At 73.1% G+C, this 57,671-nt stretch carries 48 protein-coding genes, 1 tRNA gene and 1 pseudogene (1 of these 50 running past the window's edge); 25 read left to right on the plus strand and 25 right to left on the minus strand.

The features are described 5' to 3' along the window. Positions 1 to 179, minus strand: partial view of an ATP-binding cassette domain-containing protein gene (locus tag ASF78_RS05295; RefSeq protein ID WP_056585487.1) — the 5' end (the start) only. The gene continues 823 nt to the left of window position 1, outside the view; 179 of the gene's 1,002 nt are visible here — the first part of the coding sequence; its start codon is at positions 177 to 179; its stop codon lies beyond the left edge, outside the window. 99 nt (positions 180 to 278) lie between these two features. On the opposite strand from ASF78_RS05295, the gene ASF78_RS05300 reads away from it, so the two are divergent. Continuing rightward, positions 279 to 1,238, plus strand: coding sequence for a YafY family protein (locus tag ASF78_RS05300; protein WP_056585489.1), 960 nt, complete (start codon positions 279 to 281; stop codon positions 1,236 to 1,238). Positions 1,239 to 1,284: 46 nt separating this feature from the next. Here ASF78_RS05300 and ASF78_RS05305 read toward each other — a convergent pair whose 3' ends face one another. Both ASF78_RS05305 and ASF78_RS05310 read right to left on the minus strand, forming a co-directional pair. Beyond that, positions 1,285 to 1,857, minus strand: coding sequence for a uridine kinase (locus tag ASF78_RS05305; RefSeq protein ID WP_235518391.1), 573 nt, complete (start codon positions 1,855 to 1,857; stop codon positions 1,285 to 1,287). 38 nt (positions 1,858 to 1,895) lie between these two features. Further along, positions 1,896 to 3,215: a mechanosensitive ion channel family protein gene (locus ASF78_RS05310; protein ID WP_235518394.1), complete on the minus strand. Its 1,320-nt coding sequence runs from the start codon at positions 3,213 to 3,215 to the stop codon at positions 1,896 to 1,898. Positions 3,216 to 3,499: 284 nt separating this feature from the next. Here ASF78_RS05310 and ASF78_RS05315 point away from each other — a divergent pair, with 284 nt between their 5' ends. After that, on the plus strand, positions 3,500 to 4,327 hold the full coding sequence (locus ASF78_RS05315; protein ID WP_056585492.1) for a DNA-3-methyladenine glycosylase: 828 nt from the start codon (positions 3,500 to 3,502) through the stop codon (positions 4,325 to 4,327). A gap of 118 nt (positions 4,328 to 4,445) precedes the next feature. Continuing rightward, positions 4,446 to 5,495: a DUF4349 domain-containing protein gene (locus ASF78_RS05320; protein WP_056585494.1), complete on the plus strand. Its 1,050-nt coding sequence runs from the start codon at positions 4,446 to 4,448 to the stop codon at positions 5,493 to 5,495. A 2-nt stretch (positions 5,496 to 5,497) separates the two neighbouring features. Here ASF78_RS05320 and ASF78_RS05325 read toward each other — a convergent pair whose 3' ends face one another. Further along, complete coding sequence (locus tag ASF78_RS05325; protein WP_056588199.1) at positions 5,498 to 6,877, minus strand: pyridoxal-dependent decarboxylase; 1,380 nt, start codon at positions 6,875 to 6,877, stop codon at positions 5,498 to 5,500. A gap of 187 nt (positions 6,878 to 7,064) precedes the next feature. On the opposite strand from ASF78_RS05325, the gene ASF78_RS05330 reads away from it, so the two are divergent. The 3 genes from ASF78_RS05330 to ASF78_RS05340 all read left to right on the plus strand — a co-directional run bounded on the left by ASF78_RS05330 (position 7,065) and on the right by ASF78_RS05340 (position 11,473). After that, on the plus strand, positions 7,065 to 8,141 hold the full coding sequence (locus ASF78_RS05330) for a hypothetical protein (protein ID WP_156374045.1): 1,077 nt from the start codon (positions 7,065 to 7,067) through the stop codon (positions 8,139 to 8,141). Positions 8,142 to 8,148: 7 nt separating this feature from the next. Then, the gene (locus ASF78_RS05335; RefSeq protein ID WP_056585498.1) at positions 8,149 to 10,920 is read left to right on the plus strand and encodes a LuxR C-terminal-related transcriptional regulator; all 2,772 of its coding nucleotides are present in this window, start codon (positions 8,149 to 8,151) and stop codon (positions 10,918 to 10,920) included. A 76-nt stretch (positions 10,921 to 10,996) separates the two neighbouring features. Then, positions 10,997 to 11,473 (plus strand): hypothetical protein, encoded by a 477-nt coding sequence (locus ASF78_RS05340; protein WP_056585500.1) that lies wholly within the window; start codon positions 10,997 to 10,999, stop codon positions 11,471 to 11,473. 37 nt (positions 11,474 to 11,510) lie between these two features. Here the strand turns inward: ASF78_RS05340 and ASF78_RS05345 are convergent, their stop codons facing one another. The 3 genes from ASF78_RS05345 to ASF78_RS05355 all read right to left on the minus strand — a co-directional run bounded on the left by ASF78_RS05345 (position 11,511) and on the right by ASF78_RS05355 (position 13,529). Further along, positions 11,511 to 11,762, minus strand: coding sequence for a PspC domain-containing protein (locus ASF78_RS05345; RefSeq protein WP_056585502.1), 252 nt, complete (start codon positions 11,760 to 11,762; stop codon positions 11,511 to 11,513). 106 nt (positions 11,763 to 11,868) lie between these two features. After that, positions 11,869 to 12,333 (minus strand): hypothetical protein, encoded by a 465-nt coding sequence (locus ASF78_RS05350; protein ID WP_056585504.1) that lies wholly within the window; start codon positions 12,331 to 12,333, stop codon positions 11,869 to 11,871. Continuing rightward, a complete protein-coding gene (locus tag ASF78_RS05355) occupies positions 12,330 to 13,529 on the minus strand; it encodes a serine/threonine-protein kinase (RefSeq protein WP_056585507.1) in 1,200 nt (399 codons plus the stop codon). The genes ASF78_RS05350 and ASF78_RS05355 overlap by 4 nt, the downstream gene beginning before the upstream one ends. Before the next feature lie 75 nt (positions 13,530 to 13,604). Between ASF78_RS05355 and ASF78_RS05360 the strand changes: the two genes are divergently transcribed. The 3 genes from ASF78_RS05360 (at position 13,605) to ASF78_RS05370 (ending at position 18,690) form a co-directional block, all read left to right on the plus strand. Then, positions 13,605 to 13,970, plus strand: a complete 366-nt coding sequence (locus ASF78_RS05360; RefSeq protein WP_235518396.1) for a nuclear transport factor 2 family protein — start codon at positions 13,605 to 13,607, stop codon at positions 13,968 to 13,970. 141 nt (positions 13,971 to 14,111) lie between these two features. Then, a complete protein-coding gene (locus tag ASF78_RS05365; RefSeq protein WP_056585509.1) occupies positions 14,112 to 16,361 on the plus strand; it encodes a cellulose binding domain-containing protein in 2,250 nt (749 codons plus the stop codon). Positions 16,362 to 16,425: 64 nt separating this feature from the next. Next, positions 16,426 to 18,690: a glycoside hydrolase N-terminal domain-containing protein gene (locus tag ASF78_RS05370; protein WP_056585511.1), complete on the plus strand. Its 2,265-nt coding sequence runs from the start codon at positions 16,426 to 16,428 to the stop codon at positions 18,688 to 18,690. On the opposite strand, the gene ASF78_RS05375 is transcribed toward ASF78_RS05370, so the two are convergent. Continuing rightward, positions 18,680 to 19,345, minus strand: a complete 666-nt coding sequence (locus ASF78_RS05375; protein ID WP_056585513.1) for an NAD(P)-dependent oxidoreductase — start codon at positions 19,343 to 19,345, stop codon at positions 18,680 to 18,682. The two genes, ASF78_RS05370 and ASF78_RS05375, sit on opposite strands and share 11 nt — an antisense overlap. 114 nt (positions 19,346 to 19,459) lie before the next feature. Here ASF78_RS05375 and ASF78_RS05380 point away from each other — a divergent pair, with 114 nt between their 5' ends. Continuing rightward, positions 19,460 to 20,428 carry an AraC family transcriptional regulator gene (locus ASF78_RS05380; protein ID WP_235518399.1) on the plus strand — a complete coding sequence of 323 codons (969 nt, stop codon included), beginning with the start codon at positions 19,460 to 19,462 and terminating at the stop codon, positions 20,426 to 20,428. Between the two features lie 66 nt (positions 20,429 to 20,494). Further along, a complete protein-coding gene (locus ASF78_RS05385) occupies positions 20,495 to 20,899 on the plus strand; it encodes a hypothetical protein (protein WP_056585517.1) in 405 nt (134 codons plus the stop codon). On the opposite strand, the gene ASF78_RS05390 is transcribed toward ASF78_RS05385, so the two are convergent. Together ASF78_RS05390 and ASF78_RS05395 are read right to left on the minus strand one after the other, a co-directional pair. Then, positions 20,896 to 21,150 carry a hypothetical protein gene (locus ASF78_RS05390; protein WP_082494949.1) on the minus strand — a complete coding sequence of 85 codons (255 nt, stop codon included), beginning with the start codon at positions 21,148 to 21,150 and terminating at the stop codon, positions 20,896 to 20,898. The genes ASF78_RS05385 and ASF78_RS05390 overlap by 4 nt on opposite strands. A gap of 289 nt (positions 21,151 to 21,439) precedes the next feature. Continuing rightward, positions 21,440 to 23,446, minus strand: coding sequence for a thioredoxin domain-containing protein (locus ASF78_RS05395; protein WP_056588201.1), 2,007 nt, complete (start codon positions 23,444 to 23,446; stop codon positions 21,440 to 21,442). A 204-nt stretch (positions 23,447 to 23,650) separates the two neighbouring features. Here ASF78_RS05395 and ASF78_RS05400 point away from each other — a divergent pair, with 204 nt between their 5' ends. The 6 genes from ASF78_RS05400 to ASF78_RS05425 all read left to right on the plus strand — a co-directional run bounded on the left by ASF78_RS05400 (position 23,651) and on the right by ASF78_RS05425 (position 31,231). Beyond that, the gene (locus tag ASF78_RS05400; protein ID WP_056585521.1) at positions 23,651 to 24,178 is read left to right on the plus strand and encodes a hypothetical protein; all 528 of its coding nucleotides are present in this window, start codon (positions 23,651 to 23,653) and stop codon (positions 24,176 to 24,178) included. Between the two features lie 49 nt (positions 24,179 to 24,227). Next, on the plus strand, positions 24,228 to 25,604 hold the full coding sequence (locus tag ASF78_RS05405) for a signal peptidase I (protein ID WP_056585523.1): 1,377 nt from the start codon (positions 24,228 to 24,230) through the stop codon (positions 25,602 to 25,604). Positions 25,605 to 25,675: 71 nt separating this feature from the next. Next, positions 25,676 to 26,518: a formate dehydrogenase accessory sulfurtransferase FdhD gene (fdhD, locus tag ASF78_RS05410; RefSeq protein ID WP_056585525.1), complete on the plus strand. Its 843-nt coding sequence runs from the start codon at positions 25,676 to 25,678 to the stop codon at positions 26,516 to 26,518. Next, positions 26,518 to 28,788 (plus strand): FdhF/YdeP family oxidoreductase, encoded by a 2,271-nt coding sequence (locus ASF78_RS05415; RefSeq protein ID WP_056585527.1) that lies wholly within the window; start codon positions 26,518 to 26,520, stop codon positions 28,786 to 28,788. The genes fdhD and ASF78_RS05415 overlap by 1 nt, the downstream gene beginning before the upstream one ends. A gap of 170 nt (positions 28,789 to 28,958) precedes the next feature. Beyond that, positions 28,959 to 30,119 (plus strand): DUF1611 domain-containing protein, encoded by a 1,161-nt coding sequence (locus ASF78_RS05420; protein ID WP_235518401.1) that lies wholly within the window; start codon positions 28,959 to 28,961, stop codon positions 30,117 to 30,119. Beyond that, on the plus strand, positions 30,116 to 31,231 hold the full coding sequence (locus ASF78_RS05425) for an alanine/ornithine racemase family PLP-dependent enzyme (protein WP_056585529.1): 1,116 nt from the start codon (positions 30,116 to 30,118) through the stop codon (positions 31,229 to 31,231). Before ASF78_RS05420 ends, ASF78_RS05425 begins: the two co-directional genes overlap by 4 nt. Positions 31,232 to 31,296: 65 nt before the next feature. Here ASF78_RS05425 and ASF78_RS05430 read toward each other — a convergent pair whose 3' ends face one another. From ASF78_RS05430 to ASF78_RS05440, 3 genes are all read right to left on the minus strand, one after another. Continuing rightward, on the minus strand, positions 31,297 to 33,351 hold the full coding sequence (locus ASF78_RS05430; RefSeq protein WP_156374046.1) for a cellulose binding domain-containing protein: 2,055 nt from the start codon (positions 33,349 to 33,351) through the stop codon (positions 31,297 to 31,299). Between the two features lie 147 nt (positions 33,352 to 33,498). Then, on the minus strand, positions 33,499 to 34,806 hold the full coding sequence (locus tag ASF78_RS05435; RefSeq protein ID WP_056585531.1) for a glycosyltransferase: 1,308 nt from the start codon (positions 34,804 to 34,806) through the stop codon (positions 33,499 to 33,501). After that, positions 34,803 to 36,962, minus strand: a complete 2,160-nt coding sequence (locus ASF78_RS05440) for a glycosyltransferase (RefSeq protein ID WP_056585533.1) — start codon at positions 36,960 to 36,962, stop codon at positions 34,803 to 34,805. Before ASF78_RS05440 ends, ASF78_RS05435 begins: the two co-directional genes overlap by 4 nt. A gap of 152 nt (positions 36,963 to 37,114) precedes the next feature. Here ASF78_RS05440 and ligD point away from each other — a divergent pair, with 152 nt between their 5' ends. After that, positions 37,115 to 38,080: a non-homologous end-joining DNA ligase gene (gene ligD, locus ASF78_RS05445; protein ID WP_056585535.1), complete on the plus strand. Its 966-nt coding sequence runs from the start codon at positions 37,115 to 37,117 to the stop codon at positions 38,078 to 38,080. 29 nt (positions 38,081 to 38,109) lie between these two features. On the opposite strand, the gene ASF78_RS05450 is transcribed toward ligD, so the two are convergent. The 5 genes from ASF78_RS05450 to ASF78_RS05470 form a co-directional block, all read right to left on the minus strand. Continuing rightward, the gene (locus ASF78_RS05450) at positions 38,110 to 38,538 is read right to left on the minus strand and encodes a nitroreductase family deazaflavin-dependent oxidoreductase (RefSeq protein ID WP_056585537.1); all 429 of its coding nucleotides are present in this window, start codon (positions 38,536 to 38,538) and stop codon (positions 38,110 to 38,112) included. Between the two features lie 116 nt (positions 38,539 to 38,654). Further along, positions 38,655 to 38,894, minus strand: a complete 240-nt coding sequence (locus tag ASF78_RS05455) for a DUF4242 domain-containing protein (RefSeq protein ID WP_235518402.1) — start codon at positions 38,892 to 38,894, stop codon at positions 38,655 to 38,657. Between the two features lie 90 nt (positions 38,895 to 38,984). Continuing rightward, a complete protein-coding gene (locus ASF78_RS05460; protein ID WP_056585541.1) occupies positions 38,985 to 41,576 on the minus strand; it encodes an AAA family ATPase in 2,592 nt (863 codons plus the stop codon). A gap of 201 nt (positions 41,577 to 41,777) precedes the next feature. Beyond that, positions 41,778 to 41,851: transfer RNA gene (locus ASF78_RS05465), tRNA-Met, on the minus strand. Between the two features lie 99 nt (positions 41,852 to 41,950). After that, positions 41,951 to 44,935: a UPF0182 family protein gene (locus tag ASF78_RS05470; protein WP_056585543.1), complete on the minus strand. Its 2,985-nt coding sequence runs from the start codon at positions 44,933 to 44,935 to the stop codon at positions 41,951 to 41,953. A 147-nt stretch (positions 44,936 to 45,082) separates the two neighbouring features. On the opposite strand from ASF78_RS05470, the gene ASF78_RS05475 reads away from it, so the two are divergent. Beyond that, positions 45,083 to 45,628: a PPA1309 family protein gene (locus ASF78_RS05475; protein ID WP_056585545.1), complete on the plus strand. Its 546-nt coding sequence runs from the start codon at positions 45,083 to 45,085 to the stop codon at positions 45,626 to 45,628. Here the strand turns inward: ASF78_RS05475 and ASF78_RS05480 are convergent. Together ASF78_RS05480 and ASF78_RS05485 are read right to left on the minus strand one after the other, a co-directional pair. Then, positions 45,625 to 46,731 (minus strand): PDZ domain-containing protein, encoded by a 1,107-nt coding sequence (locus ASF78_RS05480; protein ID WP_056588209.1) that lies wholly within the window; start codon positions 46,729 to 46,731, stop codon positions 45,625 to 45,627. The two genes, ASF78_RS05475 and ASF78_RS05480, sit on opposite strands and share 4 nt — an antisense overlap. A gap of 35 nt (positions 46,732 to 46,766) precedes the next feature. Further along, positions 46,767 to 47,846, minus strand: a complete 1,080-nt coding sequence (locus ASF78_RS05485) for an NAD-dependent epimerase/dehydratase family protein (RefSeq protein ID WP_235518403.1) — start codon at positions 47,844 to 47,846, stop codon at positions 46,767 to 46,769. A gap of 68 nt (positions 47,847 to 47,914) precedes the next feature. Here ASF78_RS05485 and ASF78_RS05490 point away from each other — a divergent pair, with 68 nt between their 5' ends. Then, positions 47,915 to 49,315: a zinc-dependent metalloprotease gene (locus ASF78_RS05490; RefSeq protein ID WP_056585549.1), complete on the plus strand. Its 1,401-nt coding sequence runs from the start codon at positions 47,915 to 47,917 to the stop codon at positions 49,313 to 49,315. Between the two features lie 217 nt (positions 49,316 to 49,532). Here the strand turns inward: ASF78_RS05490 and ASF78_RS05495 are convergent. Next, positions 49,533 to 50,126, minus strand: a pseudogene (locus ASF78_RS05495) (SprT-like domain-containing protein); the annotation flags it as partial. Between the two features lie 191 nt (positions 50,127 to 50,317). Between ASF78_RS05495 and ASF78_RS22705 the strand changes: the two are divergent. After that, positions 50,318 to 50,476 carry a DUF5679 domain-containing protein gene (locus ASF78_RS22705; RefSeq protein ID WP_146844118.1) on the plus strand — a complete coding sequence of 53 codons (159 nt, stop codon included), beginning with the start codon at positions 50,318 to 50,320 and terminating at the stop codon, positions 50,474 to 50,476. A 133-nt stretch (positions 50,477 to 50,609) separates the two neighbouring features. After that, a complete protein-coding gene (locus ASF78_RS05500; protein ID WP_056585551.1) occupies positions 50,610 to 51,629 on the plus strand; it encodes a hypothetical protein in 1,020 nt (339 codons plus the stop codon). A 10-nt stretch (positions 51,630 to 51,639) separates the two neighbouring features. Here the strand turns inward: ASF78_RS05500 and ASF78_RS05505 are convergent, their stop codons facing one another. The 3 genes from ASF78_RS05505 to ASF78_RS05515 form a co-directional block, all read right to left on the minus strand. Beyond that, entirely contained in the window at positions 51,640 to 51,993 is a 354-nt protein-coding gene (locus ASF78_RS05505) for a WhiB family transcriptional regulator (protein ID WP_056585554.1), read from the minus strand. Between the two features lie 140 nt (positions 51,994 to 52,133). Next, the gene (locus ASF78_RS05510) at positions 52,134 to 52,319 is read right to left on the minus strand and encodes a hypothetical protein (RefSeq protein WP_156374047.1); all 186 of its coding nucleotides are present in this window, start codon (positions 52,317 to 52,319) and stop codon (positions 52,134 to 52,136) included. A 149-nt stretch (positions 52,320 to 52,468) separates the two neighbouring features. Beyond that, entirely contained in the window at positions 52,469 to 54,469 is a 2,001-nt protein-coding gene (locus ASF78_RS05515; RefSeq protein ID WP_056585558.1) for an ATP-dependent helicase, read from the minus strand. 170 nt (positions 54,470 to 54,639) lie between these two features. Here ASF78_RS05515 and ASF78_RS05520 point away from each other — a divergent pair, with 170 nt between their 5' ends. Then, positions 54,640 to 54,900 (plus strand): mycoredoxin, encoded by a 261-nt coding sequence (locus tag ASF78_RS05520; RefSeq protein ID WP_056588212.1) that lies wholly within the window; start codon positions 54,640 to 54,642, stop codon positions 54,898 to 54,900. Here ASF78_RS05520 and nudC read toward each other — a convergent pair. Continuing rightward, positions 54,893 to 55,867, minus strand: coding sequence for an NAD(+) diphosphatase (gene nudC / locus ASF78_RS05525; RefSeq protein ID WP_369816303.1), 975 nt, complete (start codon positions 55,865 to 55,867; stop codon positions 54,893 to 54,895). The two genes, ASF78_RS05520 and nudC, sit on opposite strands and share 8 nt — an antisense overlap. A gap of 130 nt (positions 55,868 to 55,997) precedes the next feature. On the opposite strand from nudC, the gene ASF78_RS05530 reads away from it, so the two are divergent. Both ASF78_RS05530 and ASF78_RS05535 read left to right on the plus strand, forming a co-directional pair. Continuing rightward, complete coding sequence (locus tag ASF78_RS05530; protein WP_056585559.1) at positions 55,998 to 56,945, plus strand: phosphotransferase; 948 nt, start codon at positions 55,998 to 56,000, stop codon at positions 56,943 to 56,945. Continuing rightward, positions 56,942 to 57,640: a tyrosine-protein phosphatase gene (locus ASF78_RS05535; protein WP_056585561.1), complete on the plus strand. Its 699-nt coding sequence runs from the start codon at positions 56,942 to 56,944 to the stop codon at positions 57,638 to 57,640. The genes ASF78_RS05530 and ASF78_RS05535 overlap by 4 nt, the downstream gene beginning before the upstream one ends. Positions 57,641 to 57,671 lie beyond the last annotated feature (31 nt).

Genomic DNA, 57,671 nt, shown 5'->3' on the forward strand with positions numbered 1-57,671 from the left:
GCGGTCGGCCGGATCAGCGTCGTGAGCATGCGCATCGTGGTCGACTTGCCGGCGCCGTTCGGGCCGAGGACGGCGACGAGCTCGCCCGGGGCGATGTCGAGGTCGATGCCGCGCACGGCGTGCACGGTCTCGGTGCTGCTCACCACGAAGTCCTTGGTGAGTCCTCGGGTCTGGATCATGGTTCTCCTGGGTCGGACGGGTGGTCGAGTGGGTACAGGAGCCAGCCTGTCGGTCGTAGCGGTCAGTTTCTGTCCTCTACTGCGTGACATCCTGAGGACATGTCCACGCCGTCCTCCCGACTCCTCTCGCTCCTGTCGCTGCTGCAGGCCCGCCGCGACTGGCCGGGCGAGGCGCTCGCCGACCGGCTCGGCGTCAGCCCGCGGACCGTGCGGCGCGACGTCGACCGGCTGCGCGAGCTCGGCTACCCCGTGCACGCGAGCAAGGGACCCGACGGTGGGTACCGGCTCGACGCCGGCACCCAGATGCCCCCGCTCCTGCTCGACGACGAGCAGGCGGTCGCCCTCGTCGTGGCCCTGCAGACCGCGTCGACGGGCGTCGCGGGGGTCGACGAGGCCGCCGTGCGCGCGCTCGCGACCCTCCGCCAGGTCATGCCCGCACGGCTGCGCGCCGCGGCCGACGCCCTGCAGGTCACCGCCGTGACCCGCGGCGGCAGCAGCACCCGCCCGCAGGTCGACCAGCAGGTGCTCATGGCCGTCGGCGCGGCCGTGCGCGCGCACGAGGTGCTCCGGTTCGACTACGACGGAGGCAGCGACACCCGGCTCCCCCGCCGCGCCGAGGCGCACCACCTGGTCACCTGGGGCGGGCGCTGGTACCTGCTCGGCTACGACCTCGACCGTGCCGACTGGCGCACCTACCGCGTCGACAAGATGACCCCGAAGACCGGGTCCGGGCCGCGGTTCGCACCCCGGCCCCTGCCCGCCACCGACGTCGCCGCCTTCGTCGCCGAGCGCTTCAGCAACGTCAACCCGTGGCCGTGCCGCGGCGAGGCCGAGGTCGGCATGGCCGCCTCCGAGGTCGCGCAGTGGGCCGGTCGGGACGCTCTCGTCGAGTCCTTCGGTGACGACCGCTGCCGCGCCGTCCTGAGCGCCTGGTCGTGGGACGGCGTCGCCGCGCGATTCGCGATGTTCGGCGTCCCCCTGCGCGTCGTCGGTCCCCCGGAGCTGGCCGACGCGATGCACCGCCTGGCAGCCCGCCTGACGGCAGCCGTCCCGACGTAGCCGACCGAACCCGACACAGGTGCCGTTGCAGACGCCGCCTATGGCCTCAGCGGAACGCTTCCAGGGCGGGGTGGCGGGGGTCGTCGGCGTGGACCACGACGTCCGCCACCTGCGTCGGAAGCGTCTCCTCGTCGTAGCGGGCGAACGCCGGGAGGGTCCACCGGTCCTCCGCCGCCGTCCGGCGCGCGAGGGTCGACGGGCGGACCGTCAGGTGCACGGTGAGGTCGGCGTCGAGCCAGCGCCCGAGCAGGAGGCTGCCGTCGAGCACCAGGACGGCGCGCTCGGGGACGTCCACGAACGCGGCCCGGGTCGACCGGTCGGCGACGGCGTCCCACAGCGTCGGCAGGTAGCGGCCGAGCGAGGTGAACGGGTCGAGGACCTCGCGCCCGAGCGCACCCGCGTCGAGCCGGTCCTCCAGGTAGGCGTCCGGGTCGTGCCGCCCGTGCTCGAACCGCACGGAGGCCGGCCGCAGGAAGTCGTCGGCGTGCACCCGGGACACCGGTCGGCCGAGCGCCCGGAGCGGGTCGACGAGGGCGTCGGCCAGGTCGGCGGGTCGCGTCGGCGGTGCGCCGTCCACGAGGACACGGACCCTGCCGTCGCGTGCGTCGACGAGCTGCACCAGCCGGTCGACCAGCAGGTCCGGCGTGACGGGCTCGATCAGGGCTGCCGCCCCTCACCGTGGTCGTCGGCGGTCTGCTCGCGCTCGTCGATGACGTCCTGCCCGGGTCCCGAGAAGTTCCGCGACCGCTCCAGCGCCTCGATGCTGCCCGTGAAGAGCCGGGCGTCCTGGCCGCCGGTCGTGATGGTCTGCGTGTCGTCCGGGGCCCACCCGCCGGGGACCGGCAGGACGGGCGTGGGTGCGGAGTCCGGACGGGCGGCCGCGCGGCGTCCCGTGGGCGGGGTGGGCGAAGCGCCCTCCCACCGGGTCTTCGGCAGGCTCTGCGGCGCCTCGCGCTGCAGCCAGCCGACCAGCCCCTCGCGGACGTAGCACCGCAGGTCGAACAGGGTGGGGGCGTCGACGGCGCTGGCGAGCGCGCGGATGCGGACCATCCCGCCGACCGCGTCCGTGACCTGCAGGATGCCCACGCGACGGTCCCACAGGTCGGTGTCCTGCAGCAGCCGCGTCAGCTCGGTGCGCACCGCCTCGACCGGGACCTCCCAGTCGACGTCGAGCTCGACGGTGCCCAGCAGGTCGGCCGCGCGGCGGGTCCAGTTCTCGAACGGTGTCGTCGTGAAGTACGTGGACGGCAGGATCAGCCGACGGTCGTCCCAGACGTGCACGACGACGTAGGTGAGCGTGATCTCCTCGATCCGCCCCCACTCGTCGGCCACGACGACCACGTCGTCCACCCGGATCGCGTCGGTGAACGCGAGCTGCAGCCCGGCGAACACGTTGGCCAGGGAGCTCTGCGCGGCCAGTCCGGCGACGATCGAGATGAGCCCCGCGGACGCCAGGAGGCTCGCGCCGAGCGTGCGCGCCGACGGGAACGTCAGCAGGATCGCCGCGATCGCGCACAGGACAAGGACCGCGACCGTGATGCGGCGCAGGACCTGGACCTGCGTGCGGACGCGGCGGGCGTGCCGGTTGTCGGCGACGTCGATCCGGTAGCGCTGGAGGGCGGCGTCCTCAAGCACGAAGGCGAGGCTGCCGATCAGCCAGGCCACGGTGATGATGAACGCGATGAGGAGGACGTGCTCGACGGTCCGGGTCCAGTCGGACGGGTCGGTGCTCAGGCGCAGCGCGATCCAGACCGCGACGACCAGCAGGACCGCGCGCATGGGCTTGCGGGAGCGGCGCGTGAGGTCGGCGGCGACGGACGAGCGACGCGCGAGCCGCCGGACCAGCACCGCGAGGAGCGTCGCGGTCAGATAGGCGACGACGACAGCGGCGAGGAGCGAGATCGTCGGGACGACGAACCCCTGGACCCCGTCGGCCGCCGTCTCGTCGACGGTGGCAGGCAGAAGATGAGCGCGCACGTCGTCCAGAGTACGTAGGTGCGCCCCGTCCCCTGTTCTCGGGGACGGGGCGCCACGGAGAAGGCGTCTCGCCGGCACGAGGCTTGGCGCACTCCCTGAACCCTCACGGGCGGCCCGGCTCTCGCCGTGACCCTCGGCAACGCGGCCCTACTTGCGACCGGCTGGTCGCTCCGGACTCCCGGTGCGATCAGCTAGACCAGTTCTAGCACTGCCACGCGTGGGGCGCATCCTTTCCATGTGAATACATTGACTTGGTAAAGCGTCCAGCAGGTTACCGTCGACGCGTGAGCGCCTCTCTCGTCCTGCAGCAGCCGTTCGACCCGGCGCCGGCGCTCGCCTCGCTGGTCGCCCACGCGGTGCCCGGGGTGGAGACCGTGGGCACCGGAACGGTGACACGTGTCGTGCTGCTGGGCGACGAACCGGCGCTCGTCGAGGCGACCCTCGGGGCCGACCGGGTCGCGCTGCGCTCGTCGGTCGGGTCGGAGGCGGATCTGGCTGCTCTGGGTGCCTCGTGGTTCGGTCTCGGCGACGACCTCGACGCCGTGCTCGACGCGTTCGGCGACGACGACGTCCTCGGCCCGCTCGTGCGGACCCGTCCGCGGCTGCGGATCCTGGGCCACCCCGACGGCTTCGAGGCGGCGGTCACGACGGTGCTCGGTCAGCAGGTGTCGCTCGCCGCGGCCCGCACGTTCGGCGGGCGGCTCGCCGCTGCCTACGGCGAGCCCGGGCCGGGCGGGCTGACCGTCTACCCGACGCCGGAACGGCTCGCGGGGGTCGACCCGGTGGAGCTGCAGGGCGTCGTACGGATCACGCACTCCCGCGCCCGGACGCTGCACGCCCTCGCGCGGGCGTGCGCCGACGGGCTGCACCTCAGCGCGCCGGATGCTCGCGAGCACCTCCTCGCCCTCCCGGGGATCGGTCCGTGGACCGCGGACTACCTGGCTCTGCGCGTGCTCGGCGACCGCGACGCCATGCCCGTCGGCGACCTCGTTCTGCGCCGCGCGCTCGGTGTCGCGTCCGCGACGGACGTCACCCGGCTGGCCGAACGGTGGCGGCCCCTGCGGGCCTACGCAGCCGTCCACCTCTGGACCTCGACCGCGTACGCCCTCTGAGCAGCGCGAACGCGGTGCGGTGACGGCGCGGTCACGATTCGGTCCCGCCTCCGCTGCTGCCGTCACAGTTGCGTCACAGCCGACCCACAGCCTCCCCCGCAGCCCTACGGTCACGGCCATGAAGCCGACGACGAGCCACCCCGCACCGACCGTCCGCACCCGGACCACCCGCCTGCTGGTCGCCGGCGTCGTCGCCCTCACGGCGACCCTCAGCGCGTGCAGCGGCGACGTGGGCACCGGCAGCGACGACAGCGCCGCCGACACCCAGGTCGAGGGCGGCACCGAGGAGGGCGCCGTCGGCGCGGACGAGGGCGGTACCGACGCCGGCACTGGCGCCGCCGACGGAGGCGTCGCACCCGCGGCGAGCACGGTCGACGCGAACCGTCAGGTCGTCCAGACCGGGGAGGTCGCGATGGCGGTCGAGGACCCGCGGGTCGCCGCCGACGCCATCGTCCGGCTCACCGAGGACGCCGACGGGCGGGTCGACGACCGCGCCGAGCAGGCCCAGACGGAGACGGAGGTGGGCACCGCCACGCTGACCATCCGCCTGCCCGCGGCGGCGGTGTCCCCGACGCTCGTCGCGCTGCGCGAGCTCGGTGACGTCGAGAAGGTGAACCTGACCAAGAAGGACGTCACCGGCGCCGCGCAGGACCTGGACGCGCGCATCCACGCGATGGAGCTCTCGGTCGAGCGCATGACCACCCTCCTGGCCACCGCGACGACGCACGACGACATCATCACCGCCGAGAACGCCCTCACCGAGCGGGAGGCCGCCCTGGAGCAGCTCCGGTCCCAGCGCGCGGCGATCGCCGAGCAGGTGTCGCTGTCGACGATCCACGTCGCGCTCGTCGGGCCGGACCTGCCGCCCTACGTCGCGCCGCCCGCCCCCGTCGAGCCGCCCACCGGCCCGCAGTCGTTCCTCGAGGGCCTCGTGGCCGGGTGGGACGCCCTGGTCGTGGTCGTCTCGGGGGTCGCCATCGTGCTCGGGGTGCTCCTGCCGTGGCTCGCCTTCGGCGGCGCGATCGCGGCGCTGGTCGTCGCGGCGGTGCGCTGGTTCCGACGGTGGCGCGGCCCGGCGACCGCCCAGCCCGTCGCGGTCGGCATCGGGACGGTGTTCGACCCGCCGGCCGCGCCGCCCGCCGACCCCGACCAGCACCAGCCGCGCTGACGTCAGCCGGCCGACGCCGCCCGTCGGACGGCGTCGACCGAGCGCGCGACGTCCTCGGCGTCCGTCGACCAGTTGCTCACCGAGACCCGCAGCACGTCGCGGCCCTGCCACCGGGACCCTGACATCCACGTCACCCCGTCGGCCAGCACGCGGGCGGTGACGGCACGGGTGCGCTCGTCGGAGCCGAACCCGACGCAGACCTGGGTGAGCACGACGTCGTTGAGGATCTCCGCGCCGTCGATCGTCGCGATGCCGTCGGCGATGGCCCGGGCGTTCGCCACCAGGCCGTCGACGAGGTCCGCGACCCCGCTGCGCCCGAGCGACCGCAGGACCGCCCAGACCGGCACGCCGCGCGCACGCCGCGACAGCTCGGGCACCTTCTCCAACGGGTCCCCCGACCCGCTGAACGTCGCGAAGTACTCGGCGCGCATGCCGAAGGCCCGGCGCAGCGGCTCGGGGTGCGCGACGATCGCCAGCCCGCAGTCGTACGGCACGTTGAGGGTCTTGTGCGCATCGGTGGCCCACGAGTCGGCGCGCTCGTAGCCCGTGAGGAGGCTGCGCAGCCGCGGCGACGCGGCCGCCCAGAGTCCGAAGGCGCCGTCGACGTGCACCCACGCGCCGTGCCGGTGCGCGAGGTCGACGGCCTCGGCCATCGGGTCGAACGCGCCGGAGTGCAGGTTGCCCGCCTGGAGGCAGACGATCGTCGGTCCGCCGCCCTCCGCGAGCGCGCGGTCGAGGTCGGCGACGACGAGTCGGCCCTGGTCGTCGGCGGCGACCGCGGTCGGCGTCCCGAGCCCGAGGTAGCGCAGGGCGAGGTCGAGGGTCTCGTGCCGCTCCGCCCCGACCAGCACGCGGACCCGCGGGCCGCCCGCGAGCCCGTCGCGGCCCACGTCCCAGCCCGCGTCGGCGAGCACGTGCTGGCGGGCCGCCGCGAGCCCGGTGAAGTTGGCCATCGTCGCGCCGGTGACGAACCCGACGTCGGCGTCGGGCGGCAGGCCGAGCAGGTCGAGCGCCCACGCCGCGGCCGCGTCCTCCACGGCCACGACCCCGGGTGTCGAGTGCCGCATCGCCGTGTTCTGGTCCCACGCGCTCGTGAGCCAGTCCGCCGCGAGCGCGGCCGGGTGCGTCCCTCCGATGACCCAGCCGAAGAAGCGCCCCGACGGCATCCCCATCAGCCCCGGCTCGATGCCGGCGGCGAGCTCGTCGACGACGGTCTCGGGTGCGGTCGGCCCGTCGGGGAGCGGCCCCCCGAGGACGGCTGCGAGGTCGTCCGGACGGGCCCGCGGGTGCACGGGTCGCTCGGCGAGGGACATCAGCCACTCGCGCGCATGGTGTGCCGCGCGGTCGAGCGCCGGGGCGAACGCGGGCCACCGTGCCGTCATGACGCCCACCCTGCCACCGCCACGCCCGGTGGGCGCCCCGGTTTCACCCGGTCGATTCGTCCGGCGTGTCGTGCCGACCGGCAGTTTGCGTCGAGCACGTCACCCGGACGGTCGACTCCGGCAGGACCAGCCGTCACTACCGTCGTGGCGTGTCTGACTTGGCCGGGCAACGGTGGAGGAGGTGGACGTGAGCACGACGGGCAAGGACCCGCAGTGGCGCGACGCCGAGCGCTTCGCCGAGCGGCACGCCCGCACCGTCCTGGCCCGCACCGACGTGCGCGTCACCGGCCCGGGATCCGCCATCGAGTTGGACCTCGTCGGCATCGACTTCGCGGGCCGCGTCGAGCACCGCCGCAGCCCCGTCGGACGCAGCGACCTCGAGGACCTCCGGGTGGCGGCAGGCTCGTTCGTCGCCGTGTTCTACTCCCGGTCCGGGTACACCAAGACCGCCCTCCTGTGGGCGGAGGAGCACCACATCGGCCTGTTCGGCTACACCGACACCGGCTACGCGAGCCCGGCCAACCCGTTCGCGGTCGAGCTGGTGCACCGCGCCCAGACGGAGTCCGAGCACCACGTGCGGGCGGCCACGGAGCAGGTCTCCCGACGCGCGAACGCGGCGCGGCAGGAAGCCGAGCGCCGGGAGCGCGAGGCGCTCGCCCTGGAGCTGCGCGCGGAGGACGAGGCCCGGCAGGCGACCGAGCGGCGGCGGGTCCGCCGCGAGCGCTCCGAGCGGGTGCTCGGGCGGACCGTCGCGCTCCTGCTGCAGATCCAGGTCGCACCCGGCGCGCTGACCGCGACCGTCGACCGCCTCGCGCACTCGACCATCGTCACGGCCGTCACGGACGCCGCGGAGCGGCTCTCGATGGGCGACCGCCCGCACGCCGTGGCGCTCCTGCGCTCGATGTTCGACGACGCCGGAGCGGTGCTCGAGGTGCTGACCCCGCCGAGCGCACGGGACACGGCGAACTACCGGACGTCACGGGCGGCGATCGAGCGGGGCCAGGACGCGCTCGACGCGGCGGACGGCATCGGCGCGGTCGGGCACATCGCCCCCGAGCACGTGGCGACGCACCTGCGGGCGGCGGAGCAGTCCTGGCGCGCCCTCGTCGGCGAGCTGACCAAGGCGCTCCCCGCCCCGGTCCTCACCGACGTCCCCGTCCCGCGCCGGCCCCGCCACCTCACCTCGTCGAGCGAACCGCTGCCGCCGGGCGTCGCGGAGCGCGCGCCCACGGCGGTATCAGCCCGTGGGGGGCGCCGCTCCTGATCCCGTGGTGGATCTCCTCGGTACGGCGCAGCCGCGAGGCCCCTCCCTGCACGTTCCCGGCCGCAGGATTCCGCGGATCGTCGGGCGCGACACCGAGCTCCGGCGCGTCGAGTCGTTCGCCGACGACGTCCGGCTCGCCGCGCACGGTCGCTCCCTCGTCCTGGTCGGCGAGGCGGGCATCGGCAAGACGACCCTGTGGGAGCACGGCGTCGACCGTTGCCGGGCGGCGCAGGCGCTGGTGCTGGTGGCACGGCCCAGCGAGGAGGACCGCGACAACCCTGCGCAGGGCCTGCACGACCTGTTCGACCGCCTCCCGGCGTCCGCGGACCTGGCGGCCGACCTGCCCGCGGTCGAACGTTCTCGGTGGGTGCTCGACCAGCTCCGCACCCTGGCCGCCCAGGGTGCGGTCGTGATCGCCGTCGACGACCTGCCGTGGCTGGACGACATCACGCGGCACACCCTGCGCTTCGCGCTGCGCCGGCTCGGCGACGAGCCCGTCTCGCTGCTGGCGACCGCGCGGACGTGGAGCCCCGAGGAGCTCGCGATCCCCGCACCCGGCCTGGACGGCGGTGTCGAGCGGCTCGACCTGGCCGGGCTGGAACGCCTGAGCCTGCGTCGCATCGTGACCGCCGCGGTGCCCACGCTGAGCCTCCCGGCTGTCTCCGAGGTGGGCGAGCTGGCGCACGGGAACCCCTTCTTCGCGCTCGAGCTCGCCCGCGCCCACCAGCTCGGGACACGCTGCCCGCCCGACGGGTCCCCCCTGGCCGCGCTCGGCCACCGCGTGGCCGGGCTGCCCGCGGACACGCTGCGACTCGTGCGTCTGCTCGCGCTCGCGGGTCCGTCGCCTTTGCGGGTCCTCGCATCGGCCGCCGGGCTCCGGAGCGTCGACGACGCCGTCCGCCCCGGCCTCGATGCCGAGGTGGTGGTACTCGAGCACGACTTCGGCCTGCGGTTCACGCACCCGCTGATCTCGACCGCGGTGCTCGCCGGGATGCACGCCCTGGACCGTCGCGGCCTGCACGAGGCGCTGGCGCGCACGCTCGAGGATCCCGACGCCCGGGCGGTGCACCTGGCCCGCGCCGTCGACGGGACAGATGCTGCGGCGGCGGACGAGATCGAGTCGGCTGCGCGCCGGATCGCCCGCCGGGGCGCTCCGCGGCTCGCAGCCGACCTGTTCGGGGACAGCGCCCGGTTGACCCCACCCGACGACGAGGACGCCTCCGTTCGGCGCACCCTGGCCCGGATGATGCAGTGCGCCACCGCCGGGGACCTCTCGACGGCGCTGCGGCTCGCGGACCGTCTGCTGGAACGGCTCGAGCCCGGGCCGCTGCGCGCGTCCGTCGTCACCGGCCGCGTCGTGCTCGACTTCACTGACGCGGAGGTCGTCCTGCGGACGGCCCTCGAGGAGGTCCCGGAGAACGGGTCGGTCGCGCACGCGAGCCTGCGCGGCCGGGTGCTCGGGCTGCTCGGGTGGCTCCTCGGCATCCACCTCGGCCGCCTGGACGAGGGCCTTGCCTGCGCACAGGCCGCGCTCGAGACCGGCCGGTCGCTCGACGACGCGGTCCTGGTCGCCCAGGCGGCGTCCGCCGTGTCCACGACGTCGCTGCTGCTCGGCCGGCGGACCGACGGGCTGATCGAGGAGGCCGTGGCCGTCGGGAGCGAGGTGGTCCAGTCCCAGCTCGCACTCTGGCCGCAGGTCCTCCAGGGTCGCCAGCAGCTCTGGGACGGCCACCTCGGCCGGGCGCGGACGAACCTCGAGTCCATGCACCGCAGCGCGCGGAGCAACGGCGCGGAGTTCCAGCGGTCGTACCGGTTGCACGACCTGGCGCAGGTGGCGCTGGCGGCGGGCGACCTCGACGTCGCCGCGCAGCACGTCGAGGACGGGTCCGAGGCGGCACGGGACTGCGCGGACGACCGGGCTCTCGCGTGGCTGGCCTACCCCGCCGGTCTGCTCGCCGGGCTCCGCGGAGACCCGGAAGATGCCCGGACGCACGCGGACCGGCTCGACGCCTGGGCCGCGCGCGTCGGTGAGCGGCCGCGGCTGGCGATGGCGGGACACGTCCGGGGCGTCGCGGCGGCTGCACGTCGCGACTGGCCGGGCGCGCTGGACGAGCTGCTCGGCGCGCTCCACGTGCTCGACGCCCTCGGCTACGTCCACCCCGGAGCCGTGCCGGTGCTCCCGCAGGCGATCCAGGTGGCCGCTCTCGCGGGTGAGACCGACCGCGTGGAGCACCTGGTGCACCGGTTGCGGCAGCACTCCGCGTCGCTGGCGTCCCCGTGGGCGGACGCCCAGGTGCAGGCCGGCACGGGACTGCTGATGCTCCTGCGGGACCAGCCGGAGGCCCTCGACACCCTCCGCCGGGCACAGGACCGTCTCGCGGGCCTCGGGTACGGGCTCGACGCGGCCCGGACCGGGTCGTTCGTGCTCGCCGCGGGTCTGCGGGCAGGTCGGCGGCAGTCGGCCCGCGAGCAGGGCGAGCGGTGCCTGACGACCTTCCGGGACGCCGGCGTGCGCGGCTGGGATGCGGTGGTCGTCGAGCTCCTCGACCGTGTCCGGGGCAGCACGGACGACGACCTGACGCCGACCGAGAGCGAGATCGCCGGCCTCGTGGCCGACGGTCTGCGCAACCGGGAGATCGCCGCTCGGATGTTCGTGAGCGAGTCGACCGTGGAGGCCCACCTGACCCGGACCTACCGCAAGCTCGGGCTGCGCAACCGCGCGGACCTGTCGCGCCGGATGGAGCGCTCTGGGGTGTCGTCAGGGGTTTCCCCGCTGTAGCGCCGAACCCCTGCCGACCTACGTTCGGGTGGTCGGACCGAGAGCCGGTCCGCACCGCACAGCAGGGGGAACCATCATGACCATCCTCACCGACCTCGCCGACGAGTTCGAGACCTACCCGAGGGACTTCCTGGACGTCCAGATCGTCCAGGTCGACCCGCCCGGGGCTGTCATCAACACGCTCGAAGAGGTCCTCTTCCGCATCCAGGTGGCCAACTCCGGCCCGCTGGACGCCAACCAGCTGAGCCTGCTGGTCGAGGGGCTCAACGGCACCCTGGTCCGCAGCAACGGCCTGAACTCCCCGTGGCAGAGCTCGTTCACCATCTCGGGAGCCTTCTTCGGGGACGTCCCCGCCCACTCGGCGGTGACCCCGCGGGTCTCGCCCGGCGACAAGTTCGCGTTCCGGCCGTCGACGAGCTCGACGACGGTTCGCGACCTCGTGCGCGTCTCGGTGGCGGGGTACGACACCGACCTGCTGCACATGACCGTGGCGCACACCCGGGCCGACGCGGAGGCGAACGACGTCTACGCCTCGACCGTCTCGCCGGCGTGAGCCTGCAGGCCCGCCGCGACCTCGGTCGCGGCGGGCCTCAGAGCTGTCCGGGGACGGTGGGCACGGGAGCCTGCACGGGGTGCTCGGTCGGCATCAGGATCCACAGCAGCGGGTAGATCAGCAGCTGGCTGCCGGGCAGGACGAACAGGACGAGGACGAACAGGAGCCGCGCGGGGACCGGTGCGATGCCGAACCGGCGCCCGAGACCGGCGCACACCCCGCCCAGCACTCGGCCGTCGACCGGCCGGACGAGGCCCTGTCGAGCCATGCCATCGTGGATGCTGCCCATGGTGCTGCTCCTCTCGTGCCGGCCGGGGCGGCCGGACATCCCCAGCATGCCGCCCTGTGCGGCGTGCGCGCATCGGTGATCCCCCGGAACCGGACCCTGAGAGCGCCTACTTGTTCTTGCCCGGGCCCTTGTCCTTCGGACCCGGCGGTTCCTTGGCGGGAGGCGCCGGCTGGTTCTTCTGCTCGGCCGCAGCCTGGTCGGCAGCGGCCTGCTCGGCAGCCGCCTGCTCCGCAGCGGCCTGCTCCGCGGCCGCCTGAGCGGCTGCAGCCTGGTCCGCGGCCGCCTGGGCCGTCGCGAGCTCGGCTGCCACACGGTCGAGGGCGGCGTCGATCTCCCGGTACCGCGCCGTCGACACGTCCCCTGCGTCGACACCGGCGTCGAGGTCCGCCTGCGTGTCGGCGAGCAGCACCCGGGCGTCGGCCCACCGTGCCTCGCTGGCGGCCTGGGTGACGGCGAGCACCGACTCCTGGAGGGACTGCGCGCGGTCCGCCGCCAGCTCCGGCGCGCTGCCGCAGCCGACGCACCCGAGCGCGACGACGAGCACGACGCCGGCCCGCACCGCGCGCCTCATGGCTCGACACTCTCCTGCAGCTGCGTGAGGGACTCGCCCACGGGCCCCTCGACCGCCGGGTACGAGGGCGGGACGACCGGGTCCCCGGCGCCGGACGCGAGCTGCCCCACCAGCAGCGTGCCGCCGACGAGGAGCACGAGCGCACCACCGACCAGCGCGGGCCGGGTCCACCGGCGCGGGGTTGCCACCGGGATGCTCTCGGGCGAGGGGCTCTCCGCAGCCAGGATCTCCGTGGCAGGGTTCTGCGGTGGCAGGCTCCTCGCGGCGGCGCTCTCCGCGGCAGGCATCACCAGGGTCTCCCCCGACGCACCCGCCAGGATCGCGGCCAGGTCCTGCGCCACCTCGTGGGCGTCGGGCCGCTCCTGGGGCGCCATCCGGGTCATGCGCGTGAGCAGGTCGCCGAGCCGAGGGTCGAGGTCGACGGGCACGTCGGGTGGCGAGACCAGCCGTGCCGTCGCCATCTCCGCCATCGTGCCGGTGAAAGCCGGCCGGCCGGTCGCGCACTCCAGCAGCACCAGCCCGAGCCCGTACACGTCGCTCGCCGGTCCCAGCTCGGTCCCGGTGGCCTGCTCGGGGCTCAGGTAGCTCATCGTGCCGAGCGTCATGCCGGTCATGGTCAGGCGGGTCGCGTCCGCGAGCCGGGCGATGCCGAAGTCGGCGAGCTTGACCGCGGGTTCGCCCCGCCGCCGCGTGGCGTCGAGCGAGTCCGCACTGGTCAGCAGGATGTTGGCCGGCTTGATGTCGCGGTGGATGATGTCCCGCTCGTGCACGGTCGCCAGGGCCTCGGCGACGTCCCGGCCGACGCGGGCCGTCTGGTCGACGTCGAGCGCGCCCTTCCGGAGCCGCTCCGCGAGGGTCGGCCCCTCCACCAGCTCCATGACCAGGTACACCTGCTCGGACCCGTCGTCGCCGTGCACGGTGCCGGCGTCGTGCAGCGTGACCAGGCCCGGGTGGCTGAGCGTGGCGAGGACCCGGATCTCGGCACGGTTGCGCAGCAGGTCGTCGGTCCCGTCGTGGACCGCGGGGAAGACCTTGACGGCCACGTCCCGCTCGAGCAGCACGTCGTGCGCCTGGTGCACGGTGGCCATGCCACCGCGTCCCAGCACCGCGTCGAGGCGGTAGCGGTCGCCGAGGAGCGGACGCTCGTCGGGGTCCTCCGACGAGTCCACGGGCGACTCGTTGACACGGTCCAGCATGGGATCCGACGCTAGGTGCACCCGATGACCCCCGCATCCGGTGACCGGGCGAACCTTCGGTGGCACACTGCCGCGGTGAGCATCCCCGAACCTCTCGCGTACAGCGCCGCCTGGGTGGAGGCGTGGAACGCCCACGACGTCGAGGCCGTCCTGGCGCACTTCCACGACGACGTCGTCTTCACGTCCCCCACCGCGGCACGCGTGGTGCCGTCCAGCGGCGGGGTGGTCCGTGGCAAGCAGGCGCTCCGCGAGTACTGGACCGAGGGCCTGCGGCTCATGCCGGACCTGCACTTCACCGTGGAGCGCGTGTACGCCGGGGTGGGCGTCCTCGTGATCACCTACCGCAACCAGTCGGGTGGCCTGGTCGACGAGGTGCTGGTGTTCGCCGACGGGCTCGTCGTGGAGGGGCACGGCACGTACCTCGTGCCCGAGGCGCGGTAGGAGAACGTTATCGGTGGTAAGCGTGTTCCGATGAAAGGTTTCACTCCCTAGGTCCGCGCGCGCGCCAGTCCCTACGTTCCCCTCAGGGCTGCGTCGTGCCCTCCGACGAGGACGTCGGCCGTGACCGCAGGAGGAAGCACCATGTCCCACCCTCGCAGAACCATCCCGTGGCTGATGGCGGCCACGATGGCCATCGGTGTCGGGGTCGCGGTCGCGCAGCCCGCGACCGCGGCAGCAGGCTGCCGTGTGGACTACACGGTGACCAACCAGTGGGGCGCCGGCTTCGGGGCCGACGTCAAGGTCACCAACCTCGGGGACGCCGTCACCGGCTGGACCCTGACGTGGTCGTTCGGCGCCGGGCAGACCGTCACCCAGGCGTGGAACGCGGCGACGTCGCAGAGCGGCTCGCAGGTGACGGCGACGAACGTCTCGTACAACGGCGGGATCGCGTCCGGCGCGAGCACGTCGTTCGGGTTCAACGGCTCGTGGTCGGGCAGCAACCCGGTGCCGACGACGTTCGCGCTCAACGGGACCACGTGCACCGGCGGCACGTCGACACCGACGACGAGCCCGACGGTCAGCCCCACCAGCACGCCGACCACGACCCCCACGGCGACGCCCACCGCCACCCCGACCCCGACGCCGACGAGCACGACCCCGCCGGCCGGTGCATGGCAGGCCGAGAAGCTCGACCGCGGCCTCATCAGCGTGCGCTCCGGCAGCAACAACCTCGTCCAGTGGCGGCTGCTGGGCACGGAGTCCGCGAGCACCGGGTTCAACCTCTACCGCGGCGGCACGAAGATCGCCGGCCCGATCACCGACTCGACCAACTACCTCGACTCCGGCGCCTCGGCCGGCGCCACCTACACGGTCCGCGCCGTGGTGAACGGGTCCGAACAGGCGGCCTCGGCGACGTCGCTCACGTTCGGCAACGGCTACCTCGACGTCCCCATCCAGAAGCCCAGCGGCGACTACGTGGCCAACGACGGCAGCGTCGGCGACCTGGACGGTGACGGCCAGCTCGAGATCGTCCTGAAGTGGGACCCGACCAACGCCAAGGACAACTCCCAGTCCGGCGTCACGGGCAACGTGTACGTCGACGCGTACGAGCTGAACGGCACGCGCCTGTGGCGGATCGACCTGGGCCGCAACATCCGCGCCGGTGCGCACTACACGCAGTTCCAGGTCTACGACTACGACGGCGACGGCAAGGCCGAGGTCGCGATGAAGACCGCGGACGGCACCCGCTCAGGTACCGGCCAGGTCATCGGCGACTCCGGTGCCGACTACCGGAACTCGTCGGGCTACGTGCTGTCCGGCCCCGAGTACTTCACGGTGTTCACCGGCCAGACGGGTGCGATCGGCGCGACGACGAGCTACGTCCCGGCCCGCGGCACGGTGTCGAGCTGGGGCGACAGCTACGGCAACCGGGTCGACCGGTTCCTCGCCGGCACCGCGTACCTGGACGGCTCGCGGCCGTCGATCATCATGGCCCGCGGCTACTACACGCGCGCCGTGATCGTGGCGTGGGACTACCGCAACGGGCAGCTGACACGGCGGTGGACGTTCGACTCGAACAGCTCGACCTCGGGCAACAGCACGTACGCCGGGCAGGGCAACCACTCGCTGTCCGTGGCCGACGTCGACGGGGACGGCAAGCAGGAGATCCTCTACGGCGCGGCGGCCATCGACGACGACGGACGCGGCCTGTGGAACACCCGCAACGGGCACGGGGATGCCGGGCACGTGGGCGACCTGATCCCGAGCCGGCCCGGCCTGGAGTACTACAAGGTCGACGAGGACGCCAGCAAGCCCGCCTCGTGGATGGCCGACGCCCGCACGGGTCAGATCCTGTGGAGCACCCCGGCCGCCGGTGACAACGGTCGCGGGGTCTCCGGCGACATCTGGTCGGGCAGCCCCGGGGCCGAGTCGTGGTCGTCGGCGGACTCGCAGCTGCGCAACACGTCCGGGCAGACCGTCGCCCGCAAGCCCAGCTCGGCCAACTTCCTGGCCTGGTGGGACGGCGACACCTCCCGGGAGCTGCTCGACGGCACCCGGATCGACAAGTACGGCACGGGCGGCGACACCCGCCTCCTGACCGGGTCGGACGTGCGCTCGAACAACGGCACCAAGTCCACCCCGGTGCTGTCCGGCGACCTGTTCGGCGACTGGCGGGAAGAGGTCATCTGGGCGAGGTCGGACGAGTCGGCGCTGCGCATCTACGCGACGCCGACCGTCACGAGCACCCGCGTGTGGACCCTGCTGCACGACCAGACCTACCGGGTCGCGATCGCGTGGCAGAACACGGCGTACAACCAGCCGCCGCACCCGGGCTTCTTCCTGGGCACGCCGTTCACGATGCCCGCCCAGCCGGTGATCAGCACCCCCTGATCTACGCTGCCGGTCGGACCGTCGCCCCTCCCCTGGCGGTCCGACCGGCAGCCTCAGGAGACGCGTGACGACCGAGACGACCCTGCGCTACGACGCCCCCGCGGACCTCTGGACGGACGCGCTCCCGCTCGGCAACGGCCGGCTGGGCGCGATGGTCTTCGGGGGCGTCGCGGTCGAACGGCTCCAGCTCAACGACGACACCTGCTGGTCGGGAGCCCCCCGCTCGGGCTCCGCACCCGACGGCCCCGCCGCGCTGGCGGCCGCCCGGGACGCCCTCGGCCGGGGCGACGTGCGGGACGCCGAGCGGCGGGTCCAGCAGCTGCAGGGCGGCTTCGTCCAGGCGTACCAGCCCTTCGTGGACCTCTGGCTGGAGCAGGACACCTCGCCCGACGGGTACGAGCGGTGGCTGCGTCTGGACGAGGGCGTCGCCGGCCAGACGTGGGCGACCGGTGCGCAGGAGGCGTTCGTCAGCCGGCCCGCGTCCGTCGTCGTGGTGCACCGCACGTGGTCCGGCGGGGCCTTACGGGTCCGGCTCACCTCGGAGCACCCCCTCGACCGGCCGACCGGTGACGGCTCGCGCTGGTCGGCCACGCTGCGCCTGCCGTCGGACGCACCGCCCGACTACGTGGCCGGGGCGCAGGTCGTCCGCGACCGCGGACCCGGGACCAGCATCACGGCGGCCGTCGCGGTCGAGGTGGTCACGGACGGCGTCGTCGCCGCCGACGCCCAGGGTCTGCTGCTGCGCGACGCGACGTGGGCGACGGTCGTCGTCGCGAGCGCGACCGACTACGCCGGGGCGACGACCCCCCTGCACGGGGACGCGGACGCGCTGCGGACGGAGGCGTCCGCCATCGCGGCGACCGCCGCGGCCCGCGGGGTGGCCGCACTGCGTGACGAGCACGTCGCCGACCACGCCGCGCTGTTCGGCCGGGTGTCCCTCGACCTGCCGGGTACCGCGAGCGACCTGCCGACGGACGAGCGGCTCCGTCGGCACGCGGCCGGGCAGCCCGACCCGGGGCTCGCCGCGCTCGCGTTCCACCACGGGCGGTACCTGCTGATCGCGGGGTCGCGCCCGGGAACACTGCCGATGACCCTGCAGGGGATCTGGAACGACGCGGTGCGGCCCCCGTGGTCGTCCAACTTCACGATCAACATCAACACCGAGATGAACTACTGGCCGGCACTGAGCACGGACCTCGCGGAGTGCCACGAGCCGCTGCTGCGCTGGATCGGCGAGCTGGCCGCCTCCGGGACCCGCACCGCGACCGAGCTGTACGGGCTGCGCGGGTGGACCGCGCACCACAACTCCGACGCGTGGGCGTTCACCGAGCCCGTCGGCGACGGAGCGAGCGACCCGTCCTGGTCGTTCTGGCCGTTCGGCGGCGTCTGGCTCGTCCGGCACCTGGTCGACCACCACGACTTCACGGGCACCCTCCCCGACCCGTCCGTGCTGGTCGGCGCCGCACGGTTCGTGCTCGACTGGCTGGTCGAGCTCCCCCACGGGACGCTCGGCACCCAGCCGTCGACGTCCCCGGAGAACACCTTCGTCGCCCCGGACGGCCTGCCCGCGTCGGTGACCACGTCGACCACCGCGGACCTGGCGATGGCCCGCGACCTCCTCGAGAACGTCGTGCGGCTCGGCACGCCCGCGGACCTGGTCGCCGAGGCGAGGGCCGCTCTCGACCGACTGCCCGCCGAACGCGTCGCACCCGACGGTCGGATCGCGGAGTGGCTCGACGACGTGGTCGACGCCGAGCCCGAGCACCGGCACCAGAGCCACCTGTTCGGCGTCTACCCGGGCACGTCGATCGACCCCGACCAGGCGCCGGACCTCGCGCGGGCTGCGCTGGCCACGCTCGACGCGCGCGGCCCCGACTCGACGGGCTGGTCGCTGGCGTGGCGCCTCAGCCTGCGTGCCCGCCTGCGCGACCCGGCGGGTGCCGAGGCGATGGTGGACGCGTTCCTGCGACCGGCGGGCTCGGGCGCCGGCGTCTACCGCAACCTCTTCTGCGCCCACCCGCCGTTCCAGGTCGACGGCAACCTGGGCTTCACCGCGGGCGTCGCCGAGCTCCTGCTCCAGTCGCACCGCACGGTGGGTGCGTCGCGCGAGCTGCACCTGCTGCCGACTCTCCCGCCCTCGTGGCCGTCGGGGGCCGTGCGCGGGCTGCGGGCGCGCGGCGGGGTGTCGGTCGACCTCGCCTGGGACGCGCACGCGCTCACCGTCGCGCGCCTCGTGGCGGACCGGGACAGCACGGTCCTGGTCCGCCACGGCGGCGGTTCCGAACGCCTCGACCTGCGCGCCGGAGAGGCCACGACGCTCACACCGTGACCGGGACCGCCGCACCGGCGGACACCGAGACGGTCCGTCCGGTCAGCGTCGCGTCCTGGACCGCCTCCGCGAGGAACCAGCCGACCTGCGCGCGCGAGACCTTCGTGCCCTCGATGGCCCCGTCGGTCGACGTCGTCGGCGCACCGGCCCACGGTTCGTCGGTGAGGGTGACCGGCTGGACCTCGACCCAGTCGAGGCCGCTCGCGCGCAGCTCGACGCCCTGACGCTCGGTGTCCGCGATCTGCGGCCGGAGCAGCAGCGCGAAGATCAGCCGGTTGACCAGCGGGAGGCCGACGCTCGTCGGCCCCGTGCCGTAGGACGTCTGCACGACCACGCGGCGCACCCCGTGGCGCCGCATCGCGGCCAGCACCGTGCGCGTGCCTCGCGAGCGGATGTCGAGCGGCGTGCCCGACGGTCCGCGCAGGCGGACCCGGACGGCGCTCTCGCTGATGCCGAGCGTGACGACGACGACGTCCTTGCCCTGGACCAGACGGTCCACCGTGGCGGCGTCGGTGGCGTCTCCGTCGATCCCTCGGACCCCCGGCAGCGACGACGCGTGCCGCGAGAGAGCGGTGACGTCGTGCCCACGGCTGACCAGCTCGGTGACGGCGGCACGGCCGGAGCCGCCCGTCGCTCCGACGACGAGAACCTTCATGATCTGACTCCTTCGATGCGGTGCGGGTTCCTGTGGTTTCCACCTCATCAGCGGCGCCCTGGACGGTCTATGATGAGTCGTCGCCAATCCATGACAGATCATCCAGGAGGACGCGTGACCGTCGTCGATCTCCCCTGGACCCCGGTCGACCCCGTCGGCGAGGCCCTGCACCACCTGCGCGTCACCGGCGTGTTCTACAGCCGCACCGAGGCGGACGGCCCGTGGGGGGTCGAGATGCCCGCGTTCGGCGACTGCGTCAGCTTCCACGTCGTGACGGCCGGCGAGGCGTGGGTCGAGGTCGAGGGCTCACCGCCCGTGCGGCTGGTGCCGGGCGACCTCGCGCTGGTCCCGCACGGACGCGGGCACCTGCTGCGCAGCGCCCCGGGGGTGCCGTCGATGGGCCGCGTCGACGAGCTGCCGCAGGAGTTCCTCAGCCCGAACTACTCCGTGCTGCGCCACCAGGGCACCGGCTCGCACGTCGAGCTGATCTGCGGCGTGCTCTCCGTCGACGGCGCCGCCTCCCGGCTCCTGCTGGACCTGCTGCCCTCGGTCGTGCACGTCGACGGCCGGCAGGGCGGGGCGTGGATGGCGGCCACTCTCGCCCTCACGACCGAGGAGCTGACCCACGCCCGGCCCGGTGGCGAGGCCGTGACCACCCGGCTCGCGGACATCCTCGTGATCCAGTCGATCCGCGCCTGGCTGGACGCCCAGCAGATCAGCACCGGCTGGCTCGGCGCCTTGCGCGACCCGCAGCTCGGCGCCGCGATCACCGCCGTGCACCGCGAGCCCGGCAGGCCGTGGACCGTCGCGACGATGGCGCACGAGGCGACGATGTCCCGGTCCGCGTTCTCCGCACGGTTCACCGAGGTCGTCGGTGAGCCAGCTATGCAGTACGTCACGCGCGTCCGCATGCATGTCGCGTCCGACCGGCTCGGCTACGGGCGCGCGACCGTGCGCGAGGTGGCCGCCGAGCTCGGGTACGACTCCGAGGCGTCCTTCAGCCGCGCGTACAAGCGGGAGGTCGGCGTCTCCCCCGGCCGGACACGGCGCTCACCGGGATGGTCCGACACACCCGTGGCGTGACCGTCGCGGCCCGGCGTAACGTCGCTCGGACCAGGATCCGCGGGCAGCGACGAGGGGTGACCAGCGATGAGCATGATGGCCGACATGATGAAGTCCATGCCGATGGCAGGGATGACCGGTATGCAGATGCCGATGATGCAGGACTGCGTCGAGGCGTGCTCGGCAGCCGCGATGGCCGCCACCATGTGCGCCGACGCGGACGGCGGCGAGGGCATGGGGCGATGTGCCTCGATGTGCATGAGCACCGCGGACGTCGCGACGACGATGATGCGGATGATGCTGCGCCCCGCCGGCTACGACATGGGCGTGATGACCTCGATGATGACGGCGTGCATGGCGATGGGTGAGGCGTGCGCCGCGGAGTGCATGATGCACGCCGAGATGTCGGAGCACTGCCGGATCTGCGCCTCGGCGTGCACCGCGATGGTCGAGGCCTGCCGGATGGCGATGTCCTCGATGCAGACGGCCTAACCGACGACGGGGCGCGCCGAGTACCAGGCGCCACCCAGGGCGAGCACCTCGGCGACCAGGTGCACCGCGACGGGTTCCCCGATCGCGGGCGCCGCCCTGGTCGCCAGCACGGTCGCGTCCCCGTCCAGCAGGGCGACGGTGACCGTGTCGGGCTCGCGCGCGATCACGAGCCCGTCGCGCCAGGCGCGCGGTGAGGCGGTCGCGACGACCTCCTGGATGGGGAGGAGGTCGATACGGGTACGGTTCGGCAAGGTGTGCTCCAGGTCTGGCGATGTCCACTGTCGGTCCGCACCGTCGAGCACGGTGTCGGGCTGCGCCGCGGGGCGGCGGGTCAGGTCCTACCTGCGGTGACACACCTGCAGAGAGCTCCTCAGAGCTGCACGGACCGGGAGGACGAGGTCCTCAGAGACACATTCGACACAGACACCGGCGCGTCGACATGACGTCGACGGATCCCGCGGTGCTGGTGATGGACATGCGACGAGTGTGAGCACCCGTCCACATGCTGTCAAGCAGTCTCGGATGGCGGACGCCCGCCGCTCACCGCCCGAGCTGTCGGGCCAGCACGTCGACGTCGGTCGTCGGCAGGTCGCACACGAAACCACGGCACACATAGGCGGCGGGTCCCGACCGGTCCCTGAGCAGCGGGGGGACCTCCGCGCCCGGTACGCCCACGGCGACCACGAGCCCAGGCGCCGTCGACCGGACAGCGACGGCGTGCAGGGCGCGCCGCGCGGGATCGTCATCCCCGACGACCGCCACCTCCCGCGGTCCGTCGAGCAGGGCCTCCACCACCGCGAGCGCCGCTCCCGCCGCCCTCGGGAAACGTGTCGCGATGCCGAGCGGACCCCGCAGCGCGCGCTCGGCCGCCTCCCGGTGCCGCAGCGATCCCGCCAGGGCCGCGTACGTCAGCAGGGCGGCCGCCGCAGCGGACTGGCCCGACGGCGTCGGCCCGTCGGCGGGGTCCTGCAGGACGCGGATCCGCCCCACGACGGCGTCGGTCTCGTCGTCGGCGGTGTCCCGCAGCCCGCCGTCCGTGGCGGCGAAGTGCACGAGCACCGTCTCCAGCAGGTCCCCGGCGGCGTCGAACCAGGCGGGGTCACCCGTGACCGCGCTGAGCGTCAGGAACCCGTCGGCCACGTGCGCGTAGTCCTCCAGCACGCCCGGCGCGGCGCCGGCGACCCCGTCGCGCGAGGCCCGCACGAGGCGCGCCGACCCGTCCGGTGCACGACGCACGTGCGTCGCCCGCAGGAAGCGGGCCGCCACCGTCGCGGCGTCGAGCAGGTCCGGTCGGTCGAGCAGCGCACCGGCCTCCGTCAGCGCCGCGACCGCCAGCCCGTTCCACCCGGAGACCACCTTGTCGTCCCGCGGGGGGTGCGGCCGCTGTTCCCGGTCCGCCCGCAGCCGCTCCCGGACGTCGTCGAGCCGCACGGGGTCGGGCGGGTCGACGCGCCGCTGCAGCACGGACAGCCCGTGCTCGAACGTGCCCTCGTCGGTCACGCCCAGGACGCCCGCCGCCCAGGTGCCGTCGTCGTCCCCGAGCACGGACCGCAGCTGTGCAGGGCTCCAGGCGTAGAACGCCCCCTCGCGGCCCTCGCTGTCGGCGTCGAGCGACGACGCGAAGCCGCCCTCGGCGGTGCGCAGGTCGTCGAGCAGCCACTGGGCAGTCTCGGTCGCGATGCGGCGCGCCTGCGCCGAACCCGTCGCCCGCCAGGCGTGCACGTACACGCGGAGCAGGAGCGCGTTGTCGTAGAGCATCTTCTCGAAGTGCGGGACCACCCAGGCGGCGTCGACGGAGTACCGGGCGAAGCCGCCCGCGAGCTGGTCGTACATCCCTCCGCGGGCCATCGCGTCGAGCGTCGCCTCCGCCATCGCGAGCGCGTCCGGGGAACCGGTGCGCGCGTGGTGGCGCAGCAGCCACTCCAGCACCATCGACGGCGGGAACTTCGGCGCCCCACCGAACCCTCCACGCGCGGCGTCGAACGTCGTCGCCAGACCCGCGAGCGCCCGCTCGACGACGTCGAGGCCGACCTGCTCCCCCGCGGCCGGCCGCTCCGCCAGCGCCTCCGCGATGACCCCCGCGCTCTGTTCCACCTCGCCCCGGCGCGTGGTCCACGCCGCCGCCACGCTCGCGAGCACCTCCGTGAACGACGGCATCCCCTGCACGCGGCGGGGCGGGAAGTACGTGCCGCAGAAGAACGGCTCCCCCGTCGGCGTCGTGAACACCGTCATCGGCCAGCCACCCGACCCCGTCATCGCCTGCGTCGCCGCCATGTAGACGGCGTCGACGTCGGGGCGCTCCTCGCGGTCCACCTTCACGCACACGAAGTGCTCGTTCATGAACGCCGCGGTCGCCTCGTCCTCGAACGACTCGTGCGCCATGACGTGGCACCAGTGGCACGCGGCGTATCCGACGGAGACGAGCACAGGCACGTCACGGGACGCCGCCTCCGCGAACGCGGCGTCCCCCCACTCGACCCAGTCGACGGGGTTGTCGGCGTGCTGCAGCAGGTACGGGCTCGTCGCGGATGCGAGGCGGTTCGGCACCGACCCAGCCTCCGCCAGAACCTGGGGGGAGGCGACCGCAGCGCCGCCCGCCGACGCCGAGACCACGTGGCCGGTTGCCCCAGGACACATCTGGACAGATGTTCAGGACCTTGGGCCCATCCGCTCGCAGGGTCGTCCGGGGTGAACTAGAGGCACGCGCGCGCCGAACAGGTCGGCGCTCGGGAGGTACCCCAGGAGGACCTCATGGACAGACGCAAGACCACCCAGCTCGCCGCGATCCCCGTCGGCCTTCTCGTCTCGGGCCTGCTCGTGACACAGGCGTCGTCCGCCGCCTTCACGGCCCAGACCAGCACCGGCGCGAGCACCTTCGCGACCAGCACGGTCCAGCTGACGAACGACCACGTGGGAGCGGCCGTCTTCACGGCGGACGACATCGTCCCCGGGAACACCGGCACCCAGACGGTCGCCGTCGACTACACCGGCACGACGCCGGTCGACGTGCGCATGTACGCCGAGGACGGAGACACCTCCAGCGCGCTCGCCGCGGCACTCGAGCTCACCGTGACGGTCGACGGCACCCTCGTCTACGACGGGACGCTCGCCGGGTTCTCGGCCAAGACCACCTTCGCCGACGGCGTCGGCACCTGGGCCCCCGCCGCGACGGCCGGCGAGGACTACGTCGTCACGTGGGAGCTCCCGGACACCGCGGCCGACACCCTGCAGGGCGCCGGCACGCAGCTGACCTTCGTCTGGGAGGCCCGGACCAGCTGACGGCCGCACGGTCGTCGACACGCACACCACCCACCGAGGAGGACAGACCATGAGCGGCCACCGCGCCGAGCCGGTCCCCTGCCCGGTGGGCTGGGTCACGACCGTCCGCGTGACGCTGTCGCGTCTCGCGCTGGCGGTGCTCGCCGGTCTGGCCGTCTGGCCGCTGATCTTCTCGATGCTCGGCTTCACCGTCGGCGCCATCGAGTCCGGGTCGATGATGCCGACCCTCCGGGTGGGCGACGTGGTCGCCTCCGCCCCGATGGACATCGCCGACGTCCGGACCGGCCAGATCGTCACGGTCGTGGACCCCGCGACCGACGACGGTGGCCTGCTGACCCACCGCGTGCACGCGATCGCCGACGACGGCGCGCTGATCACGAAGGGCGACGCCAACGCCGACCCCGACTCGACCCCGGTCACCGACGGCGACGTCACGATGGGCCGGCTGCGGGTTCCGTTCGTGGGCTACCCGGTCGTCTGGTGGACGTCGGCCCAGTGGCTGCCGCTGGCCGGCACCGCGGTCGGCCTCGTCCTGCTCGCGCGAGGCTCGTCGGAGCAGCCTCTCGCCCTCGCGACCGGCGAGCAGAGCCGACGCCGGGCAGGCGCCCTCGCGACCGCCGCGACCGCCGCCGTCGTCGTGGTCCTCGTCGCCCAGAGCGCCACCCCCAGCTCGGCCGCGTTCAGCGCCACGACCGCCGCCGCCACCAGCACGTGGTCCGTCGCGGCAGCGCGGCTGGGACCGTACGGCGACGCCGTGCTGGCCGACCGCCCGTTCCTGTTCTTCCGGATGGACGAGCAGTCCGGCGACGTCGCCGTCGACTCCTCGGGCAACGGTCACGACAGCGGCTACCGCGGATCCCCGATCAAGGCCGGCGTCGTCGGCGCGCTGCCCGGCCAGACCGCCGTGAACTCGGCGACCGAGCTCGACGGAGCCGCAGCGATCGCGTCGACCCGCACGTACGCCGAGACCACGGACTTCACGTTCGAGGCGTTCCTCATGTCACGCGGCTGGTGGGACAGCGGCCCCGCGTCCACGATCGCGGAGCTGCGGACCCCGGACGGCTTCCGCGACCGCCTCTACCTCAGCTACGGCAGCCTGCTCTACCAGGCCGACCAGGACACCGCACCCGTCCACCTGCAGGGCTACCTCCCCACGGACGGCAGCTGGCACTACGTCGCGATGTCGATGTCGGGCACCTCGATGAACGTCCACCTCGACCGACAGGTGTGGCACGTCGAGGTGCCGGACCGCGACCCGGCCGTGAACGCCCGCTTCGTCATCGGCACCCACCTGCAGCCCTTCGACGACCCGACCACCCTCGGCACCGACAACTACCTCGGCGTCATCGACGAGGTCGCCCTCTACACCTACGCGCTGACCGAGGAGCAGGTCGCCCGGCACGTCGCCGCCGCGGGCATCCCGTGACGGCGGCGGCCCGCGTCGCGTCGTCGGACGAACGCCTGCCCGAGCGGGGCACCGACGAGCGATAGTGAGGCATGCAGAGAATCGCGGTCCGACGACGGGTGACGCGGATCGACCTGGGCGGCGGCGCGCGCCGGGTCGAGGACGTCCTCGCCGCCGAGGAGCCCCTGGAGATCCGCGTCGGCGGCCGGTCGCTCGCCGTCACCATGCGCACCCCAGGACACGACGTCGAGCTCGCCGCGGGCTTCCTCGTGTCGGAAGGTGTGGTGACCGCCGCCGAGCACGTCGTCACCGCGCGGTACTGCGCCGGCACCACCGACGAGGGCGTCAACACGTACAACGTCCTCGACGTCACGCTGGCCCACGGTGTCCCCGCGCCCGACCCGAGCCTCGAGCGCTCGTTCTACACGACGTCGTCCTGCGGGCTGTGCGGCAAGGCCAGCATCGACGCCGTCCGCACGCACTCGCACTGGACGGTCGACGACGACGGGCTCGTCCTGCCGGCCGACCTCCTGGCGACGTTCCCGGACCGGCTCCGCGAGCACCAGGAGGTGTTCGCCACGACGGGTGGGCTGCACGCAGCGGGCCTGTTCGACGGCACCACGGGTGACCTGCTGGTGCTCCGCGAGGACGTCGGCCGCCACAACGCCGTCGACAAGGTGGTCGGCTGGGCGCTCACGAACGGTCGGCTGCCGCTGCGGGGCACGGTGCTCATGGTCTCGGGTCGCGCCTCGTTCGAGCTCACGCAGAAGGCGCTGATGGCGGGCATCCCCGTCCTCGCGGCCGTCTCCGCGCCGTCGTCGCTCGCCGCGGACCTCGCGCACGAGTCCGGCATCACGCTCGTCGGCTTCCTGCGGGGGTCGTCGATGGTCGTGTACTCGCGGCCGGAGCGCGTCGGCGTGCAGGTGCACGTCTGATGGCCCGCGAGCCCCGGTTCAGCGTCCACCCGCCCGAGGCGTGGGCCGTCGGGCTGCCGTCGGTCGTCAGCGCCATGACGTACGCCCTCGACGGCATGGGGCCCGGCCGCGCCCTGAAGCTCCTGACCAAGGTGAACCAGAAGGACGGCTTCGACTGCATGAGCTGCGCGTGGCCGGACCCGGAGCACCGCGGGAGGGTCGAGTTCTGCGAGAACGGTGCCCGCGCGGTCACGTGGGAGGCCAGCACGGCGACCGTCCCGTCGTCGTTCTGGGCGGAGCACTCCCTCACCGACCTGCTGGACCGGTCGGAGTACTGGCTGGGCCAGCAGGGCCGGCTCGTCGAACCCGTCCACAAGCCCGCCGGCAGCGACCACTACGTCCCCATCAGCTGGGTCGACGCGTTCCGTCTGGTCGCCGGGAAGCTGCGCGGGCTCGACTCGCCCGACCAGGCCGCGTTCTACACCAGCGGTCGCACCGCCAACGAGACCGCGTTCGTCTACCAGCTGTTCGTGCGCGCCTTCGGCACCAACAACCTGCCCGACTGCTCCAACATGTGCCACGAGTCGACCGGCACGGCGATGCTCGCCACGGTGGGCGTCGGGAAGTCGACCATCGCGTACGACGACTTCGCGCAGGCCGACCTGATCATCGTGATGGGCCAGAACCCCGGCACCAACCACCCACGCATGCTCACCGCGCTCGAGAACGCCAAGCGGCACGGCGCGACGATCGTCTCCGTGAACCCGCTGCCCGAGGCGGGCCTGCGCCGCTACAAGAACCCGCAGACCGTCCGCGGGATCGTCGGCCGCGGGAGCGACCTCGCCGACCAGTTCCTCCAGATCCGCAGCGGGGGCGACATGGCCCTGCTGCAGTGGGTCTCCCGGCGCGTCCTGGAGGCGGAGGACCGGAACCCCGGCACGGTCCTCGACCACGAGTTCCTCGCCGAGCACACGCTCGGCCTCGACGAGCTCCGCACCCACCTGGCGACCCTCGACGACCAGGAGGTGCGCACGGCGACCGGGCTGACCGTCGAGGAGATGGACCGGCTGGCCGACCGCTACCTCGCCGCCGACCGCGTCATCATCACGTGGGCGATGGGCCTGACCCAGCACCGCAAGGGCGTCGACACGATCAAGGAGATCATCAACCTCCTGCTGCTGCGCGGGAACATCGGCAAGCCCGGCGCCGGCGCCTCCCCGATCCGTGGGCACAGCAACGTCCAGGGCGACCGCACCATGGGCATCTGGGAGCGGATGCCGGACAGCTTTCTCGACGCCCTCGGCGCCGAGTTCTCGTTCGAGCCGCCGCGTCGCCACGGGCTCGACTCCGTGCAGTCCATCCAGGCGATGCAGCGCGGCGAGGTCAGGGTCTGGTTCGCCCTCGGCGGCAACCTGGTCGCCGCGATCTCCGACACCGCCGCCGCCGAGGCAGCGATGCGCGGCACGGACCTGACCGTGCAGGTGTCCACCAAGCTCAACCGCTCGCATGTCGTGACCGGTGCCGAGGCGCTCATCCTGCCGACCCTCGGACGGACCGACGTGGACCTGCAGGAGACCGGACCGCAGTTCGTGTCCGTCGAGGACTCGGTGTGCGCCGTGCACGCGACCCACGGACCTCTCCCGCCCGTCTCGGACCTGCTGCTCTCCGAGGTCTCCATCGTCACCCGGCTCGCCCGCGCCGTCCTCGGCGACGACGGGCCGATCGACTGGGCCGGGTTCGAACGTGACTACAACCTGATCCGCGACTCGATCTCCCGCGTCGTGCCCGGGTTCGCCGACTTCAACCGGCAGGTCCGACGCGAGGGCGGGTTCGTCCTGCCGAACGGTCCGCGGGACTCCCGCACCTTCCCGACGGCCACCGGCAAGGCGATGCTCACGGTCAACCACCTCGTCCCCGTCGAGTGCCCGCCCGGCCGGCTGATCCTGCAGACCATCCGCAGCCACGACCAGTTCAACACCACGATGTACAGCCTCGACGACCGCTACCGCGGCATCCGGGGTGGTCGTGACGTCGTCTTCGTCAATCCCGGGGACCTCGCCGGCCTGGGCCTCGCCGACGGCGACCGCGTCGACATCGCCAGCGAGTGGCCCGGCGAGCCCGACCGCTGGCTCCGCGGCTACCGCGTCGTCGCCTATCCGACCTCCCGCGGCTGCGCCGCCGCGTACTTCCCGGAAGCCAACATCCTGATCCCGCTGGCCAGCACCGCGCTCGGCAGCAACACCCCGGTCTCGAAGGCGATCGTCGTCCGGCTGGAGAGGCGTCCCACCTGAGGGTCGGTGCGGCCGAACGGGCACCGGTGCAGGAATGTCGACGTCGAGCGACTACTGTCAGGGCTGTCGGCAACTTTTCCGGCACTCAGTGCAGACCACTCGTTGACCGTTGGGCGCACCGCCCGGCCACGATCCCGTCGCCTCCTCTGAGCCTTCTCAGAGGGAACACCTTGTCTGCGCTCACCACTGATCCGTCACGTCTCGACGAGGCCGCCCCGGCCGCTCCCTTCGCCCTGCCGGCCGGCTCGACAGCGGTCGTCTACTGCGAGGGCCAGTTCGGCGAGCAGGACGGCAAGACCGGCAACGGCCTGGTCCGCCACTCGGAGAAGTACGAGATCCTCAGCGTCATCGACAGCAGGTCCGCCGGTGCCGACGCCGGGACGTTCCTCGACGGGGTCCCGAACGGCATCCCCATCGTCGCCACGCTGGGCGACGCGGTCGCCGACGCAGGGTCCGTCCCGGACTACCTGATCTGCGGTCTCGCACCCGCGGACGGCCTGCTGTCCGAGGCCCAGCGCGTCGTGCTGCTCGACGGCATCGCCCGCGGCATGCACGTCATCAACGGTCTGCACGAGTTCCTCAACGACGACGCCGAGTTCGTCGCCGCCGCGCTGATCGCGGGGGTGACCATCACGGACGTGCGTCGCCCGAAGGCCACGCGCGACCTGCACCTGTTCTCCGGCCGGATCTTCGACGTCACCTGCCCTCGGATCGCGGTGCTGGGCACCGACGGCGCCATCGGCAAGCGCACCACGGCGACGCTGCTGGTCCAGGCCCTCAACGCCCAGGGGATCCACGCCGTCATGGTCGGGACCGGCCAGACCACGTTGATCCAGGGCGGGAAGTACGGCGTCGCCCTGGACGCGCTCGTCCCGCAGTTCTGCTCGGGCGAGGTCGAGCACCAGGTCGTCGCCGCGTTCGAGGGTGAGAACCCCGACGTGATCGTCGTCGAGGGGCAGGGCGCCCTGAGCCACCCGGCGTACCTCACGTCGGGCCACATCCTGCGCGGCAGCCGCCCGCAGGGCGTCATCGTGCAGCACGCGCCGAAGCGTCAGGTGCTCGGGGACTTCCCGATGGTGCCGATGCCGACCGTCGCGAGCGAGATCGCGATGATCGAGGCGTTCGCGCAGACCCAGGTGATCGGCGTGACCATCAACCACGAGGACATGACGGACCTCGAGCTCGACCGGTCCATCAGCGACCACCACCTCGAGCTCGGCCTCCCGGTCACCGACCCGCTGACCCGGCCCGGCCAGGACCTGGTCGACATGGTCCTGCTCGCGTTCCCCGAGCTCGCACCGAAGGTGGCACCCCGCACGTCGATCCGGTGAGCGCCCCCCGGATCGAGATCGACCTCGCTGCGGTCGAGCACAACACCCGCGTCCTGGTCGACAGGTTGGCGACCCGCGACGTCCGCGTCACGGGCGTCACGAAGGCCACCCTCGGATCCCCCGCGGTCGCTGCCGCGATGATCCGGGGCGGGGTGGCCGGTCTGGGCGACTCCCGCGTCGAGAACCTCGCTCGCCTGGACGTCCCGGTGCCTCGCACCCTGATTCGTTCACCCATGATCAGCCAGGCGGCACAGGTGGTCCGCACCGCGAGCGCCAGCCTCAACACCGGACCCACGGTCATCGCCGCCCTCGACGACGCCGCGACCCAGGCGGGCCTCCGTCACGACGTGATCCTGATGGTCGAGCTCGGCGACCTCCGCGAAGGGATCGCCGTCGACGACGTGGCGGCAGCCGTGCAGGTCGTCCTGGGGTCACGGTCGCTGCGGCTGCTCGGCCTGGGAGCCAACCTGGCCTGCCAGAACGGCGTCGTCCCCGATGACACGAACATGGCCGTGCTGCACCGGATCGTCGAGGCGACCGAGGCGCGCCACCACCTCACCCTCGACGTCGTCTCCGCGGGCAACTCCGCAACGCTCGACTGGGCACTGACCACGACCCGGCTCGGACGCACCAACGAGCTGCGTCTCGGGGAGTCGATCCTGCTGGGCACCGAACCACTCCGTCGCACGCCGGTCGCCGGCCTCAGCACCGACGCCTTCACGCTGGTCGGTGAGGTCATCGAGGTCGCCGAGAAGCCCGCGCGACCCTGGGGGAACCGGGCACAGGCGGCCTACGGCGAGCCGCCGGTGTGCATCGGGCGGGGAACCCGCCGCCAGGCGATCGTGGCCCTCGGACGCCAGGACGTCGACCTCGACGGCCTCATCCCGCCGGCAGGCGTCACCGTGCTCGGGATGAGCAGCGACCACCTGGTCCTCGACCTCGGCGACCACCAGGTCGGGGTCGGCGACGAGCTCCGGTTCGGGCTCGGCTACGGCGCACTCGTCCGCGCCATGACGTCGCCGTTCGTGACCCGAGCCGACGGTGCGGGGATCCCGGCCCTCGGGCCGGGTGTGACCACGACCCGTCCGCCCGCCGGGTCCCTCCTCGCCTGAGCGTTGCGGCCGCCCGCCTCAGCGGCTCGCGCACGTGGCGGCGTGAGAGCCCCCCGTGATCCCTCTCACGTGGTCGTCGTGCAGAGCGTGCCATTGAGCGTGAACAGGTTCGGCAGGACGTTCGGGCCGCCGTAGTTGCCGACGTACCCGACGTTCACCGTGGCACCCGGTGCGATGGTGGCGTTCCAGTCGACGTTGGTCGCGGTCACGGCGTCGCCGCTGGCGGTCCAGGTCCCGTTCCAGCCGCCGCCGAAGCTCAGCCACGGTCGGGGGAAGGTGAACCCGAGGGTCCAGCCGTCGACCGCGACGTCGCCGGTGTTGGTGATGTCGACGCTGCCGACGTGCCCGTTGCCCCAGTCCGAGGCGTTGGTCAGGCGGACGCTGCACCCGCTCTCGGCGGGGGTGCCGGTGACGAACGCGACCGCGGGCGTCGACCAGCTCTGGGCACCGGCCTTGTCCGTGGTCACCACGGTCACGGTGTACCGGCTGCCCGGCTCCAGACCGGTCAGCGTCGTGGAGGTGCCGGTGACGTGACCGACCAGCCGGGCGTCGTCCCCGTCCTGGAGGTGGACGTCGTAGCCGGCGGTGCGGACGCTGGCCGGCACCGCCTTCCAGGTGACGGTCGCCGTGCTGTCGGTCACTGCGGACACGATCGGGGTGCCGGCCGTGGGAGGAAGCGTGCGGGAGAGCTTCGGCTTGATCGTGAAGGTGGTCAGCGAGTACGCCGGCAGGGTCTGCGACGCAGCGGTGCCCGTACGGCTCTCGACGATGCCGGTGCCCCCGTTGAGGTACGTCCAGACCTTGGGCGCGTTCGGCGACGGCGTGTATCCGGCGTAGTCGACGGCGACGGTCCGCGCACGGTCGGGATCCTCGTTGAGCAGCATCACCGCGAGCTCCCCGTTGGGCCGCCGCACGGCGTGCCCCCGGACCGCCGGGTCGTTCGTCGTGACCCGCAGCAGCTGGTCCCCCGCGTTGGCGAACCTGTCGAGCAGCGCGAGCGCGTGGTACGGCGCGAACGGGGTGTTCAGCGGCGGTTCGCAGACCGAGCCGTCGGCGTTGCAGCTGCCGCTGGAGAACAGCCCGAAGTCGCCGTAGTCGGTCTGCCCGGCGACCGTGCTCACCGTCCCGATGCCGTTGCGGACGTTCCACCAGTCCACGGTGAACACCCCGGCAGCCCACAGCGCGGGCAGCGTGTCGGCAGCGAACAGGGCACCCGGCTGGGTGTTGATGCCGAAGCCGGCGTTGAGCTCGGTGAGCGAGATGCCGATCCGGCCGGAGCTCGCCCCGGCGTGCCGGGTGATCTGCGCGCGCGTCATCTCCGCGATGTCGACCACCTGCTCGGGCTTCGCCAGCGCGTCGCCGGCGTCGGTACCACCCGGGTACCAGTGCAGGATCACAAAGTCGATGGACGGCCCCGCGATCGACAGCACGGTCTCGTTCCAGGGCGCGGAGTCGCCAGGCCCGACGATGTTGTCCGGCCAGTTGCCCGGCGTGGTCAGCACGGCGCCGATCTTGATCTTCGGGTCGACCGCCTTCATCGCCGCCGCGTAGGCGACGACCTCGTTCGCGTACTGCGTCGGGCTCTTGTCCTCGTGGTCGTCGGCCTCCCAGCTCGTGCCGTAGTGGCCGTTGCCGTAGTTCTCGTTGCCGATCTCCCAGTACGTGACGCCGTACTTCTTCGTGACGTTCGCGTACCGGACCCAGCCGGCGGCCTCCTCGGCCGATCCGGTGCCGTAGTTCGCGATCACGATGGGCTGGGCGCCCGTGCGCCGGGCCCCCGCCATGAACGTGTCGAAGTCCGTGTTCGGCGCGACGTACCCGCCCGGCGCGGTGTGGTCCTCCCAGTGGTAGATGTCCGCGTACGACCCACCGGGGTACCGCAGCATCGTCACCCCGGCCGCCTTCAACAGCGTCGACGTCTCCGGGCTGCCCAGCTCGGTGTCCCAGATCGCGTGGTTGGCACCCGTCCCGAACGTCGGGACCGTGCCCAGCCCTGCGTGGGCGTCGACGGTGACGGCGACCGGCTCCTCGGCCGCGACGGCCGGGCCGGCACTGACGAACCCGCCCGCGACGGACACGGCCGCAGCCACGACGACGGCGGTCAGGCGGCGCACGCTCATGGGGGAAGCTCGCTTCGATCGGCGGGTCGGCGACGCGGACGGGCCCACCCTGGGACACCGACGTCGGCCGGTCCAGGGTCCTAATCATTTCCAGCGGGGAACCAGCCCGCGCCCACAGACAGGCGTCACGCAGACGCCCGCCGCACCTCAGCTGATCGCGACGGTTCCGACCGCGCGGAACGTCCTGGCCGGCCCGGAGTCCTGAGCGAGGGAACCGGCCGCCGCCGCGAGGAGGTCCGCGCCGGCGCCCGTGAGATCCAGCAGCCGCAGGAGCGCGTCGCGCACCTCACCGACCGAGGCCCGGTTGGGGTCGAGCACCTCGCCGACACCGACCCGCTCGATGGCCGCGGCACCGGCGAACTGGTCCGTCGAGAACGGCAGGACCAGCATCGGCGTCGCGGTGCCGACGGCCTCGGTGACCGAGTTATTGCCCCCGTGCGTCACCAGCACGGACGCCGTCCGCAACAGGCGCACCTGCGGGAGGTACTCGCGCACGAGCCACCCGTCGGGCAGCTCCCCCAGCTCGGACACGGGTGTCGCGCCGCTGGCGATCGCGGCCCGCACGCCTGCCCCGCGAAGCGCCGAGACCACGGTCCGCAGCACGTCGGAGCGGACCGAGAGGAAGCTGCCGAAGCTGACGTAGACGAACGGCTCCGCGGTGCCGAGCCACGCGTCGACCTCGGGGTCGGCCGGCTCGGCACGGAGGCTGCCACCCAGGTACCGGTGCGGCGGGAGCTCCGCCGCACGCTCCGGAGCCGCCAGCTCCTCGGGGTAGTGGAAGAGCACCAGAGGACCGTGCAGGGCGAACGCGTCGTCGACCGGCGCCCGCCCCGGCGCGAGCTCGGCGCCGGCGCTGTTCCACTCGACCGTGAAGCCGGCGGCCACCCGTCGGCACAGCACCTCCAGCTCGGCCAGCTCGGCCGGGTCGGGATCGAAGGCTCGCGGCCACCGCGGCGGCAAGCCGTAGACCTCGTCGCCCACCGGCAGGGCCGTCGGGTGCCCGAGGACGACGTCGGCGTAGGGGACGTCACCCGCCCACAGGCCGAGGCGCGCCCCGTACGCGAGGTGGTCGACCAGGATGGCGTCGGGGCGCACGGCCTCGACGACGTCGAGAGTGGCTCGCGCCTTCTCGACGGGCCGCCACATGAGGTCGACCAGCCGCTCCCGCGCCTGGTACGCGAGCGTCGGAACCATCCCGAGCCGGGTGGCGTCGAAGAACCCGCGCAACGAGTCCGCCTCGTCGTCCGGCTGCTTCTCGGCGCGGATCACCCCGGGGTTGGACCCGCGGCCCAGCTGCAGGAACGCCCTCTCGTAGCCGAACGAGGTGGCGATGCCCGCGGTGGCCTCCCCGCTGGCGACGACCACACGCTCCCCCGCGTCGCGCCACGCGGCGCCCAGGGCGGCCAGCGGGAGCAGGTGCGAGGCGTAGTCCGGGCTGATGATGAGCAGCGTCATCCCGGGCCGACCAGGGCCGACCGGTTCGCGACCTCGTCGGCCGCGACCCGTCGGTAGAGGTCCCCGAGCGTGCCTGCCATGCGCTCGATGGTGAAGCTCTGTGCAACTGTCGAGCGGGACCGGCCCGCACGCCGATCATCCGTCTCGGCGAGCGAGGCGTCGAGCGCGGACCCGATCGCCGTGCGCAGACGGTCGACGTGCCACGTGGCGGTGAGGAAGCCGGTGTCGCCCTCCTCCACGTACGTCGCCGGGCCGCCGCCGTCGGGCGCCACGACGACGAGGCCGGACCCCATCGCCTCGAGCAGCGCGATGCCGAACTCCTCCTTGAGGCTCGCGCAGACGTAGATCCCCCGCGGCGAACTGCGCCCGGGCAACCCCGTGCGCGCGGCCGCGACCCAGCGAGCGACCACGTCGTTCGGTCGATGGCCTGGGAGCAGCAGGCCCGCGGCTTCGCGCTCGGTCGCGGGCACGGCGGCATCGATGAGGTCCAGCTGCTCGCGTTCGTCGGCCGTCGGGTGCTCCAGGTCACCACCGACGACGAGCAGGTTGGCCCGATCGCGAAGACCGCCGCTCGCCCACGCCTGCACGAGCGTGGCGACACCCTTGACCCGGTGCAGACGCCCGACGCTCACGATCAGCGGCAGCGGCCGGCGCTCGCTCGGCAACCCGTCGACCAGAGCGCGAAGCTCCGCCAACGCGTCCGTCGGCTCGCCGCCCGCGGCGTATGCCTCTGCCTCTGCCACGGCGCGGTCGACGACGACGAGGTCCACACCCTCCGGGACGATCGTGTGCCGCTCGGGGTGCGCCATGACGTCGATCCCCACCAGCTCGCGCATGTCACGGCGCAACGCCGGACGAGGGAACAGGACCGTGTGCGCGGCGTTGGCGGCAAGCCGCTGCACGAGCCGAGCGCGGAACCAGAAGTGCTCGGCTGCGTCGACCTCCCCGAAGTTCTGCCGGGTCAGGCGGCCGGCCAGGTCGAGCGACTGGATGACGGCGTGCGGGTCGGGCGCGACCGTGAACACGGTGGGGATGTCCAGCTCGCTCGCGACGTCGGCAGCGGCCAGGCTCCCGACGTCGGCCATCCGCAGGTGGAGCAGGTCGAGCCCGCCCGCGGCACGCAGGACCCGCCGGATGCCACGACGCGCTGACACGCGCAGCGACCATGCCGCGGCCATCGGGACCGGCTCGCGCCGGAGCGGGACCCGACCATAGTGGTGCCCGCTGCCGTCCAGCGCCCCCAGGTCGGCGACGGCCTCCACGACCGATCCCCGCGAGATGGTGATCACCCGGTCCACCGGTCGCGTGAGGAGGTCCGGGGCGACGAGCGCATCGCCGAGCCGCACCAGCAGCGTCGCGATGCCGCCGTTGTCGCCCGCCCCGGCCGCGGTCAGGCCCGCGTCGATGTCGGCGTGCAGGAACAGCTGAGCGACGCTCAGCCCAGGGCGCGCGGGCTCCCGCCGCCACGACGCGGCAGCCTCGATGTCGACGAGCGCGAGCCGGGCGACGTCCGCCAGCTCGTCGTCCCCGGCGGCCAGGCCGTCGAGGAGCCCGACGACGGCGCCGTCACCCGGGCGCTGACCGAGCGCGGCGACCGCCGCGCCGCGCACCAGCCCGTCCTCGCCGGTGTCACCGGCGAGCTCCAGGAGCGGCCGGACAGCGACGGCGTGCCGCACGAGCCCGAGGGTCTCCACCACGCGGGCCCGCGCCTCCGGCTCGGTCACCCCGAGCAGCGCCGCCTCGAGGCCGACGGCCACCTGCTCCGGCGCGCCGGAGGACCACTGCTCCAGCGTCCGCTGGGCGAGCATCCCGCCGAACCCGCCGACCCGGGTCATGCCGACGAGGCGCGCCACCGCGTCCGCACGTGGCAGCCCCGAGCCCAGCACCCACGCGGCGTGCTCGCGCATGAACGGCCGGTCGTCGGAGAGCAGCCGGGCCACTGCGCGTGAGGCCTCGTCGTCGCCGATCTTTCCCAGCGCGTGCACCGCGGCGATCGCCACCAGCTGGTCGGCGTCGAGCAGCGCACCCCGGAGCACCCGGATCGTCCGGACACCGGGGTCACGAGTGCTCTCGAAGGCGAGCTCGTCCGCGAGCCGCATGCCCTCGACGATGCGCGTCGCTGCGCGAAGCTCGTCGAGCGAGGTCTGGATGCCCACGGGGTTCCTCTGCAGGGTGGTTGGTGCCGGACCGACGAGACCGTCGGTCCAGCCCGGCCGATGCTAGGTCGGCTGACGAGGACCGGCCCGTCGAGTTCCTGGCAAAGCTCTCAGGTTCCAGCCGCGAGGCGCCCTGCGCGCTTGAATGAGGCATGGCCCCGGAACACTCACCCGCCGTCGAGCTCGAGGTCGGGTCCCGCACCGTGCGGCTCTCCAACCCCGACCGCATCTACTTCCCCGCCAGCGGGGCGACCAAGCTCGACCTCGCCGGCTACTACCTCTCCGTGGGCGACGGGATCGTGCGTGCGCTGCAGGAGCGCCCGTGCATGATGCACCGCTACCCGACGGGTGTCGCCGGGGACAAGGTGCACCAGAAGCGGTTGCCACGCGGCGCCCCGTCGTGGATGGAGACGGTCGAGGTCTACTTCCCGCGCTTCGGCCGCACCGCCGACGAGCTGTGCGTGACCGAGCTGGCCCACGTGATCTGGGCGGTGCAGATGTCGACCGTCGAGTTCCACCCGTGGAACAGTCGCCGTGCCGACACCGAACGCCCGGACGAGTGGCGCATCGACCTGGACCCCATGCCGGACTGCCCGTTCGACCGGGTGCGGCGGGTCGCGCACGTCGCGCACGAGGTCCTGGACGAGCTGGGCGCCGTCGGCTGGCCGAAGACCTCCGGCGGCTCCGGCCTGCACGTCTACGTCCGGACGAAGCCCGAGCACGGGTTCGCCGACGTGCGCCGAGCAGCGCTCGCGTTCGCGCGGGAGGTGGAACGCCGGGCACCGGACGACGTCACGACCGCATGGTGGCGGCGCGACCGGGACCCGTCTCTCGTGTTCGTCGACTACAACCAGAACGCCCGCGACCACACCATCGCCTCGGCCTACTCGGTCCGCGGGACCCCGGACGCCACCGTGTCGACGCCCCTGCGCTGGGACGAGATCGACGACGTCGACCCCCGCGACTGCACCCTGCGCACGGTCCCCGCCCGCTATGCCGAGCTCGGCGACCTCCACGCCGGCATCGACGACGCGGTGTTCGACCTCGCACCGCTCCTCGGCTGGGCCGAGCGCGACGAACGCGACGGCGCCACGACGCCCCCGGACGACGACGTGTGAGCCGACCGCGTGGACGCTCGATCCTCGGCTCAGCCGACCGGGTCGAGCACCAGGACGGGAATCTCGCGCCGCGCCCACAGGCGATAGGAGCTGAAAGCAGGAAAGATCTCCTCCCCACGTCGGTAGCACCTCTCCCGCTCGGCTCCGTGCAGCTCGCGGGCCACCACGTCCCGGGTGGAGCCACCGAGAACGATCGTGGCGCGGGGATGGGCGCGCAGGTTGTGGTACCAGGACGGGTGGTGCGCTCGTCCGAAGTTCGAGGCGATCAGGATGACCCGGTCGCCGTCGGGCAGCGGGAGCACCGGCACGGTCCGCAAGATTCCCGTTCTCGCTCCCGTTGTCGTGAGCATCGCGATCTCGAGACCGGACAGCCACCCTGACGCGGTCGTCCGACGGGACGACAGCCGGTAGACCACCTCGTCGAGAGGCTGCTGGATGACGCCGTACAGCTTGGCCATCGGGCGTGCAGCCGCTTGGCGCCGGACGATCCGCCGCCCAGGTCCTGCCTGCCGGTAGCTGTGATTCAGCTCGCTCGGCTCTCCGCGGTCGCTCATGGCGCAGGGGACCTAGCCGGTCAGGCGCCTTCGACGACCTGATAGATCTCGTCGGCCACGAGTCCGTGCGCCTCACGGTGCACGGACTGGGCCGCGTCGGCCGTCGGGGCGTCGACGAGGCAGAAGATCTTGGCGTGCTTCTCGTCGACCCAGTAGCGAAGGTACTGAACACCCTGGGGTCCCTGGGTCTGCAGGTCGGCGGCGTGGGCCTTGGACACGTCGTCGAGGGTGACGGGTGCATCGAGGGTGTGGACATCCATGAAGAGGGGCATCGAACTGCCTTTCGCGTCGGTCGTGACTGGGATCCCAGGACATCTCGACCGACCGGGTCGCCGCATCGGGAACTCGCCCTAGATTGGCGGCCGGCTCTCCGGCTTCACGATGCCCAGCTGGCGCGCTCGGGCGGTGGCTCGTGCCCGGGTCGGGACCTCCAGCTTCTGCAGCACCGCCGAGACGTGGTGGCCGACCGTCTTCGGTGCCAGCACAAGGGTGTGGGCGATCTCGTGGTTGCTGAGCCCCTCACACAGCAGGTGCAGCACCTCAAGCTCCCGGGCCGTCAGACCGTGTGAGTCGTCCGGTGCCGGCCTGGGCCCCCGCGGAACGGGCACTCCGCGTCGCTGCCACTCCCGCGCGGCTGCTCGCAGTGTCGCGCTCCCACCGAGCTGGACGAGCAGCTCGTGAGCGGTGCGGGCATGGGCGGGATCGTCGGATCCGGCCAGTGTGATGGCGTGCCAGAACGGGTCGCCGATGCTCTCCCAGATCTCTGCTGCCTCGGACCACCGGCCGGCGAGCATCAGGTCGAAGGGCGGAGCGATGGGCGAACCCTGCCGGGGATCGTCCGACAGCACCGACCACCAGGCGAGCGTACCGATCCACCAGCCGTTCCTGGTCTCGCACGCCGCCACCCAGGCGCGGTCGATCTCTGCCTGCACCCTGTCGGGTTGGTCGCGGATCCACGCGGCCTCGGCACGGACCATCGCGACGGGGACCGTGAGCTCAGGGTTGCGCCCGCGGCTGGCCAGTGCGAAGGCCTCGTCGAGGTGGTCGACGGCGTCAGGGTCCCCGCGCCTGATCCCGACAGTTCCGGCGACGAGCAAGGCGGTGCCCCGGCTGGCGCTCGAGCCGCGGTTCTCGAGGATGGGTCGGCACCGGATCAACGCCTGCTCCCACTCTCCTGTCATCAGCTCCAGCTCGGCGGCCATCGCCTCCATGTTGAGCCGCCAGGTGTCGAGGTCGCGCTTCAGGGAGTAGCCGATCCCGGCCGCGAGGTAGTCGCGCGTCTCCGCGACCAGGTGGTGACTCAGCGTCGCCGACGCCAGGTTGTTATAGGTCCGTGCCGTGTGCTCGTGGGCCTCGTTCTCCAGGCCCCGGTCCAGGCTCGCCTCCAGCACGGCACGGCCCTCGTCCAGGCGACCGGACGAGCTGAGCGCACTACCGATGTTGGTCTGGGCGTGCATGACGACCTCGTCGGCACCAAGGTCGGTGCCCAGGCTGATCGCGCGCCGTCCCCAGGCGATGGCACCCTCGGCGTCGCCGGCCAGCACGCACAGCTGGGACATGTTGCTGAAGGCCATCGCCAGCGGTTCGCTCGCGGACACCTTCTCGAGGGTCCGCACCGCCTCGTTGCCGTACTGGTGTGCTTCTCGCGTGTGACCCAACACCCAGCTGATGCGGGAGCACCACCGCAACGCCACCCCGACACCCAGGGTGTCGCCCGCGGTCCGGTGCAGGTCCAAGGAGGTCCGGCTGCATTCCAAGGACTCCTCGAACAGCCCGGTGAGATAGCACTCGAAGGCGAGGTCGGCGAGGAGCTTCGCCTGGTCGCCGTCGGAGAGCCGGGTGCGATGTCGCACAGCGGCCTGCAGATGTTGCACCGCTTCGGCGTGGGCTCCCAGATGCGCTGCCTGCCTGCCGGCCCGGGGTGCGTGCACGAGGATCGCGTCCGCGTCCCCCGCCCGCTCGGCCAGTGTGGCCAGGAGCCTTTCGTCGGTGCTGGAGTGCACCTCCAACCAGTCCAGCGCCCGCGCCGCCAGAGCCGTGGTGGTTGCCAGCGAGAGGGCGTCCAGGACCACCTGCCGAGCCAGGTCGTGACGGAAGTCCACAAGTCGGTCGGTGCAGACCAACAGACCGCCGCGGAGACACTCGTCGAGCTCACGGGGGTGGACCCCGGCGGTCGCGAGCACGAGGTTCGAGTCGGACCTGCCGAGCACGGCCACCGCGTCGAGGACGGTGCGACCGGGCGGTGAGAGTCGCGCGGCCCGGCTCAGCACTGCGTCGCGCAGACCAGCGGGGAGGCGATCGGTGCCGGCCGCCAGCAGCTCGCTGACGAAGAAGGCGTTCCCCTCGGTCCGGTGGAACAACACGTCGACGTCGACTGCGGCACCGACCTCCCGTACCCACTGCTCGACCGCCGACCGGGTCAGGCTCGGCACCGCGAGCCGCACGGTCGTGGCACACGACGCCAGGTCCCCGAGGACGAGTGTCAGAGGATGGCCAGGCCCGAGCTCGTCGCTGCGGAGCGTCACCAGGACCAGCACGGAAACGTCCCGCACCCGTCGGCCGAGGTAACGGATCATGTCCAGGGTCGCCTCGTCAGCCCAGTGTGCGTCCTCGATGACGAGGATCGTGGGTTGATCGCCGAGCGCCGAGAGCACTGCGGTGTAGAGCACCAGTCGGTCCGGAGCTCCCCGCAACTGGTCGGCGACGTCGGGGCCGAGCGCGTCGGCGACGTCGGTCAGTGGGCCCATCGGCCGTGCCGGCACAGCCCCGTCGCAGACCCCGCACATCACCCGGACGTCGCTGTCCGACGTGAACTGCTCCACGAGTGCGCTCTTCCCGATGCCGGCTGGACCGTTGACCAGCACCATGCGCCCCCGACCCCTCGTGGCTTCGGCGAGGTAGCCGGTCAGGGCTGCAAGTTGAGACTGGCGTTCGAGCAGCACCCCTCATCGAATACCCCACCGTTGCGACAGCGCAATCGATTCTCGATGGATGCCTGGATGCGGCGCTCGCTTGCTCGATGCGCTCGATACCGCGCTCGGCGATCAGTCCGCCCTTCCCGCCCGGCTGCGTGCGCGGCAGGAGGGCAGGGTTGCGTCAACGACGAAGGCCCGGACCATCAGGTCCGGGCCTTCGTCTTCTTGTAGCGGGGGCAGGATTTGAACCTGCGACCTCTGGGTTATGAGCCCAGCGAGCTACCGAGCTGCTCCACCCCGCGTCGGTGGTTACAACTTACCTCACCCGTCAGGGGGGACCAAATCGCAGGTGCCCGGCCGGTGGTGGCGTACGTCACCTCCACCGACCGGGCGCCGTGCGGTCACTCGTCGAGGCGGGCCTCCGCCTCGAGGGCGCTCTGGACGGCTGCGTCGAGTCGCTGCTGCGCCTCGCCGTAGGCGGCGAAGTCGTTGCGCGCCAGCGCCGACTGGCTGTCCGCGATGGCCTGCTTGGCCTGCTGCAGGGCCCGGTCGAGGTCCGCCCGTGCGGTCGCCTCCTCGCCGGTCTCCGTCCCGGGGTCGGTGGGCGCGGCCGTCTCGCCGTCCGTCGGCTCGTCGGTCGGTTCGTCCGTCGGCGGGGTCTCGGCGTCCGGGTCGGTACCGGCGTCGCCGGCGTCGGCGCCCGAGTCGCCGCCGAACACCTGGTCGAGGGCGCCGTCGAGGGTGTCCGCGAACCCGATGTCGTCACCGAACGCGACGAGCACGCGTTGCAGCAGCGGGAACGTGGTGCCGGACCGCGCCTGCACGTAGACCGGCTGCACGTACAGCAGGCCGCCGCCCATGGGCAGGGTCAGCAGGTTGCCGCGGACCACCTGCGAGTCGCCACGGCCGAGGATGTTGAGCTCGTTGGACACGTCCGGGTCGGCGACGAAGTTGTTGTTCACCTGACCGGGTCCGGGCACCGTCGAGTCGCGTGGCAGCTCGAGCAGGCGCATCTTGCCGTAGTCCGGGGACGGTTTGCCGTCCTCGTTGCCCGCCTCGGCATCGACCGCCAGGTACCCGGTCAGGACGTTGCGCGCGTTGGTGCCGGTCGGGATGAACGACGACATCAGCGAGAAGCTCGCCTCGTCCTGGTCGGGCATCCGCAGCGTCAGGTAGTACGGCGGCTGCGGGACGGCGACGCTGCTGGTCGGGTCGTTCGGGTTGGCCCAGAAGTCGTTGCCGGAGAAGAACTGGCCGGCGTCGGTCACGTGGTACCGGGCGAGCAGGGCGCGCTGCACCTTGAACAGGTCCTCGGGGTAGCGCAGGTGGCTCATCAGGCTGCCCTTGATCTCGGACAGCGGCTGCAGCGTGGACGGGAAGACCGAGTCCCAGGCCTGGAGGATCGGGTCCTCGGCGTCCCAGGCGTACAGCGTGACCGAGCCGTCGTAGGCGTCGACCGTGGCCTTCACCGAGTTGCGGATGTAGTTCGCGGTCTTCGGCTGGAGCGCCTGGACGGTCTCGGACGTCTCGGTCAGCGAGTCCGTCGTGGCGTCGTCGAGCGACCTCGGCTCCGAGTACGGGTACTGGTCCGACGTCGTGTAGCCGTCGACGATCCAGACGACCTTCTCGTCCACGACCGCGGGGTACGCGCGGCCGTCGAGCGTGAGGTACGGCGCGACCTTCTGGACGCGGTCGCGCGGGTCACGGTCGTAGAGGATCTGCGAGTCGCTGGTCACGCGGTCCGAGAAGAGGATCTGCTCCGAGCCGAACTTCAGCGCGTACAGCAGCTTGGTCAGCGGGTTGCCGATCGACGGGCCGGCCGAGACGTCCTGCGTCGGGAACGTGCTGTTGACGGCACCCTCCGAGTCGTCGGCCGGGTAGTCGAGCTCCCACGGCCGCGCCCCTTCGGGGGCACCGACGATCGAGTAGAGCGGAGCCTTGGGGCTGAAGTAGATGCGCGGCTCGTACTCGCCCATCTGCCCCTGCGACGGGATGCCCTGCTCCCAGAAGTTGGGCGCGCCGCGCCCCGCGGTGGTGTTGCCGTAGGCCGCGACGACGCCGTAGCCGTGGGTGTAGACCGTGGTGTCGTTGGTCCAGTTCCGCTGCTGCGCGTCGAGTCCCTCGAGGGACAGCTCGCGGACCGCGATCACCGTGTCGCGGCTCTCGCCGTCGATCTCGTACCGGTCCACCGACAGCGAGTCCGGGAAGTCGTAGAACGCGCGGATCTGCTCGAGCTGCTTGAACGACGGGCTGACGATCTGCGGGTCGAGGAGACGGATCGAGGCCGTGGTGTCGGCGTCGGCACGCAGCGCGCCGGCCTCCGCGGTCACCTCCGCGTCGTACTCGGTCTTCTCGACGTCTTCCAGGTCGTAGGCGTCGAGGGTGGCGACGATGTTGCGCTGGATGAACTCGGACTCGGCGTCCTGCTGGTTCGGCTGCACCTGGAAACGCTGGACCACTGCGGGGTACACGCCGCCGACGGCCACGGCCGCCACCACCATCAGCCCGACACCGATCGCCGGGAGCCGCCAGTTTCCACGGATCGCGGTCGCGATGAACATCACTGCGACGAAGATCGCGATGCCCGCCAGGATCGCCTTCGACGGGATGACGGCGTTCACGTCGGTGAACGAGGCGCCGGCGAACTTGCGGCCCGTCTTGGTCAGGATCGAGAACCGGTCCAGCCAGTAGCTCGCGGCGATGAGCAGCATGAGCACGGCGGCGATGACCGACAGCTGGATGCGCGCCGCCTTCGTCGTCCGCGGTGCGCCGCCGCGTGCGCCACCGACCCGCAGGCCGCCGTAGAGGTACTGGGTGGCCAGGGCGCCGATGCCGGAGAGCACGACGACCGCCATGAGGAACGAGACGACGAACCGCAGGCCGGGCAGCGTGAAGAGGTAGAAGCCCAGGTCGATGCCGTACTGGGGGTCGGTCTTGCCGACTGTGCCGCCGTGCAGCCACAGCTGGATGGTCTGCCACTGCTGGGACGCCGCGGCACCGGCGAACAGGCCGAGGACGGCGGGGCCGACGATCATGACCAGGCGGCGCAGCGGTTCGATGGCCTCGCGGTACTGGTCGAGGTTCGCCTGCTCCTGCGTCGACGGCGCGTACACGGGGCGCGACCGGTAGCCGAAGTTGAGGCTCCACCAGACGGCGCCGCCCATGACGAGGAACCCGAGCACGAACAGGATCGCGCGTGTGCCCCACTCGGTGCGGATCACGTTGCCGAACCCGAGCTGCTGGTACCAGAGGACCTCGGTCCAGACCTGGGCCAGGATCAGCACGGCGACGACGAGCACCCCGAGGACGACGAGCGTGGGGGCGAGCGCTCCGCGTCGGCGCGGACGCGCCGGGCTCGGGCGGGGCGGCGGGCTTCCGAAAGTCACGGCGTGGCAGTCCTCGTCGTCGGCAACAGGTGAGTACAGATCAGCACGGGTGTGCCCGTGCCGGGCGACGACACAGAACGCCGCCACTCGCACGGGAGAACGTGCCGGTCGAGGCACAGGTTCCCACAGGAATGCGACGATGAACCTGTGAGTGAACCCTCCCCCGACCTGACCGCGCTGGCCGACTCCGTCCGCGAGATCGAGCACCACGTCGCCGAGGCCGGGTGGGACGGGCCCGTCCGGGTCTTCGCGCTGGTCCGCACGCAGGAGATGCTGCGCACGGAGCCCGGGCTCGCCACCCAGCTCGACCCGTCCGTCCTGGCGTCCGCCCGGGAGCAGCCGTGGCACCTCACGTCGGTCGAGCAGGAGGAGCTGCCCGCCGCGCCGGACCTGGAGACGCTGCTCGCCGGTCTGTCGTGGCCGTCGACGGTGGACGGGATGGCGGTGACCGTCGAGCGCGTCGTGCTCCCGCCGGCCGCCGAGGAGGCGATGCCGCAGGACACCGACGCCGCGCTGGAGTACCTGCTCGCCCATCCCGAGCGCCAGGACGTGCGGCTCGTCGTGGGCGCGCTGCGCGACGGCCCGTCCTGGTGCGCGGTGCGCAGCCGCGCGAACGACACCGCCGAGCAGGTCGGGCAGGGCCCGGACCTCGTGCCCGGGCTCGTCGCGGCGGTCCGGTCGACCCTCGACTAGGACGTGCAGGTGGGCAGGTCGTCCGCCGCGCCGGCGCCGATCGCCGTGATGGCCTCCCGCGCCTCGTGCAAGGTCTCGATGCGCACCACGCGCAGACCGTCCGGCACGTGGTCGACGACCTCGTCGCAGTTCGCGGCAGGGGCCAGGAACCATGTCGCACCGTCGCGCACCGAACCGGCAAGCTTCTGCCGGATGCCGCCGATGGGCCCGACCTCGCCGGTGACGTCGATGGTGCCCGTCCCCGCGATGTCCTTGCCGTTCGCCTCGTCCTCCGGCGTCATCTTGTCGATGATGCCGAGCGCGAACATGGTCCCCGCGCTGGGACCGCCGATGTCGTCGATGCTGATGGTCACCTCGACCGGCATGTCGAACGCGGGGTCGATGAACACGCCGATCTGTGCGCCGCCGTCGGGCTTCTCCGTGGTCACGATCGGGATGTCGACCGACTGACCGTGCCGCCGGACGGTCAGGGTCACGGTGTCCCCGGCCTCGACCGCGTCGAGCAGCCCGATGAGCTCCTGGTAGTCGGGCACCGCGGTCCCGTCGAGGGCGACGATGACGTCCCCCTCCTCGATGTTGCCCTCCGCGTCGGACCCCTCGACCGTGCCGGCGACGACGAGCGTCGCAGGGACCTCGTAGCCGAGCTCGGTGAGCGCGGCGACCGCGGCGTTCTCCTGCGAGGAGACCATCTCGGCGGTGTTCGACTCGTCGATCTCGTCCTGCGTCCGGTCCGGCGGGTAGAGCAGCTCGACCGGCTGGACGACGGCCCACGGCGAGAGCCAGCCCTGCAGGACCCCGACGACGCTCGACGGGAACCCGGGACCGCCCGTGCCCGACACGGTGGTCAGGCGCAGCTCGCCGGTCGACTCGAACGTCTCGGCGCCCGAGATCTGGATGAGCGGAGTGCCGTCGTGCTCGCCGAGCACGTCACGCGTGGGTCCGGGGCTGCTGATCGCGTACGGCACCGGGAGCACCACGAGGACGGCCAGGAGCAGCGCGGTGACCATCATGCCGACCGAGAGGGTGAGCGACCGAGGGCTGATGCGTTCGGGCTCCGCCTGGTCGGCGTCGACGGCGAAGGGTGAGGTGGGCTGGTCGAGCACCCCCACATCATCCCCCGGCTCGGCACCCGCACCGTTCACGGGCGCCGCCGGGCGCGTGCCTGGCGCCACACGGCCGCCGTGCCGATGAGGGCCACCGCCGCCCCCGCCGCCCCGAGCGCCGCGGCATCCCTGGTGCCGACGCGCCGCCCGGCCACGGCGACCCGGCCCTGGACGCCTTCCAGCAGCACGTCCAGGCAGGCGGCGCTCGACCAGCGCGCGGCCCAGCCCGCGTCACGCAGCCGGTCGGCCGCGACCGTCCACGGATAGACGACGAACGCCAGCTCGGAGGCCGGCGCGGGCAGCACCCCGACGCGGTGCAGGCGCTCGGCGGTGCCGAACGCGGTGGTCGCCGCCAGCTCGATCCGTCGCATGCCGGCGGCCGTCTCGACCTCGGCGGGTTCGAGCACGTCCTCCGCGCCGACCGTGAGAGCGCCCGTGAGCCGGTGCGCCACGGCGAACCGCGCGGCGGCCGCGAGGTCCTCGACGTGGACGAACTGCCACTGCCGGACAGCACCCCGCACCGTCAGCAGGCGCGGCGCCTCGAAGTGCCGCGTCACGAAGGTGTCGATCCCCACCCCGACCACCGCCGCGGGACGCAGCACCGTGACGAGCGGAGCCTTGCGACGCCGGGCGCGCTCCAGCACGGCCTCGGCAGCCAGGAGGTCACCGACCAGCCCTTCGCGGGCCGCCTCGTCGACGCGCGGGAGGGCGTCGGCGTCGTGGATCACGGGACGGTCCGCCCACGCGCCGTGCACGACGGCCGACCCGATCGACACGACGTGCCGGGCGCCGACCGCCCGCGCGGCGCCGAGGACGCGCTGCGTGTGGGCGACCACGGCCGTCTCGCGCTCGCGACGCCCGTTGACCGGGGAGCCGACGAGGTCGCCCGGGTGGAGGACGAGCACCACGACTCCTGCGCCGACCAGGTGGTCCTGCGGGTTGTCGGCGGGAAGCTCGTCGATCGTCCGCACGTCCTCGCCCCATGCTGCGGCGACAGCAGACGCGATGGGTCCGCGGCCGACGACGACCACGTCGTCGGCCAGGACCGGTCCGACCGGCCCTGCCCCTGGGTCGCCACCGCGTCGTGTGCGCCCTGAGCGAATCTGCTCGCCCACCGTCCCTCGTTCCTGTGCTGCGCGGTTACCGTGGTTCGCAGCCGGCCCTATCGTCGCAGGAGGTCCACGTGAGCCCCGACAACTCCGCCGTCCCGGGAGCCGATGGTGGCGTGCCCGCCTGGGAGCAGGTGATGCGCGCGATGCTGGGCGACGGCGCCGACGAGGCGATCCGCGAGCTGCAGGAACGCGGCTTCGACCCCGGCGCGATGGCCGCCGCCTCCGGCCTCCCCGATGACCCGGCGGCGCTCCAGCAGGTGTTCGCGCAGGTCCAGGCCCTGCTGGCCGCGTCCGGCGACGACCCGGTCAACTGGCAGATGGCGCACGACCTCGCCCGCCAGCAGGCCGCGGCGGGCGGCGACCCGTCGCTGACCAGCGCCCAGACCCGCCAGGTCCTCGACGCGCTCGCCGTCGCGGAGCTGTGGCTCGACGCTGCCACGGACCTGCCGCCGTCGACGGGCACACCGCGGGCGTGGAGCCGCGCGGAGTGGGTCGAGGCGACCCTGCCGACGTGGCGCACGCTGACCGAGCCGGTGGCGTCCTCGCTGTCGGTCGCGCTCGTCGGTGCGCTCGGGGGCGCCCTGCCCGAGGGCGCGCCGGAGGACCTCGCGCTCCCCGGCGGCATCGAGCCCGGCCAGCTCCTGCGCCAGCTCGGGTCCGCCGTCTTCGGCATGCAGGTCGGCCAGGCGGCGGGCACCCTGGCCCACGAGGTGTTCGGCACGACCGACATCGGGCTCCCGCTGCTCGACCGGCCGACGCCCGCGATCGTGGCCGCCAACGTCGATGCGTTCGCCGAAGGGCTCGATGCGCCGGCCGAGGAGGTCCGCCTCTTCCTCGCGCTGCGCGAGGCGGCCGCCACGCGCCTGTTCACGCACGTGCCCTGGCTGCGGGCCCACCTGCTCGCCACCGTGGAGGCCTACGCGCGCGGCATCACCATCGACGCCGACCAGCTCGAGGAGGCCGTGCGCTCGATCGACGTGACCGACACGGCGGCGCTCCAGCAGGCGTTGTCGGGCGGCGTCTTCGCCCCGCACACCACGCCCGCGCAGAAGGCCGCGCTCGAACGGCTCGAGACCGCGCTGGCCCTGGTCGAGGGCTGGGTCGACGAGGTCACCGCCACGGCCGCGCTCCCCCACCTGCCGCACACGATGGCGCTGCGCGAGATGATCCGTCGCCGCCGCGCCGCCGGGGGGCCCGCCGAGCAGACGTTCGCCAACCTCGTCGGCCTCGAGCTGCGGCCCCGGCGCCTGCGCGACGCGGCGGCACTCTGGGCGCAGATCACCCGAGACAACGGCGCGACCGCGCGCGACGCCGTCTGGGACCACCCCGACCTGCTGCCCGGCACCGAGGACCTCGACGACCCGGCCGGCTACGCGGGTCGTCGGGCGACGGCCGTCGACGACGCCGCCGAGGTGGACCGTGCCCTGGCGGAGATCCTGGGCGAGGACCCGAACGCCGACTCCGCCCCCTGACCGGCACGACGAGCGCCTGCGCGTCGTCGGGCACCGACGATCGCGCTCGGCCGCACGCGGTGACCGGGACGATCCCGCGTCGCCGGCCTCAGCTCCGGCGCTCGGACCCCAGGTCGTCGAGCTCGAGCTCCAGCTGGCCGACCGGCCCGTCGTCGACCTCGTCATCGTCGTCGGGTGGGAAGTCCTCGACGTCCACCTCGTCGGCGACGACGCCGTCCGGCTCCTCGACCCCGCCGTCGTCGACCTCGTCCTCGCCGACGACGTCGTCCGCCTCGGTCGCGCCCGGCGGTCCGTGCGCGCCGCGCTCGGCCGCGTACGCGTACCCCTCCAGGAACCCCCGGGCGCGCAGCGTGCGGGGGTAGGCGTCGAGCACCGCCCAGAACTCGGGCCCGTGCCCGGCGTGCAGCAGGTGCGCCAGCTCGTGCAGCAGCACGTAGTCGAGCACCCACCGCGGCATGCCGCGCACGCGGTCGGAGATCCGGATGGTGCCGTCCGACGGGGTGCAGGAACCCCAGCGCCGCCCCTGGTTCGTGGACCAGCGGACCGTCGTCGGCCGCGCCCGTCCGTCCAGGTACTTCACCGACAGCTCCGTCGCCCGCGCCATCAGCTCGTCGTCCGACGGGCGCCGCCGCCGCTCCTGGGCCGCGAGCCGGGCCAGCATGCGGCGCACCCACTCGTGCTCCTGGGCCCTGGTGAACCGTGCCGGGATGGCGACGATCGTCCGGTCGCCCTCGCGCCAGGCGGTCACCGTGCGCACGCGTTTGCGTGAGCGGCGGATCTCCACCTGCGACAGGTCCTGCGTGGGCTGCACGGAAGAACGCTAGCGCGGGACACCCACGCGGCCCTGTTCTCCCACCGCCGCACGGCGCGTCCTGCACGATTCCGCGGGCTGGGGGCCCCTCGACTACTACTGTGAAGGTCGCGCGGGCGTGGCAGCACCACCACGCCCGGCCGCCGGCCGGCGGTTCCCCGGTCCGGTGCAGGACACCGAGGGAGGGCCCCATGGCAGAGACATATGCAGGAGAGTTCTACTGCGTGAAGTGCAAGGAGAAGCGCCAGGCGGAAGGGGACGTCGTCGTCTCCGAGTCCGGTCGGAGGATGGCCAAGGCCGTCTGTCCGGTGTGCGGCACCAAGCTCAACCGCATCCTCGGCAAGGCCTGAGCTCCACCCTTTCTCGCCCGAGGGCATCGTCCGTCCGGACGGTGCCCTTCGGCATGCTCGAGGGCTGTGGATGACGCGCACCGGGAACCGGCCGCCGATGCGACAGTGACGCCCTCGTCCTGAAGGGAGCTCCATGCGACTGCGTGCCGGGCTGCGGGTGCTGCGACGGACCGCGACGGAGGTCCAGGTGGGGACCGATCCTCGGTGGGCGGTCCGCCTGCCCGACCTCGCACCAGCCGAGGCGGACCTGCTCCAGGCCGTCGACACGCGCACGGACCTGACCAGGGTCGCGGACCTGATGGCCGGGCGCGACGTCGACCCGGACCGGGTGCGGGCACTCGTCGACGCGCTGACCGATGCACGACTGACGACGGGTGGACCGCAGCGTGCCGTCCTGCGCGGACCTGCGGCCGTGGACGCCGCGGTGTGGTCCCTGCTGCGCGCCGACGGGGACGGCGACAGACTCGTCCGGGCGCGGGCGGACCGGGCGGTCGCGGTCCTCGGGCTGGGCCCGACGGGACTCGGCATCGCCGTCGGTCTCGCGGCGGCGGGGGTGGGCACCCTGCTCGTCGACGACGAACGACCCGTGCGCTCGACGGACGTCGGTCCGTGCGGGTACCGGTGGGCCGACGCCGGTTCGGTGCGCGAGCACGTGACGGCCCGACTGCTGCGGGACGTCGCCCCGCACGTGTCCACCAGCTCCGACCGCCCTCCCGACGTCGTCGTCCTCGTGGAGGACGACGTGGCGGATCCCGGGCGCGGACCGGTCCTCGTCGCCGGCGGCATCGTCCACCTCGGCGTCGTCGTCCGCGAGGCTGACACGGTCGTGGGCCCGTTCGTGGTGCCCGGTACCGGCCCGTGCCTGCGCTGCCTCGACCTGCACCGCGCCGACGCGGACCCGTCGTGGCCCACGATGGTCGCGCAGCTGCACGACGGCGGGATCGCCGACGAACCCGGACCGGTCGCCGCGGTCTGCGCAGGTCTCGGCACCGCGGCCGTGCTCGCGCACCTGGACCGGGCACCCGGACTCCTGCCGGGTGCGACGTTCGAGGTGTCCCTGCCGGACGTCGTCCCCCGCAGACGCACGTGGGCGGTGCACCCCGAGTGCGGGTGCACCGCCCTCCCGGCGTCGCTCGTGGGCGCGCCGGGCTGAGTCGCCGCCGTCAGGCCGCGGGAACTGCGTTCTTCCGGGGACGACCACGACCACGCTTGGTCGCGACCACCACACCGCCGACGAACACCTCGCCACCCCACACGCCCCACGGCTCGGCGCGGTCGATGGCGCCGGCCAGGCACCCCTCCATCAGCGGGCACTCACGGCACAGGGCCTTGGCCTGCTCGACCTCGGCGGTGCGCTCGGCGAACCAGAGCTCGGGGTCGTTGGACCGGCACGGGATGAAGTCGGCGACGAGCTGGTCGAACGTCTGGTGGTCGTCGGTCGTCGAAGTGCTGTCGGTGACGGGCCACTGGCCGGATCCGCCCTGGTTCACCGTGTCGAGCAGCGTCGTGAGCCGCACGATGTCCTCCTGATGTCCTTGCTGGTGAGCGTGTTGCGTCGGTGCCGGACCGACTGCCAACCCGTTCACCCGACGCATCGGGAGAACAGAAAGGCCGCGGGTCCGAGTTCGGACTCCGCGGCCTGTGCCTCGATAGGAGGTCAGATCATGGGAGTCCGGGTCTGGTGCGTGCGGGGATCGGTCGCCGTGCGACGCTTCGACCCGCCGATGAGCTCGAGGGCGCCGCCGCCGATGGGCAGAGCGATCCCCTGGAACCAGACCGTGGTGGGTGCGACAGATCGCGGCAGGAACGCGTAAGCGTTCGACATGTCGATCTTTGTGTTCATCGGTGCACCCACCCCCTCTCCGGCTCGGACCTTCGCCTTCCGGCGTGATCCCTCAACAAGGACGTCGCCCAGACTAGAACCGGGCTCGCACAGGGGACAACCGAATAAACGAACTTTCGCCGACGAGTTTCTGCCATCGCCCGATCGGCTCAACGAGCGGGCTCCCGGACGGTCGCGCGCACGGCGGCCAGGACGTCCTCGCCGATGTCCGCGAGCGTCATGGGGCCGACCCCGCGGACCGCACCGAGCTCTTCGAGCGTGCGGGGGCACCGCTCGGCGATCGCGCGGATGGTCGCGCTGGTCAGGACGGAGGCGGGCTGACGTCGCAGCTCCGCCGCGTGCGCGTCCCGCCACGCGGTCAGACCGTCGACCACGGCCTGCTGTCGGGCGTCGAGGTCACGCCGCGGGACACCCGGCCTGCGCCGCTCGTCCGGCCACAGGTCCGTGAGGAACCGCGACACGCCACGGCTCGCGCGCGACCGCGGGTGGCGGGCACGGGAGTACGACAGCTGCAGGTGCTCGCGGGCGCGGGTGATCCCGACGTAGAGCAGGCGCCTCTCCTCGGCCACGGTCGCGTCCGTCTGCGCCTGGACGGTCGGCAGGAGACCGTCCGACAGCCCGACGAGGAACACCGCGTCCCACTCGAGGCCCTTGGCGGCGTGCAGCGACGCGAGGGTCACGCCCTCGACGGTCGGCGCGTGCTGCGCCGCCGCGCGCTCGTCGAGCTCCGCGACGAGGTCGGAGACGGTGGGCGGACCGTCACCCGACGGCGGGGCTGCGGCGAGGGCGTCGGCGAGCGAGACCAGGGCCTGCAGCGCGTCCCAGCGCTCGCGGCCCGCTCCCCTGCCCTCGGGCGGCGTCTCGGTCCAGCCTGCGCTGCGCAGGATGTCCCGGACGGACTCCGGCATCGGCGTTCCCGGGTCCGCGGCGCGCGCCCCGCCGCGCAGCAGGACCATCGCCTTGCGCACGTCCGCGCGCGCGAAGAAGCGGGCGTTCCCGCGCACCTGGTACGCGATGCCCCGGTCCGCGAGCGCCGCCTCGAACGCCTCCGACTGCACGTTGGTCCGGAACAGCACCGCGATGTCGGCGGCCGCCACGCCGCCACGCACCAGGGTCGCGATCGCGTCCGTCACGCCGGCTGCCTCGGCCTCGTCGTCCGGATAGGTCACGTAGGAGACGTCCGGTCCGTCCCGGCGCTGCGCCCGCAGCTCCAGCGGCGCCGGTCCCCCCGCCTTCCGGGACGCGTGCATCACGTGGTTGGCCAGGGACACCACCTGCGGGGTGGAGCGGTAGTCCCGGACCAGCTCCACGGTGGTCGCGCGCGGGTACGTCCTGATGAACGTCGTGAGGTGGTGGGCGGACGCGCCGGCGAACGAGTAGATGGTCTGGCTCGGGTCCCCGACGACGCACAGCTCCTGCCGGCCGCCCAGCCACTGGTCGAGCAGGTACTGCTGGAGCGGGCTGACGTCCTGGTACTCGTCGACCACGAAGTGCTGGTACTGCTCCCGGACCGAGTCGGCGACGTCCCTCCGCTCGGCCAGCATCGCCGCGAGCAGGAGCAGCACGTCCTCGAAGTCGATGACGCCCTGCTGGTCCTTGGCCGACTCGTAGGCCGCCATCAGACGGGCCACCGACTGCGGGTCGATGCCGGCCGGGCCGGGCCGGTCGGTCGCGGCGGCGGCCTTCGCGTAGTCGTCGGGGGTGACCAGGCTGACCTTGGCCCACTCGATCTCGGACGCGAGGTCCCGCACGCTCTCGCGGTCGGTCTCGAGCCCGACCAGCTGGGCCGCGTGCGCGACGAGCTTGACCTTCTGCTCGAGGATGCGCGGCGGCGGCCCGCCCACCACCTTGGGCCAGAAGAACCCGAGCTGCCGCAGGGCCGCCGCGTGGAACGTGCGCGCCTGGACCCCGGGTGCACCGAGCAGCCGGAGGCGCGTGCGCATCTCCCCGGCGGCGCGCGCAGTGAACGTCACGGCCAGCACGTTGGCGGGGCGGTAGGCGCCGACCTGGATGCCGTACGCGATCCGGTGCGTGATCGCGCGCGTCTTGCCCGTCCCCGCCCCGGCGAGCACGCGCACGGGTCCCCGCAGCGTGGTCGCGACGGCACGCTGCTCGGGGTCGAGGGCGTCCAGGAGGGCTTCGGCGGACATCGGGCACAGTCTCTCAGCACCTGCCGACACCCTCGTCGCCACCCTGTGCACATCGGGTACCGTCACCCGTCCGCGCGACGCGGGAAGAACCGGGCGCGCACGGACGTTTGATGCCCTGGGCGACGACCTCGCCCCGACCACGCCTCGACCACTTCGACCCCGAGGGACCGATGACCACGCAGACCCTGCCCGACGCCGGCACCATCACGATGTACTCCACGACGTGGTGCGGGTACTGCCGCCGGCTGAAGACGCAGCTCGACTCGGCAGGGATCGGCTACACCGAGGTGAACATCGAGGAGCACGCCGACGCGGCGTCGCTGGTCGAGTCCCTCAACGACGGCAACCAGACGGTCCCGACGGTCGTGTTCCCCGACGGGTCCGCGGCCACGAACCCGTCGCTCGCGCAGGTCCGCGCCCGGCTCAGCTGAGCGGTCCCCCGAACCACTCCTCCACCAGCGCCCGCGCGATCGACGCGCGCCCCGGCGGGATGACGTCACCCGCCCGCACCGCCGCGGAGAGCTCGTCGCGGGAGAACCAGCGGGCCTCCGTCAGCTCGACGCCGTCCACCATGACCTGCGTGGACACCGCCGAGGCGCGGAAGCCGATCATGAGCGACGCCGGGAACGGCCACGGCTGGCTCCCCCGGTAGGCGACGTCACCGACGAGCACCCCGGTCTCCTCGGCCACCTCCCTGCGGACGGCGTGCTCCAGCGACTCCCCCGCCTCCACGAATCCCGCGAGCGTCGACCACCGGTCGGCCGGCCAGTGCGCGGCGTGCCCGAGCAGGATCCGGTCGTCGGCGTCGACCACCGCCATGATCACCGCGGGGTCGGTGCGCGGGTAGTGCTCGGAGCCGTCCTCGACGCACACCCGCGTCCACCCGGACTGCGCGACGCGGGTGGCCGCTCCGCACCGGGGGCAGCGCGGGTGCCGGGCGTGCCAGGCGTCGAGAGCGACGGCGGTCGTGGCCAGTCCCGCCTCGTGCGCGGTCAGGTCCGCGCCGATGTCGCGCAGGGGGGTCCACACCAGACCGTCGGGAAGTCCGGCCGCCGACGCGTGACCCGTGGGGACGGCGTGGACGAGGACGTCCGACGCCTCACCGATCCGCGGGGCCGGGCGGCGGTCGGCCACGCGCCTGGCCAGGTACGTCTCGCCCGCCTCGCCGCGCCCCAGGAGGAGCCAGCCGTCGTCGTCCGTGACATCCACCGGGACCTGCGACGGCCCGAGGAGCGCGACGCGCGACCCCGAGGAGGTGACGACGGCGCCGTCGCACACGAGCAGCACCCGGGTGGCGTCGTCGGTCAGCGCCGCGGCGACGAACCCGTCCTCGGTGCGCGACAGCGCAGCACGGTCGACGCCGGCACGGGACAGCGGAAGCTCATCCGGAACGATCACGCCGGTCACCGTACGCGGCGACGCACCGGTCCGCGCACGGGCCCGCAATCAGGCGGCACGGGAGCAACCGGGCGAAGACACGCCGAGCGGCTCGGCCGGGACCGCCCGGTGACCCGCCTATCCTGGACGGGTGGTTCGATCCCCTCTCGCCCTCGCCGCGCTGGCGACCGTCGCCGTGCCGGGACTCGACGCCTTCGACGTCCGGCGGCCCGCCCAGCCCGGGTCCGACTACGACACGGCGGTCGTCATCGACGCCCACCGCAACCGCTGGGTCGTCCGCGCACCGCAGCACGCCGCGGCCGGCGCCGCGCTCGAGGCCGAGATCGTGCTGCTCGCCATGCTCGCCTCCGAGGCCGAACGGGGGAAGCTCCCCTTCGACGTCCCGGCACCCGTCGGGTTCGCGCACCTGCCCGAGGGCGGGCGCGCAGCCGTGCACACCGAGATCCCCGGGGAGTCGCTGCGGCTGGACAGCCTCGCCCCCGGGCCCGGCCTCGCGGCCGACCTGGGTCGCGCGATCGCCGCGGTGCACGAGCTGCCGACCGTGCTCGTCGAGAACGCGGGCCTGCCCGCCTACGACGCCGGCGAGTACCGCAAGCGTCGCCAGGCCGAGGTCGACGAGGCTGCCCGCACCGGCAAGGTCCCGCCCGCCCTGCTGCGGCGCTGGGAGGATCGGCTCGAGGACGTCGCCCTCTGGCGCTTCCGCCCGACCGTGATCCACGGCGACCTCACCAGCGAACGCGTCCTGGTGCACGGCGACAAGGTCACCGGCATCCTGCACTGGGGCGACGCCTGCGTCGCGGACCCCGCCGACGACCTCGCCTGGCTCCTGGTCGCCGCCCACCCGGACACGACCGACTCGATCATGGAGGCGTACCAGCTGCGCCGGACCGAGCTCACCGACCCGCACCTGGCCGACCGCGCCCTCCTCGCCGGGGAGCTCGCGCTGGCCCGGTGGCTGCTCTACGGCGTGCGCACGCAGGACCCCGAGATCATCGACGACGCCGTCGCCATGCTGGAGGAGCTCGACGCGCACACGCGCGAGGAGCAGGACGCACAGGCCGAGTCGCTGCTGGCATGACCGACCGCTCCGTCAGCTGGGGTGGCCTGCACAACGCACGCGACCTCGGTGGGCTGCCCACCGCGACGACGGTCACACGTGCGGGACGCATCTTCCGCACCCCGCGGCTGGACGGACTCGACGCGCAGGGCTGGACGGAGCTGGTCGGCGCGGGCGTGCGGACGATCGTCGACCTGCGCCACCCGCACGAGATCACACCTCTCGCGCTGCCGACGGGGGTCACGCGGCTGCACCGCCCCGTCGAGGTCTGGGAGGACCGCGACTTCATGGCGCGCTGGGGCGACGTGCTCGACTCGCCGGAGTACTACCGGGCGAACCTCGCGCTCTGGCCCGACCTGATCGTCGACGCCCTGCGCGCCGTGGCGCACGCCCCTGACGGAGCCGTCGTCGTGCACTGCTCGGCCGGGCGGGACCGGACCGGTCTGGTCACCGCGCTGCTGCTGTCCCTCGTCGGGGTGCCGCAGGAGGCGATCGTCGACGACTACACGGCCGCGGTCGTCGCGATGAACGACTACGCGCTCGCCGGCCTCAGCGACGAGACCGGTCGATCCCCCGAGGAGCTCCGTGCGCGGTTGGCCGAGGTGACGGGCCACCTCCGCGCGTTCCTGTCCGACCTCGACGTCACCGCCTACCTGACCGAGCACGGCATGTCCGCCGACGAGCTCGCGCGGGTGAGGGCTCGGCTCCTCGACTGAGCCGCGCGTCCGGGACCGCGCCCGGGTTCAG

The organism is Cellulomonas sp. Leaf334 (assembly GCF_001424195.1).
Lineage (GTDB): Bacteria > Actinomycetota > Actinomycetes > Actinomycetales > Cellulomonadaceae > Cellulomonas.

What these genes read in the sequence shown, in the direction of transcription:
- ASF78_RS05415 (WP_056585527.1), top strand. Translation starts at nt 26,518, where the DNA reads ATGGCCCGCGAGCCCCGGTTCAGCGTCCACCCGCCCGAGGCGTGGGCC.
- ASF78_RS05345 (WP_056585502.1), bottom strand. Translation starts at nt 11,762, where the DNA reads ATGGGCAGCATCCACGATGGCATGGCTCGACAGGGCCTCGTCCGGCCG.
- ASF78_RS22705 (WP_146844118.1), top strand. Translation starts at nt 50,318, where the DNA reads ATGGCAGAGACATATGCAGGAGAGTTCTACTGCGTGAAGTGCAAGGAG.
- ASF78_RS05520 (WP_056588212.1), top strand. Translation starts at nt 54,640, where the DNA reads ATGACCACGCAGACCCTGCCCGACGCCGGCACCATCACGATGTACTCC.
- ASF78_RS05355 (WP_056585507.1), bottom strand. Translation starts at nt 13,529, where the DNA reads ATGCTGGACCGTGTCAACGAGTCGCCCGTGGACTCGTCGGAGGACCCC.
- ASF78_RS05400 (WP_056585521.1), top strand. Translation starts at nt 23,651, where the DNA reads ATGGACAGACGCAAGACCACCCAGCTCGCCGCGATCCCCGTCGGCCTT.
- ASF78_RS05535 (WP_056585561.1), top strand. Translation starts at nt 56,942, where the DNA reads ATGACCGACCGCTCCGTCAGCTGGGGTGGCCTGCACAACGCACGCGAC.
- ASF78_RS05455 (WP_235518402.1), bottom strand. Translation starts at nt 38,894, where the DNA reads ATGGATGTCCACACCCTCGATGCACCCGTCACCCTCGACGACGTGTCC.
- fdhD (WP_056585525.1), top strand. Translation starts at nt 25,676, where the DNA reads ATGCAGAGAATCGCGGTCCGACGACGGGTGACGCGGATCGACCTGGGC.
- ASF78_RS05435 (WP_056585531.1), bottom strand. Translation starts at nt 34,806, where the DNA reads ATGACGCTGCTCATCATCAGCCCGGACTACGCCTCGCACCTGCTCCCG.
- ASF78_RS05340 (WP_056585500.1), top strand. Translation starts at nt 10,997, where the DNA reads ATGACCATCCTCACCGACCTCGCCGACGAGTTCGAGACCTACCCGAGG.
- ligD (WP_056585535.1), top strand. Translation starts at nt 37,115, where the DNA reads ATGGCCCCGGAACACTCACCCGCCGTCGAGCTCGAGGTCGGGTCCCGC.
- ASF78_RS05320 (WP_056585494.1), top strand. Translation starts at nt 4,446, where the DNA reads ATGAAGCCGACGACGAGCCACCCCGCACCGACCGTCCGCACCCGGACC.
- ASF78_RS05515 (WP_056585558.1), bottom strand. Translation starts at nt 54,469, where the DNA reads ATGTCCGCCGAAGCCCTCCTGGACGCCCTCGACCCCGAGCAGCGTGCC.
- ASF78_RS05450 (WP_056585537.1), bottom strand. Translation starts at nt 38,538, where the DNA reads ATGGCCAAGCTGTACGGCGTCATCCAGCAGCCTCTCGACGAGGTGGTC.
- ASF78_RS05510 (WP_156374047.1), bottom strand. Translation starts at nt 52,319, where the DNA reads ATGAACACAAAGATCGACATGTCGAACGCTTACGCGTTCCTGCCGCGA.
- ASF78_RS05375 (WP_056585513.1), bottom strand. Translation starts at nt 19,345, where the DNA reads ATGAAGGTTCTCGTCGTCGGAGCGACGGGCGGCTCCGGCCGTGCCGCC.
- ASF78_RS05405 (WP_056585523.1), top strand. Translation starts at nt 24,228, where the DNA reads ATGAGCGGCCACCGCGCCGAGCCGGTCCCCTGCCCGGTGGGCTGGGTC.
- ASF78_RS05300 (WP_056585489.1), top strand. Translation starts at nt 279, where the DNA reads ATGTCCACGCCGTCCTCCCGACTCCTCTCGCTCCTGTCGCTGCTGCAG.
- ASF78_RS05385 (WP_056585517.1), top strand. Translation starts at nt 20,495, where the DNA reads ATGAGCATGATGGCCGACATGATGAAGTCCATGCCGATGGCAGGGATG.
- ASF78_RS05350 (WP_056585504.1), bottom strand. Translation starts at nt 12,333, where the DNA reads ATGAGGCGCGCGGTGCGGGCCGGCGTCGTGCTCGTCGTCGCGCTCGGG.
- ASF78_RS05365 (WP_056585509.1), top strand. Translation starts at nt 14,112, where the DNA reads ATGTCCCACCCTCGCAGAACCATCCCGTGGCTGATGGCGGCCACGATG.
- ASF78_RS05325 (WP_056588199.1), bottom strand. Translation starts at nt 6,877, where the DNA reads ATGACGGCACGGTGGCCCGCGTTCGCCCCGGCGCTCGACCGCGCGGCA.
- ASF78_RS05500 (WP_056585551.1), top strand. Translation starts at nt 50,610, where the DNA reads ATGCGACTGCGTGCCGGGCTGCGGGTGCTGCGACGGACCGCGACGGAG.
- ASF78_RS05430 (WP_156374046.1), bottom strand. Translation starts at nt 33,351, where the DNA reads ATGAGCGTGCGCCGCCTGACCGCCGTCGTCGTGGCTGCGGCCGTGTCC.